The 55,088-nt window shown below is 68.9% G+C and carries 50 protein-coding genes and 1 tRNA gene; 17 read left to right on the top strand and 34 right to left on the bottom strand.

What is annotated here, in order from left to right; translation table 11 throughout:
- Nucleotides 1-278 precede the first annotated feature (278 nt).
- The 5 genes from DK459_RS09360 to DK459_RS09340 form a co-directional block, all read right to left on the bottom strand.
- Entirely contained in the window at nt 279-1,271 is a 993-nt protein-coding gene (locus DK459_RS09360; protein WP_024067543.1) for a tripartite tricarboxylate transporter substrate binding protein, read from the bottom strand.
- Nucleotides 1,272-1,308: 37 nt separating this feature from the next.
- The gene (locus DK459_RS09355; RefSeq protein ID WP_006386758.1) at nt 1,309-2,013 is read right to left on the bottom strand and encodes a 3-oxoacid CoA-transferase subunit B; all 705 of its coding nucleotides are present in this window, start codon (nt 2,011-2,013) and stop codon (nt 1,309-1,311) included.
- A gap of 1 nt (nt 2,014) precedes the next feature.
- Nucleotides 2,015-2,680, bottom strand: a complete 666-nt coding sequence (locus DK459_RS09350) for a 3-oxoacid CoA-transferase subunit A (protein WP_110134654.1) — start codon at nt 2,678-2,680, stop codon at nt 2,015-2,017.
- Nucleotides 2,681-3,649: a tripartite tricarboxylate transporter substrate binding protein gene (locus DK459_RS09345; protein WP_049053900.1), complete on the bottom strand. Its 969-nt coding sequence runs from the start codon at nt 3,647-3,649 to the stop codon at nt 2,681-2,683.
- Nucleotides 3,650-3,782: 133 nt separating this feature from the next.
- The gene (locus tag DK459_RS09340) at nt 3,783-4,664 is read right to left on the bottom strand and encodes a LysR substrate-binding domain-containing protein (RefSeq protein WP_024067539.1); all 882 of its coding nucleotides are present in this window, start codon (nt 4,662-4,664) and stop codon (nt 3,783-3,785) included.
- A 123-nt stretch (nt 4,665-4,787) separates the two neighbouring features.
- Between DK459_RS09340 and DK459_RS09335 the strand changes: the two genes are divergently transcribed.
- On the top strand, nt 4,788-5,549 hold the full coding sequence (locus DK459_RS09335) for an aspartate/glutamate racemase family protein (RefSeq protein ID WP_006392519.1): 762 nt from the start codon (nt 4,788-4,790) through the stop codon (nt 5,547-5,549).
- 3 nt (nt 5,550-5,552) lie between these two features.
- Here DK459_RS09335 and DK459_RS09330 read toward each other — a convergent pair whose 3' ends face one another.
- The 11 genes from DK459_RS09330 to DK459_RS09280 all read right to left on the bottom strand — a co-directional run bounded on the left by DK459_RS09330 (nt 5,553) and on the right by DK459_RS09280 (nt 17,123).
- Nucleotides 5,553-6,152, bottom strand: coding sequence for an ANTAR domain-containing response regulator (locus DK459_RS09330; protein ID WP_080564252.1), 600 nt, complete (start codon nt 6,150-6,152; stop codon nt 5,553-5,555).
- A gap of 29 nt (nt 6,153-6,181) precedes the next feature.
- Nucleotides 6,182-7,336, bottom strand: a complete 1,155-nt coding sequence (locus DK459_RS09325) for a transporter substrate-binding domain-containing protein (protein WP_006386752.1) — start codon at nt 7,334-7,336, stop codon at nt 6,182-6,184.
- Between the two features lie 91 nt (nt 7,337-7,427).
- Nucleotides 7,428-9,164, bottom strand: coding sequence for a nitric oxide reductase activation protein NorD (locus DK459_RS09320; protein WP_233256786.1), 1,737 nt, complete (start codon nt 9,162-9,164; stop codon nt 7,428-7,430).
- Between the two features lie 2 nt (nt 9,165-9,166).
- Nucleotides 9,167-9,973 carry a CbbQ/NirQ/NorQ/GpvN family protein gene (locus DK459_RS09315; RefSeq protein ID WP_006386750.1) on the bottom strand — a complete coding sequence of 269 codons (807 nt, stop codon included), beginning with the start codon at nt 9,971-9,973 and terminating at the stop codon, nt 9,167-9,169.
- A 61-nt stretch (nt 9,974-10,034) separates the two neighbouring features.
- Nucleotides 10,035-11,072 carry an aliphatic amidase gene (locus DK459_RS09310; protein ID WP_024067534.1) on the bottom strand — a complete coding sequence of 346 codons (1,038 nt, stop codon included), beginning with the start codon at nt 11,070-11,072 and terminating at the stop codon, nt 10,035-10,037.
- 25 nt (nt 11,073-11,097) lie between these two features.
- Complete coding sequence (gene urtE / locus DK459_RS09305) at nt 11,098-11,787, bottom strand: urea ABC transporter ATP-binding subunit UrtE (RefSeq protein ID WP_024067533.1); 690 nt, start codon at nt 11,785-11,787, stop codon at nt 11,098-11,100.
- Between the two features lie 13 nt (nt 11,788-11,800).
- On the bottom strand, nt 11,801-12,562 hold the full coding sequence (gene urtD, locus DK459_RS09300; protein WP_370445594.1) for an urea ABC transporter ATP-binding protein UrtD: 762 nt from the start codon (nt 12,560-12,562) through the stop codon (nt 11,801-11,803).
- Nucleotides 12,563-12,594: 32 nt separating this feature from the next.
- Nucleotides 12,595-13,647 (bottom strand): urea ABC transporter permease subunit UrtC, encoded by a 1,053-nt coding sequence (gene urtC / locus DK459_RS09295; RefSeq protein ID WP_110134652.1) that lies wholly within the window; start codon nt 13,645-13,647, stop codon nt 12,595-12,597.
- 4 nt (nt 13,648-13,651) lie between these two features.
- Complete coding sequence (gene urtB, locus DK459_RS09290) at nt 13,652-14,554, bottom strand: urea ABC transporter permease subunit UrtB (RefSeq protein WP_006386745.1); 903 nt, start codon at nt 14,552-14,554, stop codon at nt 13,652-13,654.
- 63 nt (nt 14,555-14,617) lie between these two features.
- On the bottom strand, nt 14,618-15,814 hold the full coding sequence (urtA, locus tag DK459_RS09285; RefSeq protein WP_049051505.1) for an urea ABC transporter substrate-binding protein: 1,197 nt from the start codon (nt 15,812-15,814) through the stop codon (nt 14,618-14,620).
- A 382-nt stretch (nt 15,815-16,196) separates the two neighbouring features.
- A complete protein-coding gene (locus DK459_RS09280; RefSeq protein ID WP_006386743.1) occupies nt 16,197-17,123 on the bottom strand; it encodes a LysR family transcriptional regulator in 927 nt (308 codons plus the stop codon).
- Between the two features lie 153 nt (nt 17,124-17,276).
- On the opposite strand from DK459_RS09280, the gene pcaD reads away from it, so the two are divergent.
- Nucleotides 17,277-18,077 carry a 3-oxoadipate enol-lactonase gene (pcaD, locus tag DK459_RS09275; protein WP_110134651.1) on the top strand — a complete coding sequence of 267 codons (801 nt, stop codon included), beginning with the start codon at nt 17,277-17,279 and terminating at the stop codon, nt 18,075-18,077.
- A gap of 78 nt (nt 18,078-18,155) precedes the next feature.
- On the opposite strand, the gene DK459_RS09270 is transcribed toward pcaD, so the two are convergent.
- The gene (locus DK459_RS09270; RefSeq protein WP_006386741.1) at nt 18,156-19,058 is read right to left on the bottom strand and encodes an NAD(P)/FAD-dependent oxidoreductase; all 903 of its coding nucleotides are present in this window, start codon (nt 19,056-19,058) and stop codon (nt 18,156-18,158) included.
- Between the two features lie 122 nt (nt 19,059-19,180).
- Here DK459_RS09270 and folB point away from each other — a divergent pair, with 122 nt between their 5' ends.
- Both folB and ttcA read left to right on the top strand, forming a co-directional pair.
- Nucleotides 19,181-19,540 (top strand): dihydroneopterin aldolase, encoded by a 360-nt coding sequence (gene folB / locus DK459_RS09265; protein ID WP_006386740.1) that lies wholly within the window; start codon nt 19,181-19,183, stop codon nt 19,538-19,540.
- Between the two features lie 2 nt (nt 19,541-19,542).
- Nucleotides 19,543-20,559 (top strand): tRNA 2-thiocytidine(32) synthetase TtcA, encoded by a 1,017-nt coding sequence (ttcA, locus tag DK459_RS09260; RefSeq protein ID WP_233256785.1) that lies wholly within the window; start codon nt 19,543-19,545, stop codon nt 20,557-20,559.
- 183 nt (nt 20,560-20,742) lie between these two features.
- Here the strand turns inward: ttcA and DK459_RS09255 are convergent, their stop codons facing one another.
- The 5 genes from DK459_RS09255 to apaG all read right to left on the bottom strand — a co-directional run bounded on the left by DK459_RS09255 (nt 20,743) and on the right by apaG (nt 25,618).
- Nucleotides 20,743-21,699 carry a D-2-hydroxyacid dehydrogenase family protein gene (locus tag DK459_RS09255; RefSeq protein ID WP_054439383.1) on the bottom strand — a complete coding sequence of 319 codons (957 nt, stop codon included), beginning with the start codon at nt 21,697-21,699 and terminating at the stop codon, nt 20,743-20,745.
- A gap of 63 nt (nt 21,700-21,762) precedes the next feature.
- Nucleotides 21,763-22,527, bottom strand: a complete 765-nt coding sequence (locus DK459_RS09250) for a DsbC family protein (protein WP_370445593.1) — start codon at nt 22,525-22,527, stop codon at nt 21,763-21,765.
- 207 nt (nt 22,528-22,734) lie between these two features.
- On the bottom strand, nt 22,735-23,904 hold the full coding sequence (locus DK459_RS09245; RefSeq protein ID WP_006386736.1) for a UbiH/UbiF family hydroxylase: 1,170 nt from the start codon (nt 23,902-23,904) through the stop codon (nt 22,735-22,737).
- Complete coding sequence (locus tag DK459_RS09240; RefSeq protein ID WP_020925472.1) at nt 23,901-25,202, bottom strand: murein transglycosylase A; 1,302 nt, start codon at nt 25,200-25,202, stop codon at nt 23,901-23,903. The genes DK459_RS09245 and DK459_RS09240 overlap by 4 nt, the downstream gene beginning before the upstream one ends.
- Before the next feature lie 41 nt (nt 25,203-25,243).
- Nucleotides 25,244-25,618 carry a Co2+/Mg2+ efflux protein ApaG gene (gene apaG, locus DK459_RS09235; RefSeq protein WP_006386734.1) on the bottom strand — a complete coding sequence of 125 codons (375 nt, stop codon included), beginning with the start codon at nt 25,616-25,618 and terminating at the stop codon, nt 25,244-25,246.
- A gap of 45 nt (nt 25,619-25,663) precedes the next feature.
- Here apaG and rpe point away from each other — a divergent pair, with 45 nt between their 5' ends.
- The 6 genes from rpe (at nt 25,664) to trpC (ending at nt 31,353) form a co-directional block, all read left to right on the top strand.
- Nucleotides 25,664-26,383 carry a ribulose-phosphate 3-epimerase gene (rpe, locus tag DK459_RS09230; protein WP_006386733.1) on the top strand — a complete coding sequence of 240 codons (720 nt, stop codon included), beginning with the start codon at nt 25,664-25,666 and terminating at the stop codon, nt 26,381-26,383.
- Nucleotides 26,384-26,394: 11 nt separating this feature from the next.
- Entirely contained in the window at nt 26,395-27,102 is a 708-nt protein-coding gene (locus tag DK459_RS09225) for a phosphoglycolate phosphatase (RefSeq protein WP_026385137.1), read from the top strand.
- A gap of 275 nt (nt 27,103-27,377) precedes the next feature.
- A complete protein-coding gene (gene trpE, locus DK459_RS09220) occupies nt 27,378-28,898 on the top strand; it encodes an anthranilate synthase component I (protein WP_024067527.1) in 1,521 nt (506 codons plus the stop codon).
- A gap of 59 nt (nt 28,899-28,957) precedes the next feature.
- Nucleotides 28,958-29,524 (top strand): aminodeoxychorismate/anthranilate synthase component II, encoded by a 567-nt coding sequence (locus DK459_RS09215; protein WP_006392505.1) that lies wholly within the window; start codon nt 28,958-28,960, stop codon nt 29,522-29,524.
- A gap of 12 nt (nt 29,525-29,536) precedes the next feature.
- Nucleotides 29,537-30,568, top strand: coding sequence for an anthranilate phosphoribosyltransferase (gene trpD, locus DK459_RS09210; protein WP_006386729.1), 1,032 nt, complete (start codon nt 29,537-29,539; stop codon nt 30,566-30,568).
- Complete coding sequence (gene trpC / locus DK459_RS09205) at nt 30,565-31,353, top strand: indole-3-glycerol phosphate synthase TrpC (RefSeq protein WP_020925475.1); 789 nt, start codon at nt 30,565-30,567, stop codon at nt 31,351-31,353. Before trpD ends, trpC begins: the two co-directional genes overlap by 4 nt.
- Nucleotides 31,354-31,375: 22 nt before the next feature.
- On the opposite strand, the gene DK459_RS09200 is transcribed toward trpC, so the two are convergent.
- Nucleotides 31,376-33,268, bottom strand: a complete 1,893-nt coding sequence (locus DK459_RS09200) for a sigma-54-dependent Fis family transcriptional regulator (RefSeq protein ID WP_054448594.1) — start codon at nt 33,266-33,268, stop codon at nt 31,376-31,378.
- A 228-nt stretch (nt 33,269-33,496) separates the two neighbouring features.
- Here DK459_RS09200 and adh point away from each other — a divergent pair, with 228 nt between their 5' ends.
- A complete protein-coding gene (adh, locus tag DK459_RS09195) occupies nt 33,497-35,026 on the top strand; it encodes an aldehyde dehydrogenase (protein WP_006384406.1) in 1,530 nt (509 codons plus the stop codon).
- 89 nt (nt 35,027-35,115) lie between these two features.
- Nucleotides 35,116-35,493: a DUF779 domain-containing protein gene (locus tag DK459_RS09190; RefSeq protein ID WP_024067524.1), complete on the top strand. Its 378-nt coding sequence runs from the start codon at nt 35,116-35,118 to the stop codon at nt 35,491-35,493.
- Nucleotides 35,494-35,776: 283 nt separating this feature from the next.
- Here DK459_RS09190 and DK459_RS09185 read toward each other — a convergent pair whose 3' ends face one another.
- Nucleotides 35,777-36,421 (bottom strand): 2-hydroxychromene-2-carboxylate isomerase, encoded by a 645-nt coding sequence (locus DK459_RS09185; RefSeq protein WP_006384404.1) that lies wholly within the window; start codon nt 36,419-36,421, stop codon nt 35,777-35,779.
- Nucleotides 36,418-36,657, bottom strand: a complete 240-nt coding sequence (locus DK459_RS09180) for a DUF2917 domain-containing protein (protein WP_080564186.1) — start codon at nt 36,655-36,657, stop codon at nt 36,418-36,420. The genes DK459_RS09185 and DK459_RS09180 overlap by 4 nt, the downstream gene beginning before the upstream one ends.
- A gap of 172 nt (nt 36,658-36,829) precedes the next feature.
- On the opposite strand from DK459_RS09180, the gene DK459_RS09175 reads away from it, so the two are divergent.
- Complete coding sequence (locus tag DK459_RS09175; RefSeq protein ID WP_047993076.1) at nt 36,830-37,750, top strand: LysR substrate-binding domain-containing protein; 921 nt, start codon at nt 36,830-36,832, stop codon at nt 37,748-37,750.
- Between the two features lie 243 nt (nt 37,751-37,993).
- On the top strand, nt 37,994-40,066 hold the full coding sequence (locus DK459_RS09170; RefSeq protein WP_223203276.1) for an LTA synthase family protein: 2,073 nt from the start codon (nt 37,994-37,996) through the stop codon (nt 40,064-40,066).
- A 39-nt stretch (nt 40,067-40,105) separates the two neighbouring features.
- Here DK459_RS09170 and selD read toward each other — a convergent pair whose 3' ends face one another.
- Nucleotides 40,106-41,167 carry a selenide, water dikinase SelD gene (gene selD, locus DK459_RS09165; RefSeq protein ID WP_070542642.1) on the bottom strand — a complete coding sequence of 354 codons (1,062 nt, stop codon included), beginning with the start codon at nt 41,165-41,167 and terminating at the stop codon, nt 40,106-40,108.
- 142 nt (nt 41,168-41,309) lie between these two features.
- Between selD and DK459_RS09160 the strand changes: the two genes are divergently transcribed.
- Nucleotides 41,310-42,413, top strand: a complete 1,104-nt coding sequence (locus tag DK459_RS09160; protein ID WP_054499514.1) for a transglutaminase-like domain-containing protein — start codon at nt 41,310-41,312, stop codon at nt 42,411-42,413.
- Nucleotides 42,414-42,427: 14 nt separating this feature from the next.
- Entirely contained in the window at nt 42,428-42,970 is a 543-nt protein-coding gene (locus DK459_RS09155; protein WP_006384397.1) for a TlpA disulfide reductase family protein, read from the top strand.
- Between the two features lie 17 nt (nt 42,971-42,987).
- Here DK459_RS09155 and DK459_RS09150 read toward each other — a convergent pair whose 3' ends face one another.
- From DK459_RS09150 to fdnG, 8 genes are all read right to left on the bottom strand, one after another.
- The gene (locus tag DK459_RS09150; protein WP_024067519.1) at nt 42,988-44,022 is read right to left on the bottom strand and encodes a glycosyltransferase; all 1,035 of its coding nucleotides are present in this window, start codon (nt 44,020-44,022) and stop codon (nt 42,988-42,990) included.
- 191 nt (nt 44,023-44,213) lie between these two features.
- A tRNA-Sec gene (locus DK459_RS09145) sits at nt 44,214-44,309 on the bottom strand.
- Nucleotides 44,310-44,335: 26 nt separating this feature from the next.
- The gene (selB, locus tag DK459_RS09140; protein WP_024067518.1) at nt 44,336-46,273 is read right to left on the bottom strand and encodes a selenocysteine-specific translation elongation factor; all 1,938 of its coding nucleotides are present in this window, start codon (nt 46,271-46,273) and stop codon (nt 44,336-44,338) included.
- Nucleotides 46,270-47,703 carry an L-seryl-tRNA(Sec) selenium transferase gene (gene selA, locus DK459_RS09135; RefSeq protein ID WP_024067517.1) on the bottom strand — a complete coding sequence of 478 codons (1,434 nt, stop codon included), beginning with the start codon at nt 47,701-47,703 and terminating at the stop codon, nt 46,270-46,272. The genes selB and selA overlap by 4 nt, the downstream gene beginning before the upstream one ends.
- Before the next feature lie 2 nt (nt 47,704-47,705).
- The gene (fdhE, locus tag DK459_RS09130) at nt 47,706-48,641 is read right to left on the bottom strand and encodes a formate dehydrogenase accessory protein FdhE (RefSeq protein WP_035182973.1); all 936 of its coding nucleotides are present in this window, start codon (nt 48,639-48,641) and stop codon (nt 47,706-47,708) included.
- Between the two features lie 126 nt (nt 48,642-48,767).
- Complete coding sequence (locus tag DK459_RS09125; protein WP_006387324.1) at nt 48,768-49,415, bottom strand: formate dehydrogenase subunit gamma; 648 nt, start codon at nt 49,413-49,415, stop codon at nt 48,768-48,770.
- Nucleotides 49,408-50,307, bottom strand: a complete 900-nt coding sequence (gene fdxH / locus DK459_RS09120; protein ID WP_006387323.1) for a formate dehydrogenase subunit beta — start codon at nt 50,305-50,307, stop codon at nt 49,408-49,410. Before fdxH ends, DK459_RS09125 begins: the two co-directional genes overlap by 8 nt.
- Nucleotides 50,308-50,317: 10 nt before the next feature.
- Entirely contained in the window at nt 50,318-53,386 is a 3,069-nt protein-coding gene (gene fdnG, locus DK459_RS09115; RefSeq protein WP_146221885.1) for a formate dehydrogenase-N subunit alpha, read from the bottom strand.
- Between the two features lie 271 nt (nt 53,387-53,657).
- On the opposite strand from fdnG, the gene DK459_RS09105 reads away from it, so the two are divergent.
- On the top strand, nt 53,658-55,088 hold a 1,431-nt coding region (locus DK459_RS09105; protein WP_110134678.1), incomplete at its 3' end, for a DUF1254 domain-containing protein.

The following is a 55,088-nucleotide window of genomic DNA, read 5'->3' as shown; positions in this document are numbered from 1 at the left end:
CTTAACGGCCGTTGCTGGGGCGGGCTTTTTGCTTGGCGTTTTTGCCGTCTAGGTGTGGGGTGGGAGGGTCTTGCGGGGCCCGCCGCAAGCGGCCGCGCGGGCGGCCTTTTGCGGCTTACGCGGTGTCTTGCGTCGCGATGAGGGCGCTGTCGCGTATGCGAGGATTTGCGTCTTGCGCGAGCGTTTTCTCGGGTATGCGGGTCTTGAGGGGGCTGTCTCGCTTGAACCTACAGTGACTTTTCCGGTTGCACACGGTGGGCGCGAAGCGCCCTGCCGGGTCAGTTCAACTTCGCGCCGGAGACTTCGACGGCTTGTTTCCAGGTGTCGAGTTCCTTGTTGATGTGGTCGACGAAGGCGGCGGGAGTGGAGCCTACGGTTTCGTAGCCGTAGCTGTTCAGCTGGGCCTTCAGGTCGGGGGTGTTGATGGCGGCGGCGATGGCGCTGCTGAGGGTGTCGAGGATGGCGGGTGGCGTGTTGGCGGGGGCCAGGATGCCGTACCAGCCGTTGATGACGAAGCCGGGGACGGCTTCGGCGACGGTGGGGACGTTGGGCAGCAAGGGGGAGCGGTGTTCGCCGGTGACGGCCAGGGCCTTGAGCTTGCCGGACTGCACTTGGGGGAGCGAGGTGGAGATGCTGTCGAACATCAGCGAGACCTCGCCGCCCAGCAACGCGACGACAGCAGGGCCGCTGCCTTTGTAGGGAACGTGCAGCATGTCGGCGCCGGTGCGGTGCTTGAAGATCTCGGCGGCCAGGTGGCTGGTATTGCCGTTGCCGGCGGAGGCGAAGCTGAGCTTGCCGGGGTGCTGCCTAGCGTAGGCGATGAGTTCGGGGATGTTGTTCGCCGGCGTGGACAGCGGCGCCGAGACCAGCATGGGCAGGGTCGCGACCAGCGAGACCGGGGCGAAGTCGCGCCGGGTGTCGTAGGGCAGCGAGGGATAGAGGCTGGGGTTGATGGTGTGGGCGGCCAGGACCATCAGCAGGGTGTAGCCGTCGGGCCTGGCGCGGGCCAACTGGGCCGAGGCGATGGCGCCGCCGGCGCCCGGCTTGTACTCCAGCACCACGGGCTGGTTCCACTTCTTTTGCAAGGCCGCGCCCAGCGGGCGGGCCAGCATGTCGGCGCTGCCGCCGGGCGGGTACGGGATCAGCAGCGTAATCGGCTTGTCGGGATAGGCGCCGGCGGGTGCCGCCGCCGCGGGCTGTGCGCGGACGGTGGTCGCCGCGGCAAACAACAGGCTGGCGGTTGCCAGGACGGCTAGGACGGGACGGTGCATGGCGGACTCCGGGATGGCTCGGACAGGGCGGGTTGCCTCAGCCCCTGACGTAGCGCGGCGCGCCGGCGGCATCGAGCGCGATGACCGATGGCGTGTCGGTAAACCGCAGGGGCGCTTCGGTGGCGGCCTGCAGCGCCTCGGCGCTGACGCCTTGCAGCATGGCGTGCACGCGCAGGCCCGCGGACGTGACGTCGATCACGGCCAGGTCGGTGTAGATGCGCGTGACCACGCCGGCGCCGGTAAGCGGGTAGCGGCATTGGCGCAGGATCTTGGGCGCGCCGTCGCGGCCGCGGTGTTCCATCATGGCCAGCACCTGGCGCGCGCCGACGGCCAGGTCCATGGCGCCGCCCACGGCGGGGATGGCGTCGGCGGCATCGGTCTTCCAGTTGGCCAGGTCGCCGCGTTCCGACACCTGGAAGGCGCCGAGCACGGCGTAGTCCAGGTGGCCGCCGCGCATCATGGCGAACGACACGGTGTGTTCGGTGATGGAGGCGCCGGGCAGCAGCGTGATGGGCTGGCGGCTGGCGTTGATGAGGTCCGGATCGACGGCGTCGCCGGCCGCGGCGGGCCCCATGCCGGTGATGCCGTTCTCGCTGTGCAAGAGGATGTCCTTGTCGGGCGGCAGGTAGTCGCCGACCAGGGTCGGCATGCCGATGCCGAGGTTGACCACCGAGCCATCCGGGATGTCGCCGGCCAGCAATTGCGCGACCTGCTGGCGGGTCATGGGCGTGATCGTCGGCATTTCAGGTCTCCACCCGCACCACGGTTTTCACGAACAGGCCGGGCGTCATGATGTGCTCGGGCGCGAAGGCGCCCAGCGGCACGACCTCGTCGACCTGGGCGATGGCGTGGCCGGCGGCCATGCACATCACGGGGTTGAAATTGCGCGCGGCGTGGCGGTACATCAGGTTGCCCCAGCGGTCGCCCTGGTGCGCGCGGATCAGCGCGTAGTCGCCGCGCAGCGGCTGTTCCAGCACGTAGCCGACGCCGTCGATCACCTCCTGGCGGCGTCCTTGCGCCAGCTCGGTGCCGTAGCCGGTGGGCGTGTAGAACGGCCCCAGGCCCGCGCCGGCCGCGCGCAGGCGTTCGGCCAGCGTGCCTTGCGGCACGCATTCCAGTTCCACTTCGCCGGCGCGGAAGGCGCGGGCGAAGGCCTCGGAATTGGGCGGGCGCGGATGCGAGCAGATGATCTTGCGCACCTGGCGGCGATCGAGCAGCGCGGCGATGCCGCGGTCAAAGGTGCCGGCGTTGTTGGCAATGATGGTCAGGTCGCGCCGGCCCAGTTCCGCCAGGCAGTGCAGCAGCTCGTATGGCACGCCGGCTTCGCCGAAGCCGCCCACCAGCACGCTGGCGCCATCGGGAATGACGGCCACGGCGTCCATCATGCAGGCCTGAATCTTGTCGATCACTTATTGCTCCTGGACGATGCCGGCGGCGTCCACGATCCGCTTCCAGCGGACGCGTTCCTGGTCGATGAAGGCGGCGAACTCGGCCGGCGTGTCGCCGCCGGCCTGCCCGCCCATGGCGCGAAAACGCTCGGCGACGTCGGGGCTGCGCACCACGTCGCGGGTGGCGGCATAAAGCGCGTCGATGACGGCGGCGGGCGTGCCGGCCGGCGCCACCAGGCCGAACCAGGCGGTGACCACCATGTCGGGCACGCCAGCTTCGGCCATGGTGGGCACGTCGGGCAATTCCGCCAGGCGCCGGTCGCTGGTGACGGCCAATGCGCGCAGCTTGCCCGACTGGATGTAGGGCATGGAGCTGGGCAGGTTGTCGATCATGAAAGTGAACTGCTGCCCAAGCAGCGCGGCCACCGCGGGGCCCGCGCCCTTGTAGGGCACGTGAGTGCCGCCGATGCCGGCGCGCTGCTTGAACAGTTCCGCCGACAGGTGCGGCGACTGGCCGCTGCCCGAGCTGCCGAACGACACCTGGCCCGGATCCTTCTTCGCCAGCGCCAGCAGGTCGGCCACGCTGCGCGCGGGCGAGGCCTCGTTGACCACCAGCACGTTGGGCACGGAAATCACCCGCGTCACCGGCGCGAAGTCGGCCGGCTTGTAGGGCAAGGTCTTGTAGAGCGCGTAGTTGATGGCATTGGGACCGATATTGCCCATCAGCAGCGTGTAGCCGTCGGGCCTGGCGCGCGCCAGGGTCTGCGCGCCGATGATGCCGGCGGCGCCGGCGCGGTTCTCGACGATGACCTGCTGGCCCAGCTTCGCGGCCAGCTTGTCGGCGATCAGGCGCGCCGCGATGTCGGTGGTGCCGCCGGGCGACGCCGGCACGATGAGGGTGAGAGGCCGTTCGGGCCACGCCGCCACGGCGGGCCCCGCCATGGCGAACAACAGCGCGCCGGCGGCCAGCCAGCGTTGCGGGTGCGGCATGCTTGTCTCCCTGCGAGATCCTGGTGCGGATCGTCTTGTGCGAAAGAGTGTGGCCGCGACGCCGCGAAATGCCTATTCCGGAATCTGGAGGAGCGGCTTCGCCTGCGCAAAAGAGCGCGCCGCGCTCGCCATGTCAGCGGGCCGCCATCTGCGCCGCCGTGCGCAGGAACGCCCGCAGCGCGCGGTTGCCGTCGTCGCGCCGCGTGACCGCGTAGACCGTGCCGCTGCCCACCGCGGCCGGCAGCGCGCACACCGCGATGCGCGCGCCGAAGTGACCGCAGGTCGACTGCGGCACCAGCGCCACGCCCAGCCCTGCCGCCACCAGCGCCAGTTGCGCCGGCACTTCGGCCACGCGCTGCGCCACCGACTGCGCCAGGCCGGCGCGGGCGCAGGTGTCGGCCAGCTCGCGGGCGAACGCCGAGGTGTCCGTGCGCAGCATCACGAATGCGTCGCGCGCCAGGTCGGCCAGGGCCAGGCGCTTGCGCCCCGCCAGGCGATGGCCGGCGGGCAGCGCCGCCACCACCGGATCGGACCACAGCGCCAACGATTGCAGTTCGTCATCGTCGACCGCGGTGCGCGAGATGCTGACGTCGATGCGGTGGCCGCGCAGCGCCTCCAGCTGCGCCGCCGGGTTCATCTCGTTGAGCAGCACCGAGACCTGTGGATGGCTGGCAGCATGGCGCGCGATCAGCGCCGGCACCGGCCCCATGAAATGCGAACCGGACAGGCCGATCTCGACCCGCCCCGCCCTGCCCTGGTCCACCGCGCGCACCCGCACCGTGGCGTCCTTCAGGCCCGCGAGCGTGGCGCGCACGTCATTCAGGAACGCCGCGCCGGCCTCGGTCAAGGCCACCCGGCGGTTGGTGCGGTCGAACAGCTTGACCTCCAGCTCGCGCTCGAGCTGGGCGATCTGCAGGCTCAGCGGCGGCTGCGAGATATGCAGCCGGGCGGCAGCGCGGGTGAAGTTGAGTTCTTCGGCCAGCACGGCGAAATAACGGAGTTGGCGGATTTCCATGGCGGCCAATGATTTGCAAAAGATATGAAACCAGACAAAAACTATATTGGAAACTATCGTTCGCGGCGAGCAGAATTGTTTGCGCGCCAATCGGGCGCAGACAACGCCTACCGGAGACCCGCCATGACCCAGTCGCCCCGCGTCCTGCGCATCGGCCAGATCGTTCCCAGTTCCAACACCACCATGGAAACGGAGATCCCCGCCATGCTGCGCCGGCGCGAGACCATCGCGCCCGAACGCTTCACCTTCCACTCCAGCCGCATGCGCATGAAGCAGGTGACGGCGGCCGAGCTGGCCTCGATGGACCGCGAATCCGACCGCTGCGCGCAGGAACTGTCGGACGCCCGCGTCGACGTGCTGGGCTATGCCTGCCTGGTGGCCATCATGGCGCAGGGCCTGGGCTACCACCGCGCCTCGCAGGAACGGCTGCATCAGGCCACCGTGGACAACGGCGCGCCCGCGCCCATCGTTTCCAGCGCCGGCGCGCTGGTCGAAGGCCTGCATGCCATCGGCGCGCGCAAGGTCGCCATCCTGACCCCCTACATGAAGCCGCTGACCAAGCTGGTGGTGGACTACATCGAGCACGAAGGCATCGAAGTGCACGACAGCCTGTCGCTGGAGATCGCCGACAACCTGAAGGTGGGCGCGCAGGATCCGATGGCGCCCGCCAGCCATGTCGAGCGCCTGGATACGCGCGGCGTCGACGCCGTGGTGCTGTCGGCCTGCGTGCAGATGCCGTCGCTGGCGTCGATCCAGCCGGTGCAGGACCGCCTGGGCCTGCCGGTGGTGACGGCTGCCGCGGCCACGGTCTACCGCATGCTCAAGGTGCTGGACCTGGAGACGCGCGTGCCCGACGCCGGCGAACTGCTGACCGGCAAGTACTGAACGCTATTTCCCGAGCGAGAGGATCTCGTTGGCGTTGACGATGGCGCCGGCGATTTCCTCGGTGGTGACGCGTTTGTTCATGGCCTGTTCGCGGATCAGGTCGTAGGCCTGGCCCTCGGTCACGTTGCGCGTGCGCATCAGGATGCCCTTGGCTTCGGCGATGCGGCGCGCGCCCAGCAGCTTGCCTTCGAGCTTGCGCAGGCGGCGCGCGTGCGACTTGATATCGTCGTAGACCTGCCGCGCCACCACCAGCGTCGACAACAGGCCGAACGATCGCACCGGCGACGGCAGCACCGCCTTGGCGCCGATGCGCAACACCGCTTCGACGATGGTCGGGTTCTCGTAGGTGACGATGGCGATGACCATCGGCGCCTCGTCGCTCTTGGCCCATTCGAAACCCAGGTCGATGACGTCCGGCCGCACCGCCAGGAACACCACGTCCAGCCCTTCGGGCAGCGTCGGCGCCGGCGGCCAGAAGGTCTGCACCTGGCAACCGATGCGTTGCAGTTGCTGCGTCAGCTGCCTGCCATCGGCGTCGTCCGGATGGTAGACGGCGATGCGCAGGGTGCGCAGGTCCTTCAGCAACGAGGGCGTCGCGCGCATCACGCGCAGGCGGCTTGCCGGCTCCACCGTCAGATCTCCAGCGAGCTCAGGGTCGCCGTCCAGTCGCCCAGCGAATGGGTGACCAGGTACGGATCGGGGTGCACCGGCCGCGTGGCTTCGCGCACGATGGTGAACTGCCCCTTGCCGTTGACCCGCCCCACCCGCGGATAAAGGCAGGTGTGGTGGTTGGTGGGATCGATGCGCACGCGGCCCTGCGGCGCCTGGAATTCGCTTTGCAGCACGCGCGGCAGGATCTGCGCGATTTCGTCGGTGCCGGTGTCGCGGTAGGCGTTGGCGAAGATGTGCATCTGGAAGTAGGCGGCTTCCCAGCACAGGTTGGGCACGCAGCCCTGGCCGAAACGCCGCCGCAGCCGTTCCAGGCAGCGGTGGTTGACCTCGGAATCGATCGATTGGAAATACGGCGCCGACGTGAAATGCCCCGCCGCCACCTCGGGCTCCATCTGCGAAATCTCGGCCTCGGAGGTGGTCAGGCTGGCGATCGGCATGGTCTTGGGATCGAAGCCGGCGTCGGCGTAGGCGCGGTACAGGCAGGCGGTGGAATTGCCCACCACGGTGGAAAAAATGAAGTCCGGCCGCTTGTTGCGGATGTCGTCGAGGATTTCGCGGTAGTCGCGCTCGGTCGCGTTCAGCGGCACGTAGCGCTCGCCCAGCTTGGCGCTGTCCTGGCGTTGCAGCACCAGCTCGCGCATGATGCGGTTGGATTCGTAGGGATAGATGTAGTCCGAGCCGATCAGGTAGACGCGGGCGCCGAAGTTGGCGGTCATGAATTCCGCCAGCTGCACGCTGTTCTGGTTGGGCGCGGCGCCGGTATAGATGATGTTGTTGGAGAACTCGAAGCCTTCGTACAGCGTCGGGTAGAACAGCAGCCGGTTCCATTTCTCGACCACCGGCAGCACCGCCTTGCGGCTGCTGGACATGTAGCAGCCGAAGATGACGTTGACGCGGTCCTGGGTGATCAGCCGTTCGGCCAGCACGCTGTAGGTGGCCGGGTCGGAGCGCGGGTCGTAGCGCACCGGCACGATCTCGCGCCCGTCGACGCCGCCGGCCTCGTTGATCTCGTCGATCGCCAGGAGCGTGCCTTGCAACTGGGAACGGCCTATGGTCGATGTGGCCCCCGTTTCAGAGAACAACACGCCCACGCGGATAGGATCTTTGTTTGCCATGATCGGAGGAACCGCCGCACAGAGGTCAATCGGTCGAGGTGATCAGTTTCAGCATAGGCGCGCGCGGCGTCAACACGTGGATTCCTGGGGGTCAGCCGAGCGTGGCGCGGCCGTAGCCATGGGCCAGCGCCGCTGGCAACGCGGCCGCGTTCAGCACGATGCGGTAGCCACGGAATCCGAACATCGCCCGCAGCTGGGGTTCGGCTTTCGCGTCCAGCGCCACGCACTGCACCCGCAGGCCGCGGCGGCGCAGCGCCAGCACCGCTTCGCGGGCGTCTTCCACCAGATAGCGCGGATCGTGCACGTCGATATCCGACGGCACGCCGTCGGTGACGACGATCAGGGCGCGGCGTTCGCCGGGCGCGCGCAGCGCCAGCTCGCCCGCATGGCGCAGCGCCGCGCCCAGGCGCGTGGAATAGCGGGCCCGGACCGCCGCGATGCGGCCCAGCGCCGCTGCGGTCGGCGCGACGCCGGCGTCCAGCAGGCGGTAGTAGTGCACCGCCGCCCGCGTGTCGGAGCAGAAGCCGTGCACCGCGATGCGGTCGCCGTTTCCGGCCACCGCGCCCACCAGCAGCGCGGCGGCGCGTTTTTCCAGGTCGAGCACGGTGGCGCCGTCCCGCGGCGCGGGGTCGTTGGCCGAGGCTGACAGGTCCAGCAGCACCAGCGTGCTACAGACGCCGGGCTGGCTGCCCGGCCGCTGAAAAAAGCGCGCATCCGGCGCCAGGTCGAGGCGGCGGTCGATCATGACTTCGATGGCCGCGTTCAGGTCGATGTCATCGCCTTCCCATTGGCGCCGCAGGCGCCGCGCGCGGTCAAGGCGCCGCGAACGCGGCAGCACCAGCCGCGGCTGGCGCAACCCCGCCAGCAACGGCGCGTCGGCGCGCCAGCCGGGCAGGCGTTCGATCACGGTGCACCAGTCCGGTCGGCTGCGCGTCAGCCGGTAGTCCCATTCGGGATAGTAGTAGCGGCCCAGTTCGGCGTCCTCGTCCGACGCCGCCTGGGCATCGTCGGGCGCCGCCTCGCGCGATTGTGGCGCCGCGCCCTGGCTGCCCAGGGCCAGCTCGGGCGGCGGCTCGACCGCCTCGCCGTAGTCCCACAGGTAGCTGTTGTCGTCGCGGTAGGCCACCGGCACCACGTACTGCAGCGGATTGAAGCGCACCCGCATCTGCCCCAGGTCGTTGGCCAGCAGCGAGGCCAACCGGCGGAACGCGGCGACATCCGCCAGGTCGGCGGCGGCCTGCGCCTCGAACAGGTCGCGCGCCTTGTTGACCCAATGGTTGTCATCGCGCAGCGCGGGGTCCATCAGCAGGCGGCACATGCGCCGCGCCAGCGCGGTGAAGCCCAGGTCGGTCGGATCGGGCGGCGGCGGGATGAACGGGCGGAACCAGCGCCGCACGCCGGGATACAGCGCCGCCAGCACGCGTTCAACGCGGGTGTCCTCGATGGCGGACACCACCGCCAGGCCCATCGGCTTGAGACTGGCGACCGGCTGGGAGGCGGGCGAATACAGCAGGTGCGCGGCCGCGTGCGCCACGGCGGCGCGGCGCAGCGTGCCCGCGGCATCGGCGTTCGCCCTGGCGGCGGCGGATGCCGCGCCGTCCGCCTTCTGCCCGGCGCGCGCCGCCGGCAGCAATAGATGCGTGGCCGTCAGCACGGGCCGCGGCGGCGTGCCGGCGGCCTCCGGGTCCATCAGCTCGACCGTCATGGCATGACCGGCCAGGCTGCTGAGCAGCCACGACAATGCGGGTTGGGCGGGATCCGGCGCCGCCGAACGCACGCGGGCGACCGCCGCGCCCTCTCCTTCCCCCGGCGAATACAGGCCGCGCATCGTCATTCCAGGTTGGCGTCGATCAGCGCCCGCAACGCCGCCGCCATGTCGGGATCATCGGTCAGGGCGCGCGTCATGGTCATGTCGCAGCTCTCGGCAGGACTGACGCCATCGCGGATCAGCACGCCGGCATAAATCAGCATGCGGGTCGACACGCCTTCGTCCAGGCCATGGTGCTTGAGTTCACGCGAGCCGTGGGCGATGCGCACCAGCTGGCGCGCCAGGCCGGCGTCGATGCCGGCCTCGTGCGCCACGATGGCGGTTTCGTGCTCGGCATCGGGATAGTCGAAGTCCAGCGCGACGAAGCGCTGGCGCGTGGACGGCTTGAGGTCCTTGGCGCTGCTCTGGTAGCCGGGGTTGTACGACACCACCAGCTGGAAATCGGGATGCGCGTGGACCACCTCGCCCTTCTTGTCCAGCGGCAGGATGCGGCGCGCGTCGGTCAGCGGGTGGATCACCACCGTGGTGTCCTGGCGCGCCTCGACCACTTCATCCAGGTAGCAGATGCCGCCGTGGCGCACCGCCAGCGTCAGCGGGCCGTCGTGCCAGGCGGTGCCGTCGGCGTCCAGCAGGTAGCGGCCGACCAGGTCGGAGGCGGTCATGTCCTCATTGCAGGCCAGCGTCACCAGCGGCCGGCCGAGCTTCCAGGCCATGTATTCCACGAAGCGCGTCTTGCCGCAGCCGGTGGGGCCTTTCAGGATCAGCGGCAGCCGGTGCGCATAGGCATGCGCGTACAGCTCGGCCTCGCGGCCGCTGGGGCGGTAGTACGGTTCTTGCGCAATCCGGTAGGAGTCGAGCGGAGCGGCCACGGTGCGGATCCTGTGCAGCGGTCCGGCCGGCGCGCGGCCGGACCTGGAGAACGAAAGGGAACTAGCGGTGCTGCGGCGCCTCGTTGGGAATGCCGTCCATCGGGCATTCCGGCGTGCCCACGGTCGAGCGCGTGAACGACTCGACCTGCTTGCGCGTGCCCTCCGGGTCGTTGATCCAGTTGGCGTAGAAGTTGTAGGGGCAGGCGGCGACGCCGGTGGCTTCCTCGCCGGAGTTGATCTTGCCGGTGTAGCCGCGGTGCACCAGCTTGAACAGGTGGTTCTGCGACTGCATGTTCTTGCGCGCGTCGCGGATCAGGCTGGTCGACAGCTCGGCGTACTGGATGCCCATTTCCTCTTCGCCGCATTCGCCCAGCGTGCGGCCGTCGAAGCCGATGATGGCGGAGTGGCCGAAATAGGAATAGACGCCGTCGAACCCCGCCGCGTTGGCCACCGCCACGTAGACGTTGTTCATCCACGCCATGGCCTTGGACACCATCACCTGCTGGTCCTTGGCCGGATACATGTAGCCCTGGCAGCGCACGATCAGTTCGGCCCCGCGCATGGCGCAGTCGCGCCAGATCTCCGGATAGTTGCCGTCGTCGCAGATGATGAGGCTGATCTTCAGGCCCTTGGGGCCTTCTGACACGTAGGTGCAATCGCCCGGATACCAGCCCTCGATCGGCACCCACGGCATGATCTTGCGGTACTTCTGCACGATCTCGCCCTGGTTGTTCATCAGGATCAGCGTGTTGTAGGGCGCCTTGTTGGGATGTTCCTCGTGGCGCTCGCCGGTCAGCGAGAACACGCCCCAGACGTTGGCGCGGCGGCAGGCCTCGGCGAACACCGCGGTCTCTTCGCCCGGAATGGCCGCGGCGGTGTCGTACATCTCCTTGGCGTCGTACATGATGCCGTGGGTCGAGTACTCGGGGAAGATGACCAGGTCCATGCCGGGCAGGCCGCGCTTCATGCCCACCACCATGTCGGCGATCTTGCGGGCGTTGTCCATCACCTCGGCCTTGGTATGCAGGCGCGGCATCTTGTAGTTCACGACGGCCACGCCCACGCAATCGTTGCTGCTGGAGATATCTCCGTGTCTCATGACAATGCTCCTCGTTGGTTGACGGTCATACCGTCAGGAAAGACCTGATCTTGTCCTGGTCCACGCCGGCCCGGCCGGCCTCGTGCACGATGCGGCCCCGGTCGATCACCAGGAAGCGATCGGCCAGGTCCAGCGCGAAACCCAGCATCTGTTCGGAGACGACGATGGCGAAGCCGCGCTCCTCGCGCAGCGCGTTCAGCGCCCGCGCGATGTCCTTGATGATGGAAGGCTGGATGCCCTCGGTGGGCTCGTCCAGGATCAGCACGCGCGGGTTGGAGATCAGCGCGCGGGCGATCGCCAGCTGCTGCTGTTGCCCGCCCGACAGGTTGCCGCCCTTGCGCCGGCGCATCTCCTGCAGCACCGGGAAGAAGCGGTACAGGTAGTCCGGCACCGCCTTCAGCCCGCTGCGTTCGGCGCCGGCCATGATGTTCTGTTCGACGGTCAGGAACGGGAAGATCATGCGCCCCTGCGGCACGAAGGCCAGGCCGTTGCGCACCCGCTGGTAGCTCTCCATCCCCGCCAACTCGGCGTCGTCGAGCCGGATGCTGCCCGAACCGGAGCGCAGCATGCCGATCAGCGCCTTGAGCAAGGTGGTCTTGCCCATGCCGTTGCGGCCCATGATGGCCACCGATTCGCCCGGCGCCACCTCGAAGCTCACGTCATGGATGACGTGCGACTCGCCATAGCTCACATTCAGTTTGTCGATGCGGAACACGGAGTTCTCCCTGTCAATGGCCGAGGTACACGTCGAGCACGCGCGGATCGGCCTGCACCTCGGCCACGCTGCCCTCGCTCAGCAGGCGGCCCTGGTGCAGCACGGTGACCTTGTGGGCGATGCGCTTGACGAAATCCATGTCGTGCTCGATCACCACCACCGACTTGCCGCGCGCGATGCGCGCCAGCAGCTCGGCGGTCTGTTCGCGCTCGCGCAGGCTCATGCCGGCCACCGGTTCGTCCAGCAGCAGCAGGCGCGGCGCCTGCATCAGCAGCATGCCGATCTCCAGCCACTGCTTCTGGCCGTGGCTCAGGCGACCGGCCTTTTCCAACAGCCGGTCGGCCAGGAACACCTGTGCCGCCATCGCCTCGATGCGGGCGCGCACCTCGCCGCTGCGCCGAAAGCGCAGCGAGCGGATAACGCCATGCGCGTTCGGCAGCGAAATCTCGAAGTTCTCCAGCACCGTCAGGTCCTCGTACACCGACGGCGTCTGGAACTTGCGGCCAACGCCGGCGCGCACGATGTCGAACTCGGCCATGCGCACCAGGTCGCGGCCTTCGAACATGACGCGGCCGGCGGACGGCCGCGTCTTGCCGCAGATGATGTCCAGCAGGGTGGTCTTGCCCGCGCCATTGGGGCCGATGATGACGCGCAGCTCGTCCTGCGCCACGCTCAGGCTCAGGCCGTCGACGGCGCGAAAGCCGTCGAATGACACGGTCAGGTCCTCGACGCTCAGGATGGCGCCGGCGCTGGGGCGGTCGATGCGCATGTCCATGGCGGGCGACTCCGTCATATCCAGGGCGGTGCTCATCGCGCACCTCCGGCGGTGCGGCGCGCCTGCAACTGGCTGACCACCCCGGCCAGGCCGTTGGGCATCGCCACCACCACCACGATGAAGATGGCGCCCAGGAAGTACAGCCAGATCTCGGGAAAGGTCTCGGACAGATAGGATTTGAGAAAGCCGATCAGCAGCGCGCCGACCACCGCGCCCGGGATCGACAGCCGGCCGCCGACCGCGGCATAGATCACCATCTCGATCGACGCCACCACGCCGATGGCCCCCGGCGAGATCAGCCCCACCTGTAAGGTGAAAAACGCGCCGCCGATGGACGACAGCACCGCCGCCACGCAGAACACGCAGGCTTTCACGTGCGCCGTGTCGTAGCCCGAGAAGCGCACGCGGTCCTCGCGGTCGCGGATGGCGATGAGAATCTTGCCGAGCCGGCTGCGCACGATCGCCAGCGCCGCCAGCATGGCCAGCGTCAGCGCGGCCGCCTCGATCAGGTACAGCGCCAGCTTGCCGTCGTCGCCGACGATGTCCCAGCCCAGCAGCGTGCGGAAATCGGTGATGCCGTTGGCCCCGCCCGTGTCGCCCTGCTGGCCGATGATCAGCACCGTCAGCGTCATCGCCAGCGCCAGGGTCACGATTGCGAAGTACACGCCGCTGACCCGCTTGCGGAAGATCGCCAGCGAGAACAGGTAGGCGGCAAGGCCCGGCAAGGCCACGATCAGCAGCAGCGTCCAGCCCAGCGAATGGAACGGCAGCCACCAGACCGGCAGGCTGTCGACGCTGCTCCACACCATGAAATCGGGCAGGTCGGGCGCGGACGCCTCCAGCTTCAGGAACATGGCCATCATGTAGCCGCCCAGGCCGAAGAAGATGCCCTGCCCCAGGCTCAGCACCCCGCTGTAGCCCCAGGTCAGCACGATGCCGATGCCGATGGCGACGAAGGCGAACGCCATGTATTTGCCGACCAGGTTGAGCCGGAACGGGTCCAGCGCCAGCGGCAACACGGCCAGGATCAATAGCGCCACCAGCGCCAGCGCGATCTCTTCGGTCCTGCGGTGCAATGCCTTCATCGCGTCATCCTCGCGTCTTGGTGGCGAACAGCCCGTTGGGGCGGAAATACAGCACCGCGATCACCAGCACCAGGATGGTGACCTTGGCCATCGAGCCGCTCATCAGGTATTCCAGCGTGGTCTGCGACTGCGCGATCGCCAGGCCGGAGAACGCCGTGCCCAGCAGGCTCTGCACGCCGCCGAACACCACCACGATGAACGAGTCGACGATGTACAGCTGGCCGGTGCCGGGATTGGTCGAGCCGATCATGGTGAAGACGCAGCCGGCGATGCCCGCCAGGCCCGAGCCCAACGCGAACGTCAGCGCGTCGACCCGCCGCGTGTTGATGCCGACGGCCCCCGCCATGGCGCGGTTCTGCGTCACCGCGCGTACCCGCAGCCCCCAGGCGCTGCGGTACAGCAGCAGATAGACCCCCAGCGCCACCAGCAGCGTCAGTCCCAGGATGAAGATGCGGTTCAGCGGGAACTGCAGGTCGGGCGTCGGCTCCCAGGCGCCGCTCAGCCACGACGCCAGCGGCACGCTGACCTCCTGCGCGCCGAAGATCGAGCGGTAGGCCTGCTGCAGGATCAGGCTCAGGCCCCAGGTCGCCAGCAACGTATCCAGCGGCCGGTTGTAGAACCAGCGGATGAAGCCGCGTTCCAGCAGGTAGCCGAACGCCGAGGTCACCAGGAACGCCAACGGAATCGCCACGAACAGGTACACGTCCATCCACCCCGGCGCCCAGTGCTGGAACGCCACCGACACCAGGTAGGTGGTGTAGGCGCCCATGGCCATCAGCTCGCCGTGCGCCATGTTGATGACGCCCATCAGGCCGAACACCACGGCCAGGCCTATGGCCATCAGCAGGAGGATGCTGAACAGGCTGATGCCGTTGAATAGCTGCATTGCGGCGATGTCGATGTTCATGATCGCGTTCCATGTCGCATGGCAAGCCCCGGCGACGACGCCGCCAGGGCCGGGCGGGTCCGTTTACAGCTTGGGAAAGGGATTGGGTTCGATCAGGTCGGCCGATTCCCACACCACGTCGAACTGGCCGTCGGGCCGGGCGCGGCCGACCCGCACCTTCTTCCACACGTGGTGGTTCTTCTCGTGCACCCGCACCGTGCCCTCGGGCGCCTCCAGCGTCAGGCCGGCCGAGGCCGCGATGACCTTGTCGGGATCGAACGAGCCGGCCTTCTCCACGCCCAGCTTCCACAGGTAGACGCTGTTGTAGGCCACCTCCATCGGATCGCCGATGACGCGGTCCTGCCCGTACCTGGCCTTGAAGGCCTTGACGAATTTCTCGTTGGCCGGATTTTTCAGGCTCTGGAAATAGCCCATGCAGGCGTAGTAGCCGGCGGCGTTGTCCTTGCCGATGCCCTCGATCTCGTTCTCGGACACCACGGTGGACAGCAGCACCACCCGCGTGCCGTCCAGCCCGGCCGCGCGCAACTGCTTGTAGAAGGCCACGTTGGAGCCACCCACCACCGTGCTGTAGATGCATTCCGGCTTGGCGGCCTTGATCTTGTTGATGATGGACGAGAACTCGGTGTGGCCGAGCGGCGCGTATTCCTCGCCCACCACCTTGGCGCCCATGTGCGCGATGGCCGGCTTGGCGATCTTGTTGCAGGTGCGCGGATAGATGTAGTCCGAGCCCACCAGGAAGAAGGTCTTGCCCTTCTCGCGCGCCATCCACTCGACCGCCGCGATCACCGACTGCGTGGCTTCCTGCGACGGATAGAACACGCGCGCGTCCTGCTCCTGCCCTTCGTAGTAGGTCGGGTAGTAAAGCAGGCCCTTGCTGCGCGCCAGCACCGGCAGCAGCGCCTTGCGCGAGGCCGAGGTGTAGCAGCCGACGATGGCCGCGACCTTGTCGCGGTCCAGCAGCTTACGGGCCTTCTCGGCGAACACGGCGTTCTCGCTGGCGCCGTCCTCGACCACCGGCTCGATCTTGCGGCCCATCACGCCGCCCGCGGCGTTGATCTCCTCGATGGCCAGTTTCTCGGCGTCCACCAGCGACGCCTCGGCGATGGCGATGGTGCCGGACAGGGAATGCAGCAGGCCGAGTTTCACGGTGGCGTCCTGCGCGAACGCGGCGCGGGGCAATGCGGCCATCCCCGACGTGGCGCCCAGCAGGACCATGGAACCACTGTGCTGCAAAAAGCGGCGGCGGTTGTATGCGCTCATCGATACGCTCCTGTGCGTTTGCGAAGGCAAGCCTGCGGCCTGGCCGCCCGGGATTGGGCGGTCACCAGAGGCAGCCACATCACGACGACAACCGTCCGACCGTCATGCACGTTTCTCCGGGCAAGGCTCCGCCCACGACGCGTCATTGCGCCATTCGAAAGAAGACGATGTGCAAACGGAAAACGAAAAGGCCCGAGCCGGAAATTCCGGCTCGGGCCCTTTTGCCCTACGCCTGACTGGCAACACTGGCAGTCGGCGAAAATTGGAAGACGATCTTGCGTCTGGAAGGCATTCTGAAGAAGCGCACGGCCTCGTGCCATGCGTATTTTCCCTTAGCGGGCGCGGCTTTGCGGCCGCGGATGGCGCGCGCTGGCAAGCGACCTCACTGATTGCGCTTGCGCGCGGATGAGACCGTTTGACGTATCACCGGCGCATGCCGACGCAACGCCTGCCATAAGCCCGTCATGACCGGCCCCTGCGGCCGGTCGGCACGCCGACCGGCCGCCAGCGCCTCGACGCTGCCGGGCAGATGGCGATTGGCCAGAGACAGCAGGCGGCCGTCTCTCAATTCGTCTTCCACCAGGAAGCGCGGCATGTGCCCCCATGCCAGTCCTTGCAGAATGATTTCTTTCTTCATCACCTGGTCCGCGACCGTGCACTGGCGCGCCCCCTCGATCATGAAGAAGTCGCGCGCCGGCGCATGGCGGGCGGTGTCGCGCATCACGCACTGGGTGTAGTCGCGCAGGTCCTCGGGCCGCAGGGCGCGCCTGGCCGGCGCCAGGTAGCCGGGCGCGGCAACGGGCACGAACGGCACCCTGCCCAGGTCGAGCCATTCGACGCGCGCGTCTCCCGCTTCCATACGATGCAGAATCAGGTCGGCATCGCCTTCCAGCAATCGTTCCCAAGGCCCGGTCACGGCTTCGAAATGCAGGTTCAGTCGCGTGGCCGGCCACTGCGCAAAGAACTTTCCCAACAGGCCCAGCAGCAGCGGGCGCGGGCAGAAGTCGCCGATCACCACGTTCAGTTCGCTTTCCTGGCCCATGGACAACTGCTCGGCATGCGCGCGCAGGCCGGCCAGTTCGCGCAGCAAGGCCTGGGCGCGCCGATGAAACGATTGGCCCGCCGGGGTCGCCTTCACCCTGTAGCCGCCCCGGTCGAGCAGTTGCAGGTCGAGCTGGCGCTCCAGCTTGGCGACAGCCGCGAAGACCGCGGGATGCGAGCGATGCAGTGTTTCCGCCGCCGCCTGGAAGCCGCCCTCGCGCACCACCGCGTCAAAGCACTGCAGGTCGTGCAAGGTAAATTCGCTCATGTCGGAAATTCCTACAATGTCTGTGCGAACTTTGTAATTTCTTTGGCGCCTGGCCGCAACTACGATCCCGTTCACGTTGTTCCAACGTAGCCGGCCCGGCAGATGAGCGCGACATCCGCCCCGAGGCCCTCTCCCTCACACAGGACGCTCATCATGCAAGACGACATTCCCTTCATCACCACGGGCGACGGCGCCCGCATCGCCTACCGCTGGGACGGCGACGCCGGTCTGCCGGTGCTGGCCTTGTCCAATTCCATCGGCACCACGCTGCACATGTGGGACGACCTGGCGCCGGCGCTCGCGCGCCACTTCCGTGTACTGCGCTTCGACACCCGCGGCCACGGCGCTTCCAGCGTGCCGGCAGGCCCCTACTCGCTGGACCGACTCGGCCGCGACGTGCTCGAACTGTTCGACGCGCTGGGCGTGGCGCGGGCCCACTTCCTCGGCCTGTCGCTGGGCGGCATCATGGGCCAATGGCTGGGCGTGCATGCGCCAGAACGCATCGACCGCCTGATCCTGGCCAACACGTCGCCCTATCTCGGCCCCGCGCCGCAATGGGACGAGCGTATCGCCACCACGCTGCGGGCGCCGGACATGAAGGACACCGCCGAGACGTTTCTGGCGAACTGGTTCCCGGCCGAGATGCTGCGCGCCGGCGGGCCGGTGATCGACACCTTCCGCGACATGCTGCTCAATACCGACCGGCAGGGCCTGGCGGGCGCGTTCGCGGCCGTGCGCGACACCGACCTGCGCCGCACCATTGCGCTGATCCCGCGACCGACGCTGGTGATCGCGGGCCGCGACGACACCGTCACCGCCGCCAGCCATGGCGAGCAGATCGCCGCGGCCGTGCCGGGCGCGCAATGGCTGCTGCTGGACGCCGTGCACCTGTCCAACATCGAGCGGCCCGATGAATTCCGCGAGGCGGTGCTGGGCTTCCTCCTGTCGCGCTGAAGAAAAGACAGGTCGGTGCCGGGGACGAAACGCGCCGGGGACCGAGGGCTGGCCTGCAAGGGCCGGGGGAACGCGAAGCTACTCCCCTGCCCGTTCCCAGCGCCGCTGGATCGCCTTGGCCGCCACCACGCCGTCCGCCATCGACGTGACCACGCAGGGATGCATGCGATGGGCCACCTCGCCGATGGCGTAGATGTCCGGCACGCTGGTCTCGGCGGTGGCGAAATCGGTGCGGATGTAGCCGCGCTCGTCGCGCGCCAGTTGCAGGCTGTCGGCGAACGCGGCCTGCGGCTCCCAGCCGTAGAACACCAGGATCAGGTCGTAGCGCTGGCCGTCCACGCTGCGGGTGGCCGGATCCACCTGGTACGGGCCGATGCGCACGCCTTCCTTGCCGGCGCGCAGCACCCATTGCTGCTGCGCCCGCACGCTGCGGGCGTACAGGTGCACGGCGCGGGCGCCGCGGTTGCGCACGTAGACGTAGTTTTCGAAGGCGTTGTCGCCCCCGCCCAGCACCGCCACCGACAGGCCGGAGTAATCCTGCGCCACGATGGGCGAACCCGGCCCGATCAACACGCCGGGCCAGCTGGCGCCCGGCGGATGTTCCGGAAAGCCCTTGGCGCGCACGCCCGAGGCGATCACCAGGGTGCGGCCGCGCGTCTGCGATACGTCCCCATTGGCGTCGACCAGGGTCGCCTCGATGCCGCCCTTGCAGGGCCGCACCGCCGTCACGCGGGTGTCCAGGCGCAGCGGCACGCCGGCGGCGCGCACGCTGGTATCGATATTGGCGGCCACCTGCTGGCCGGTCATGCCGGGCAACACCGCGATCCAGTCGTCGGCGAAGGGGTTGTCCACGCTCAGGCCGCCCAGGCGGCCGCTGGCCTCGACCAGCAGCGGCGCCAGGCCCAGCCGGGCCAGCCAGAGGGCGCAGGAGGCGCCGGCCGGGCCGCCCCCTACAATGACCGCATCGTGCATCTGTTGCATTTCATCCCTTGTTTGCCGTCGCCGCCCCCGCGCGGGCGCCCGGCCATGGCCGGATTGTAGCCAGCGCGCCGGCCCGGTCCGCCGCCGCCTTACAATTCCGGGATTCCACCCAGGTTTTCATCATGCCCACACGCCGCATCATCCTTTCCGGGCTCGCGCTCGACGCCCGCATCGGCATCCTCGAACACGAACGCCGCGCCACCCAACCGCTGCACGTCGACGCCGAGTTCGACGTCGACATCCAGCGCGCGGTCGACGACCACGATATCCACAGCGTGCTGGACTATCGCCGCCTGCGCGAGGCCATCGTCGAGGAATGCACCCAGGCGCACGTGAACCTGATCGAAACCCTGGTGGAACAAGTCGCCGCGCGCCTGTTGGCCGACTTCCATGAAATCCGCTCGCTGCGCCTGCGCATCAGCAAGCCCATGGCCTTCTCCGACTGTGCGGCGGTGGGCGTGGAAATCCAGATCTCGCGTTGACCATGAACGATATCGCCTCCCCCGACATCCGCGCCGTGGCGGACTCCACTGATGCGGTGGCGCCGACCGGCGCCGTCTCCGTGACCCGGCCCGACGACAAGAAGGCCCGCCACGAAGGCAACAAGCTCACCAAGCGCCTGGCGCGCGAGACCACCCGCGCCATTTCCGACTACAACATGATCGAGTCGGGCGACCGCGTCATGGTGTGCCTGTCGGGCGGCAAGGACTCGTACGCCATGCTGGACATTCTGCTCCAGCTGCAAAAGCGCGCGCCGTTCCCGTTCGAGCTGGTCGCGGTCAACCTCGACCAGAAGCAGCCCGGCTTTCCGGCCGACATCCTGCCGCGCTACCTGACCGAACTGGGCGTGCCGTTCCACATCGAGACGCAGGATACCTATTCGATCGTCACCCGCGTGCTCGAAGAGGGCAAGACGATGTGCTCGCTCTGTTCGCGCCTGCGCCGCGGCATCCTGTACCGCGTGGCCTCGGAGCTGGGCGCCACCAAGATCGCGCTCGGCCACCACCGCGACGACATCCTGGGCACCTTCTTCCTGAACCTGTTCTACGGCGGCAAGGCCAAGGGCATGCCGCCCAAGCTGGTGTCCGACGACGGCCGCCACACGGTCATCCGCCCGCTCGCCTACGTGCCGGAAACCGACCTGATCGCCTACGCCGAACTCAAGCAGTTCCCGATCATTCCCTGCAACCTGTGCGGCTCCCAGGAAAACCTGAAGCGCAAGGAAGTCGGCCGCATGATCAAGGAATGGGACAGGCAGCACCCGGGCCGCTCGTGGAACGTCTTCAACGCCCTGTCGCGCGTGGTGCCGTCGCACCTGATGGACCGCGACCTGTTCGACTTCGTCGGCCTCAAGCCGACCGGCGTGCCGGACGCCAACGGCGACACCGCCTTTGACGCGGTCGATCCGTCGGATGACGCGGACGAGGCCTGTGGCGACACGCCCGCCACGCCCGACGCGGCCGGCATCGTCGAAAAGAAAGTGACCTTCACGCGCGGCTGAGCGCGGCGTGGGGGCCCTTTTCATCGCCGAGCCGCCTCAAGATGAAAACGCCCCCTTGGGGGGCAGCAAGCCGAAGGCGCCGCGTGGGGGCCCTTTTTCATCGCCGAGCCGCCTCAAGATGAAAACGCCCCCTTGGGGGGCAGCAAGCCGAAGGCGCGGCGTGGGGGCCTCCCCCCCTGGCGCTCAGCCGTTCAGCACCCGCACCGGCTGGCCATCGCGCCAGGCCTTCACGGCCTCCAGCGCGTTGCGGTAGAAGGCCTCGAAGTTCTCGCGGCTGACGTAGCCCAGGTGCGGCGTCAGGATGACGTTGTCCAGGTCGCGCACGCTGTCGGTGGGCGACAGCGGCTCGTCGGGAAACACGTCCAGCCCGGCGCCGGCGATGCGGAACTTCACCAGCGCGTCCATCAGCGCCGCCTGGTCCACCAGGCCGGCGCGCGACGTGTTCACCAGGTAGGCCGTCGGCTTCATCGCGGCCAGCGCGGCGGCGTCGACGATGTGGCGGCTGCGATCGGACAGGATCAGGTGCAGGCTGACGACGTCGGACGTCGCGAACAACTCGTGCTTGTCGACCCGCGTGATGCCCGCCTCGGCGGCGCGCTCGTCGGTCAGGTTGGGGCTCCAGGCCACCACGTCCATGCCGAACGCCAGGCCCACCTTGGCCACCGCCGCGCCCAGCTTGCCCAGTCCCAGCACGCCCAGCCGCTTGCCGGCCAGGGGCTCGGGCATGCCGGTCTGCCACATGCCCCGACGCATGGCGGCGTCTTCGGCGGGCAGGTGCTTGAACAGCCCCAGGATGTGGGCCCAGGCCAGTTCGGCGGTGGCGGTGTTGGCGTCGGCGCTGCCGGGCGCGCCGCTGACCACGATGCCCTGCGCGGCGCAGGCCTGCATGTCGATGGCGTTGTTGCGCATGCCGGTGGTGACCAGCAGGCGCAGGTTCGGCAGCGCGCGGATGCGGCCGGCGGGGAACGGCGTGCGTTCGCGCATGGCCACGATCACCTCGAAGGGTGCGAGCGTGGCCTCGACCTGCTCGTCGGGAATGAAGTTGTTGAAGATCCGCACTTCGGCGTCGCCGCCGAGGGATCCCCAGTCCGCGTAGCGCTTGGCGACGTCGTGGTAATCGTCGAGTATTGCGATTTTCAAGTTAGTCTCCGGGTGGCGTGGCGCTCGCTGCGCCAGCCGCCCGGCCGGCGCGACCCGCGCCGGTCAGTTCAGTCGTGCCTTGAGTTGGTCCAGCGGCAACGCGCCGCTGGTGCGCGAGCCGTCGGCGAAGAACATCGTGGGCGTGCCGCGCACCATCAGTTGCTTGCCCAGCGCCAGCAACTTGTCCTCGGGCACGCTGCAATTGGCGGTGGCCGGCTTCTGGCCGCGCAGCATCCAGTCGTCCCACGCCTTGCCCGGGTCCGCCGAGCACCAGACGTCACGCACCTTGACGTTGGAGTCGGGCGACAGGATCGGGTACAGGAAGGTGTAGACGGTGATGTTGTCGACGTCTTCGAGCGTCTTGCGCAACTGCTTGCAGTAACCGCAGTTGGGGTCCTCGAAGATCGCGACCTTGCGCGAGCCGTCGCCCTTGACCTGCTTGATGGCCAGGTCCAGCGGCAACTGGTCGAACGGGATGGAACCGAGCTTTTCCTGCGCCTCGCGGGTGACGTCGCGGCGCGTCATGGCGTCGATCAGCGGACCTTCCATCACCCAGGTCACTTTTTCATCGGTGTAGATCAGGTCCATGCCCAATTGCACCTCGAACAGCCCGTAGGGCGTGCGGCGCACGGCGGTCACGTCCATGCCGGTGAAGCGCTGCCTGAAACGTTCCTTGACCGCATCCGCCACGGGATCGGCGGGCGCCACCTGGGTGGTGGAATAGCTCTTGCTGCCCTTGCCCGCCTGGCCGACCGTGCTGGTGGAAACGGCCTTGTCGCCCGTTGCCTGCGCTTGAGCGCTGGCGGACAGGCCCAGGCCCGCGGCCATGAAGCAGGCGGCCAGCGTGGCGGAAAAACGGAAATTCATGGGGACTCCTGTATTTAGCGTGACGTATCGCCCTCGTTGGCCGAAAGCGTAACCGATCCGACGAAAGGGGCTGGCCGGGGGCTTGCCGGAATCAGACCCCCCGGCGCCCTGCGGGTTCCGTGCCGGGCCGGCGGCGTCAGTGCATCGACCGGCGCGGGCCGATGCGATTCAGTTCGTCGAGGCCCCGGCGATCAGGCGCCGCTTGACCAGCGGGACCCGCTCGACCCAATGCATGCCGGCATTGCGCAACCACACCAGCGGCGTGGCATGCGAACCGAACAGCTTGTGCAGCCCGTCGGTGGCCAGCCGCAAGGCCAGCACCGGCTCGGCGCGGGCGCGCTGGTAGCGATGCAGCACCCGCAAGTCGCCCGCCTGGCGGTAGGGTTCGCGTCCGGCCACGGTGCGGGCCAGCGCCTCGACGTCGCCCAGCCCCAGGTTCAGGCCCTGCCCGGCCAGCGGGTGCAGGCGGTGGGCGGCGTCGCCGGCCAGCGCGATGCCGGGCGCCACCATCTGGGCACGCTCCAGCGTCAGCGGAAAGCCATGCAGCTTGCTGCGCACCTTCAGGCGTCCCAGGCGGCCCTGGGCCGCATGTTCCAACAGCGATTCCAGGCGGGCCGCCTGCGCATCCGCGGGCAAGGCCAGCAATTCCCGCGCCTGCGCGTCGCGCATCGACCAGACCATCGATACCTGCGGGCCGTCGGCCGTGTCCGGCAGCGGCAGCAGCGCCAGCACGCCGTCGTCGCGGAACCACTGGAAGGCGGTGCCCTGGTGGGCGCGCTCGGCGTCCAGGTTCACCACCAGCCCGGTGTCGTTGTAGGAAACGGCGTCATGCTTGAGGCCGGCGGCGGTGCGCAGCGGCGACGCGGCGCCGTCGGCGCCGACGAACAGCTCGGCCTGGATGCGGGCGCCGCTCTCGGTTTCGATGGCGCCGGCCTGGTAGCCGGTGCAGCGGTCTTCCAACCAGGGGATGCCGAACATGCGCACCGCCTGGATCAGCACCCGCTCGATCTCGCCGGACTCGACGATCCAGGCCAGTTGCGGCAGGGCCGCCTGCCAGGCGTTCAGGTGCACCAGGCCGTCGGCGTCGCCATGGATCTCCATGGCCTGCACCGGCGTCAGCCGCGCGGACGGCATCGCGTCCCACACGCCCAGTTCGGCCAGGAAACGCTGGCTGGCGGGCGAGATGGCGTAGACGCGCGCGTGGTAATGGTTGGGATCGGCCGGTGGCACGGTCGTGCGCGGCGCCAGCAGGGCCACGCGCTGGCCGCGGCGGGCCAGCGCTAGGGCCGAGGACAGGCCGACGATGCCGGCCCCGCAAACCACGATCTGGTGTGTCATCTTGCGCTCGGCTCCCCGGCCTGCTTCGGCCACAGCAGCCACATCTGGCCGCGTTGCTTCATGCGCCCGGCCTGCTGGCCGGCCTCGTCGCCGTAGCCCCAGTAGAAGTCTGCGCGCGCCGCGCCGCGGATGGCGGTGCCGGTGTCCTGGGCGAACACCAGGCGTTGCAACGGCCGGTCGGAGGCCGGGAAGGTGGTGGCCAGGAACACCGGCGTGCCCAGCGGCACGAAACCGGCATCTACCGCGATCGCCCGCCGCGGGGCCAGGTTGACGCCATAGGCGCCCTTGGGGCCGAGCTCGGGATCGATCACCGGCTCTTCGCGGAAGAACACCACGGCCGGGTTGGCGTTGAGCATCTCGGGCACGCGCTTGGGATTGCGCTGCGCCCACGCGCGGATGTTCTGCATCGAGGCCTGGTCGGCAGACAGCTCGCCGCGGTCCGCCAGCCAGCGGCCGATGGACACGTAGGGCTGGCCGTTGTGGTCGGCGTAGGCCACGCGGATGGTCTTGCCGCTGTCGGGGCCGTCGGTCAGCAGCACGCGGCCCGAGCCTTGCACCTGCAGGAAGAAGTTGTCGACCGGGTCGTCGACCCACACCACCACCGGCGGGCGGCGGCCGGTCGACTCGATGGCCGCGCGGGTGTCGTAGGGCACCACGCGCTTGCCGTCGAGCTTGCCGCGCACGCGCTTGCCGGCCAGTTCCGGATAGACCGAGCCCAGGTCGATCGTCAACAGGTCGGCCGGCACCGCGTACAGCGGCCATTGGTAGTTGCCGCCCTGGCGGCGCGAGCCGCGCACCAGCGGCTCGTAATAGCCGGTGACGGTATTGGCTGCCGGCTTGCCGTCGGCCGCGTTCAGGCGCCAGGGTTGCAGGTAGGTCTGCAGGAAGCGGCGCACGCCCTCGGGATCGTTGGCGGCGGGCGCCCGGGCCGGATCGGCCGCGGCGGCACAGACGGGCTGCCAGGCGCGCGGGGTGGCGCGGGCGGGCGCGGCCAGGTTGCCGCTGGTCGGGCGCATCAGCCCCTTGCAGTTGCGCAGGAACAGGGGCCAGAACTGGGCCAGGTCGTCGCTGCTCCAGCCCGGCATCTCGGCCCAGGTGCCGGCTTTGTATTTGCCGGCCAGGGCGCGCGGCGGCGTATCGGGCAGGGCCGACAGCGCCGGCACCACCAGCGGACCGTCGACGGCCGCGGGGCGGGCGCCGGAAACGCCGGATTCACCGGATTCGGGCGGGATCTCTGAGGTGGTGGTACATGCCGCCAGCAGGGCCGACAGCACGGACAGGCTAAGAATGCGCTTCATGAGCAGATGGAAAACCGTACAACGTATGGCCGCGCCCCGCGTCAGTGCAGAGTGCGCGGCATGGCCAGGACGAATTCGGAAATCGGCACTTCGAACGGAATGCCGTTCTCGCCGACGCAATGATAGGTGCCGCGCATCGTGCCGACCGGCGTGGGCAGGGGGCAGCCGCTGGTGTATTCGAAGGTCTCGCCGGGCGCCAGCAGGGGCTGCTGGCCCACGACGCCCAGCCCGCGCACTTCCTGCACGCGCTGGTTGCCATCGGTGATAATCCAGTGGCGGCTGATCACCTGGGCCGGATGCTCCCCGGTATTGGTGATGCGCACGGTATAGGCGAACACGTATTGCTGTTCGCCGGGATCGGACTGTTCAGGCACGAAGCGCGGAGTGACAGAGACGCTCAGGTCGTAGGGTTTCACAGTCCTTTCCTGTGTGGCACGAGCAAGCTGCAATAATGGCACATTATGCCTTCACCCACCCCGAACGCCATGTCTACCACCACCCGCATCACCCCCAGCATCCTGTCCGCCGACTTCGCCCGCCTGGGCGAGGAAGTGCGTGACGTCGTCGCCGCCGGCGCCGACTGGATCCATTTCGATGTGATGGACAACCACTACGTGCCCAACCTGACCATCGGCCCGATGGTCTGCGCGGCGATCCGTCCCCATGTTTCCGTGCCGATCGACGTGCACCTGATGGTGGAGCCGGTGGACGCCCTGGTGCCGATGTTCGCCAAGGCCGGCGCCAACTACATCAGCTTCCACCCGGAAGCCAGCCGCCACGTCGACCGCACCCTGTCGCTGATCCGCGAGAACGGCTGTAAGGCCGGCCTGGTGTTCAACCCCGCCACGCCCCTGTCGTACCTGGACCACGTCATGGACAAGGTCGACCTGGTGCTGATCATGTCGGTCAACCCCGGCTTCGGCGGCCAGAGCTTCATCCCCGGCGCGCTGGCCAAGCTGCGCGAGGCCCGCGCCCGCATCGACGCCTGGACCCAGGCCGGCGGCCACGAAATCGTGCTGCAGGTGGACGGCGGCGTGAAGATCGACAACATCGCCGAAATCCGCCGCGCCGGCGCCGACACCTTCGTGGCCGGCTCGGCCATCTTCGGCAAGCCCGACTACCCCGGCATCATCAAGTCCATGCGCGAGCAGATCGCCATCGGCGAAACCACCGCCGTCTGAGGAACCCCGCCATGACTCCCTTTCGCGCCGCGCTGCTGGATCTGGACGGCACCCTGCTCGACTCCATCCCCGACCTGGCCTTCGCGGCCAACGCCATGCGCGTGGAACTCGGCATGATCGCGCTGCGCGAGGATGTCGTGGCCACCTTCGTCGGCAAGGGGGTGGACAACCTGGTGCGCCGCAGCCTGGCCGGCAGCTTGGACGCCGCCGACCCCTCGCCCGAGGACTTCGCCCGGGCGCGCGAGGCCTTCTACCGCCACTATCACCTGGTCAACGGCGAACGCGCCCAGGTTTACCCGGGCGTCATGGAAGGCCTCAAGCACATGCGCGATCAGGGCCTGAAACTGGCCGTGGTCACCAACAAGCCCACCGAATTCACCCTGCCGCTGCTGCAACGCACGGGGCTGGCCGGGTTTTTCGACGCGGTGGTGTGCGGCGACACCTGCGCCCGCCGCAAACCCGACCCCGACCAGGTGCTGCACGCCTGCGAACTGCTGGGCGTGACGGTGGCCGAGGCCGTCACCATCGGCGATTCCATCAACGACGCCCAGGCCGGCCGCAGCGCCGGCACCCAGGTGCTGGTGGTGCCGTATGGTTACAACGAAGGCCGTGACGTGCGCGAGCTCGATGTCGATGGTATAGTGGACACGCTCGTCAACGCCGCCCAGTGGGTGGAGCTCTGGAATCAAAACCAGAACGCCGCGAAAGCCCAGGCCTGAAGCCGGGGTCCGCGCCCTTGACGGCACACTTGAACATCGAACCGCTATCACCTGATGAACGTTTCCATCCAGAACCAAATGCTCGGCGCCTCGTGGCGCTGGTGGCGTTTGTCTTCCGGGTGGCGATGATTCCCTTCCCGGCCCTGGACGCGTCCCCGCCTCCCAGCGCCGATACTGTGTAGAACACAGAGCCAAGCCCGGAACCAGTAACCTGGACCGGGCTTTTTGTTGTGTGCCTGGTCCCAAGCAGATACCCATCGCCCACGAGACCCGCCATGACCGAAATCGAATTCAAAGCCCTCGCCGCCCAAGGCTACAACCGCATCCCGCTGGTGGCCGAGACCTACGCCGACCTGGACACCCCGCTGGGCATCTACCTGAAGCTGGCCCATGCCGGCCCGCAGGCCGGCCGCATGACCTGCCTGATGGAATCGGTGGTGGGCGGCGAGCGCTTCGGCCGCTATTCCTTCATCGGCCTGCCGGCCCGTACCGTGATCCGCGCCAGCGGCACCCGCACCGAGGTGCTGCACGACGGCAAGGTGGTGGAAACCCACGACGGCGACCCGCTGGCCTTCATCGAGCAGTACCAGGCCCGTTTCAAGGTGGCCCTGCGCCCCGGCATGCCGCGCTTCTGCGGCGGCCTGGCCGGCTACTTCGGCTACGACACCGTGCGCCACATCGAACCGTGCCTGGGCCCCGCCGTCAAGCCGTTCCCCGCCGGCATGGAAGGCGGCACGCCCGACCTGATGCTGATGCACGTGGACGAACTGGTCATCGTCGACAACCTGGCAGGCCGCATCTACCTGATGGTCTACGCCGATCCGGGCCAGCCCGAAAGCTACAGCCGCGCCCAGCAGCGCCTGCACGACCTGCGCGCGCGCCTGCGACGCCCGGTGGAAATCCCCTACAGCCACGCCAGCATGCAGACCGAAGAGCGGCGTGACTTCAAGAAGGAAGACTACCTGGCGGCCGTGCACCGCGCCAAGGAACACATCGCCGCCGGCGACCTGATGCAGGTGCAGATCGGCCAGGTCATCGCCAAGCCCTTCCGCGACTCCCCCCTCTCGCTGTACCGCGCCCTGCGGTCGCTCAATCCCTCCCCCTACATGTACTTCTGGAACTTCGGTGACTTCCAGGTGGTGGGCGCCTCGCCCGAGATCCTGGTGCGCCAGGAGCGCGTGGTGGTGGACGGCGCGCCCAAGTCGCAGGTCACCATCCGCCCGCTGGCCGGCACCCGCAAGCGCGGCGCCACGCCCGAGGAGGACGCCGCCCTGGCCGCCGAGCTCAAGGCCGACCCCAAGGAAGTGGCCGAGCACGTGATGCTGATCGACCTGGCCCGCAACGACGTCGGCCGCGTCGCCGAGGTGGGGTCGGTCAAGGTCAGCGACACCATGGTGATCGAGCGCTATTCGCACGTGATGCACCTTGTGTCCAACGTCACCGGCAACCTCAACCCGGGCATGAGCAGCATGGACGTGCTGCGCGCCTCGTTCCCGGCCGGCACACTGACCGGCGCGCCCAAGGTCGAGGCCATGAAGATCATCGACGAGCTCGAGCCCGTGCGCCGCGGCATCTACGGCGGCGCGGCCGGCTACCTCAGCTACGGCGGCGAAATGGACGTGGCCATCGCCATCCGCACCGGCGTCATCAAGGACGGCACGCTGTACGTGCAGGCCGCCGCCGGCATCGTCGCCGATTCCAACCCCGAAGCCGAATGGGCCGAGACCGAGGCCAAGGCCCGCGCCGTGCTGCGCGCCGCCGAGCAGGTCCAGCACGGCCTGGACGAGCCCATCTGAGACGTCCGCCGCCCCCCATGACCGCCCCGGGCCGCGAATCGGCCCGCCTGGAGAAAAAAATGCTGTTGATGATCGACAACTACGACTCGTTTACCTACAACCTGGTCCAGTACTTCGGTGAACTGGGCGAGGATGTGCGCGTGGCGCGCAACGACCAGATCACCCTGGAAGAGATCGCCGCGCTCAACCCCGACCGCATCTGCGTGTCGCCCGGCCCGTGCTCGCCGGCCGAGGCCGGCATCTCGGTGCCCGTCATCCAGGCCTTCGCCGGCAAGAAGCCGATCCTGGGCGTGTGCCTGGGCCACCAGGCCATCGGCGCCGCCTATGGCGGCAACATCGTCCGCGCCCAGCAGATCATGCACGGCAAGACCGTGCGCATCTCGCATACCGGGACGGACATCTTCACCGGCCTGCCGACGCCGTACACTGTCATCCGCTACAACTCGCTGACCATCGACCCGGCGACGCTGCCCGAGTGCCTGGCCGTGACCGCCACGGCGCCGGACGGCGACATCATGGGCGTGCGCCACAAGACGCTGCCCCTGTACGGAGTACAGTTCCACCCCGAATCCGTGCTCAGCGAACACGGCCACGCCCTGCTGCGCAATTTCCTGAACCTCGCCTAAGAAGGACGCACCGTGACGATCTCCCCCTCCGAAGCGCTGACGCGCTGTATCGAACACCGCGAAATTTTCCACGACGAAATGCTGCACCTGATGCGCATGCTGATGCGCGGCGAAATGTCGCCGCAGATCGCAAGCGCCCTGCTGATGGGCCTGCGCGTGAAAAAGGAAACGGTCGGCGAAATCACCGCGGCCGCGCAGGTCATGCGCGAATTCGCCACGCCGGTGGTCACCCCCAACCCCGAAGACCTGCTGGACATGTGCGGCACCGGCGGCGACGGCAGCCACACCTTCAACATCTCCACCACCGCCATGTTCGTGGCGGCGGCGGCCGGCGTGCCGATCGCCAAGCACGGCAACCGCAGCGCGTCCTCGTCGAGCGGCAGCGCCGACGTGCTGGAAGCGCTGGGCGCCAACCTGGTGCTGACCCCCGAACAGGTGGCGGAATGCATCCAGGCCACCGGCATCGGCTTCATGTTCGCGCCGGCGCACCACGGCGCCATGAAGAACGTGGCCGCGGTGCGCAAGGAACTGGCCGTGCGCACCATCTTCAACATCCTCGGCCCGCTGACCAACCCGGCCGGCGCCGCCAACCAGCTGATGGGCGTGTTCCACCCCGACCTGGTCGGCATCCAGGTGCGCGTGCTGGAACGCCTGGGCTCGCGCCACGTGCTGGTGGTGCATGGCAAGGACGGCATGGACGAAGCCTCGCTGGGCGGCGCCACCATGGTGGGCGAGCTCAAGGACGGCAAGGTCAGCGAATACGAAATCCACCCCGAGGACTACGGGCTATCCATGATGTCCAACCGCGGCATCAAGGTGTCCAATCGCGAACAGTCGCGCGAGCTTGTCATAGAGGCGCTGGACAATGTCGAGGGCACCGCCCGCGATATCGTCGCGCTCAATGCGGGCCTCGCCATCTACGCCGGCAATAAAGCCGATTCCATTCCCGCAGCGTTAGCGCTAGCATTTGAACTGATTTCCACCGGCGCGGCGCGAGCCAAGCTGGAAGATTTCTGCGCATATACCCGGAAATTCCAGAAATGAACGACATTCTTGCGAAAATCCTCGCCGTCAAGGTCGAGGAAGTCGCCGCCGCGCGCCAGATGCGCAGCGAAGCCGAAGTCCTGCGCGAGGCGCAGGCGCGCCAGGACGTGCGCGGCTTCGCCCAGGCCATCGAAGACAAGATCTCGCAGGGCAAGGCCGGCGTGATCGCCGAGATCAAGAAAGCCTCGCCGTCCAAGGGCGTGTTGCGCGAGACCTTTCAGCCCGCTGAAATCGCCTCCACGTATGCCGTGCATGGCGCGGCCTGCCTGTCGGTGCTGACCGACGTGCAGTTCTTCCAGGGCTCGCACGACCACCTGCGCCAGGCGCGCGCCGCGTGCTCGCTGCCGGTGCTGCGCAAGGACTTCGTGATCGACCCCTACCAGATCATCGCCGCCCGCGCGATGGGCGCCGACTGCGTGCTGCTGATCGTGGCCGCGTTGACGCCCACGCAATTGCGCGAGATGGAAACCCTGGCGATGGAACTCGGCATGGACGTGCTGGTGGAAGTGCATGACGCCCAGGAACTGGACGTGGCGCTGACGCTCAAGACGCCGCTGCTGGGCATCAACAACCGCAACCTGCGCACCTTCGAGACCAGCCTGCAGAACACGCTGGACCTGCTGCCGCGCATCCCGGCCGGCAAGCGCGTCGTCACCGAAAGCGGCATCCTCACGCCGCAGGACGTGCGGCGCATGCGCGAACACAAGGTCGATGCCTTCCTGGTGGGCGAGGCCTTCATGCGCGCCCCGGACCCGGGCGCCGAACTGGCGCGCCTGGTCGGCTGAGCCGCACCGCGGCGCGGCGTGTTCAGCGTGGACGCGCCAGCCCCAGCGCCGCCGCGCGCCGGTACAAGGTGCTGCGATGCACGCCGAGCGCGCGCGCCGCGGCGCTGACATTGCCCCCGTGCGCGGCCAGCGCCGCGCGGATCGCGTCGTCGGCCATCGCCTGCAGGCTGGCCGCCGGCGGCGCGGGCGGCTGTGCGGGTGCGCCACGGATGTCCGCCGGCAGCATGTCGTGTTCGACCACGCCTGACGCGCCCGCCAGCACATGCAAGGTGCGCAGCACCGCCGCCAGCTGCCGATAGTTGCCCGGCCAGGCATAGCGCACCAGCGTTTCCTCGATCCCGGCCGGCAACACCGGTCCCGCGCCCTGCGCGGCCCATTGCGCGCGCAGCAACTCGCGCAGGTCGGCGCGTTGGCGCAGCGGCGCCAGGGTCACGGTGTATTCGGCAATGCGGAAATACAGGTCGGCGCGTACCGGGGCATCCGCGCCTTCATGCGCCAGCGGCCGATGGGTGGCGCACACCAAGGTGAAATCCACCGGCACCGGCCGGGCCGCGCCCAGCGGCGACACCTCGCGCGATTGCAGCACGCGCAGCAGGCGCGACTGCAGCGCCAGCGGCATGTCGCCGATCTCATCCAGGAACAACACGCCGCCGTGCGCCTGCCGCAGCAGACCCTTGCTGCCCTGGCGGCGCGCGCCGGTGAAGGCGCCGTCCTCGTAGCCGAACAATTCCGATTCGATCAGGCTTTCGGGCAGCGCCGCGCAATTGACCGCCACGAACGGGCCGGCGGCGCGGCGGCTGCGCGCATGCAGCTGGCGCGCGAAGACCTCCTTGCCGGCGCCGGTCTCGCCCTGCAACAGGATCGACACGCCCGCATCCGACAGGTGCACCGCCCGCGCCAGCGCGCCCAAGGTGGCGGCGTCGAAGCTGGCGGTATCACCGCGCGCGATCGGCGTCGGTAACGCCGACGGGGCCGGCGGGGCCGGCAGGCGCAGCGACGGCGGCGGCGCGACCGGCGCGCGAGAACGGGGCAGGCGCAGCCGCGCGTGGTAGGCAGCGCCGCCACGGGCATGCACGCGCCCCGCCGCGTCGGGCGCATGTTCCAGGTCGCCGTCGAACAGGTCGGCGTAGCGGTAGACGCCCAGCGCCGTGGCCGCCAGGCCCAGCGCCTGCATGGCGCGACGGTTGGCGCCCACCAGCAGGTCGCCATGAAAGGCCAGCAGGGCTTCGGCCGGCGTGCCCAGCCCGGACCGGTCGGCGTGCAGGCGCAGCACGGCGCAGGGTTCATGGGCGGCATCGAACAGCTGGTGTTCGATCAGGTCGACCGCCGCGCGCACCAGCGCCAGCACGTCCGGCCGCACTTCGCGCGCGGGGCTGGACAGGTCCAGCACGCCCAGCATGCGGCCTTCGCTGTCGGTGATGGGCACCGCGGCGCAGGTCAGGATGCGGTTCGGCTCGAAGTAATGTTCGGCGCCGTCGACGATGATGGGCCGGCCTTCCACCAGCGCGGTGCCGATGGCGTTGGTGCCGGCGGCCGCCTCGTCCCACGGCGCGCCGGGCATCAGGGCGACCCGCGAGGCGCGCTGCGCGAAATCGATGTCGCCGTCGCTGTCCAGCACCAGGCCTTGCGCATCCGACAGGATCACCAGCCCGTCGCTGCCGCCTTCGCGGCGCAGCAAGGACATGGCCGGCTCGGACATCCGCCGCAAGGCTTCATTGCGCTGGCGCGCCTCGCGCAATTCGGCGGCGGTCATGGGTTCCGCGCGGCGCGCGCCGCGCATGTCGATACCCAGGTCGGCGCAGCGGCGCCAGGAGCGCAGGATGGGCTCGGCGACCAGCCCGCCAGGCACGACGCCTTGCTGGTTGAACAGCTGGCGCGCGTGCGTCAGCGACTGCCAACGGGATTGAGTGGCCATGCGTGTCTCCTTGGACGGTGTTCTGCGACACCTGTTCCGCGACAGTGTCGCGAAACGCGACACCCGGTGGCGGCGAACCGCCGCCCACGCCCCTTGCCGGCGCGTGGAAAGGTACTTTCGCACGCGGCAAGCGCGCTTGTCCAGCCGCGTCCCCACACATGGCACGCGGTTTGCTTGATGTGGAACAGGCACCCGACTGCCGTTACACCGACCTATACGGAGACAAGCATGGACATCGCGACCCGCGTCACCCCCGAATCCTATGGCACGCGCCTGGACCTCAGGACGCAGTACGACAACTTCATCGACGGCAAATGGCAGGCGCCCGCCGACGGCGAATACTTCGACAACGTCACGCCGGTCACCGGCCAGGTGCTGACCCGCAACGCCCGCTCGAAAGAGCGCGACATCGAGCTGGCGCTGGACGCCGCGCACCGCGCCGCGCCCAAATGGGGAGCGACCCCCGCCGCCGAACGCGCGCAGATCCTGATGCGCATCGCCGACGTGATGGAAGCCAATCTCGAACGCCTGGCCACCGCGGAAACCTGGGACAACGGCAAACCGATCCGCGAGGCCCGCGCCGCCGACATCCCGCTGGCGATCGACCACTTCCGCTACTTCGCCTCGTGCATCCGCAGCCAGGAAGGCGGGCTGTCGGAGATCGACCACGACACCGTGGCGTATCACTTCAATGAACCGCTGGGCGTGGTCGGCCAGATCATCCCGTGGAACTTCCCCATCCTAATGGCGGCATGGAAACTGGCGCCGGCGCTGGCCGCGGGCAACTGCGTGGTGCTCAAGCCGGCCGAGCAGACGCCGCTGGGCATCCTGCTGCTGATGGAACTGATCGGCGACCTGCTGCCGCCGGGCGTGGTCAACGTGGTCACCGGCTTCGGCCTGGAAGCGGGCAAGCCGCTGGCCTCCAGCAAGCGCATCGCCAAGATCGCCTTCACCGGCGAGACCACCACCGGCCGCCTGATCATGCAGTACGCCTCGCAGAACATCATCCCGGTGACGCTGGAACTGGGCGGCAAGTCGCCCAACATCTTCTTTGCCGACGTGGCGGCGCAGGACGACGACTTCCTCGACAAGGCCATCGAGGGCTTCGTCATGTTCGCGCTGAACCAGGGCGAGGTCTGCACCTGCCCCAGCCGCGCGCTGATCCAGGAATCGCTCTACGACAGGTTCATGGAACGCGCGCTCAAGCGCGTGGCCGAGATCAAGCAGGGCAACCCGCTGGACGGCGACACCATGCTGGGCGCGCAGGCGTCCACCGAGCAGTTGGAAAAGATCCTGTCGTACCTGGACATCGGCAAGCAGGAGGGCGCGGCGGTGCTGGCCGGCGGCGCGCGCGCGCAGTTGCCGGGCGCGCTCGAAGGCGGCTATTACGTGCAGCCCACCGTCTTCAAGGGCCACAACAAGATGCGCGTGTTCCAGGAAGAGATCTTCGGCCCGGTGGTGGCGGTGACCACGTTCAAGGACGCCGACGACGCGCTGGCGCTGGCCAACGACACGCTCTATGGCCTGGGCGCGGGCGTCTGGTCGCGCGACGCCAACACCTGCTATCGCATGGGCCGCGCCATCAAGGCCGGCCGGGTCTGGACCAACTGCTACCACGCCTATCCCGCGCATGCGGCGTTCGGCGGCTACAAGCAGTCGGGCATCGGCCGCGAGAACCACAAGATGATGCTCAACCACTACCAGCAGACCAAGAACCTGCTGGTGAGCTACTCGCCCAAGAAACTGGGTTTCTTCTGACCCACGGGCGGCGCCCGCCGGTCCGTGCCGCGCCGGCCCATACCGGGCCGGCCCGTCGCGGGCCAGGGTGGCGTCGCGGGAGCTGCATCATGCCAGGACCCACCCCGCGCGTGGTCGCCACCGACGCGGCGCGCGCGCTGATCGACACCCTGCGCGCCAAGCATGGCCCGCTGATGTTCCACCAGTCGGGCGGCTGCTGCGACGGCAGTTCCCCCATGTGCTACGCGCAGGGCGAGTTCATGGTCGGCGGCTCGGACGTGCTGCTGGGCGAACTGGAGGGCTGCCCGTTCTACATGGGCGAAGACCAGTTCGCGTATTGGGAGCACACCCAGCTCATCATCGACGCCGTGCCCGGACGCGGCGGCGCGTTCTCGCTCGACAGCGCCGAGGGCAAGCGCTTCCTGCTGCGCTCGCGGCTGTATTCGGACGAGGAATGGGCCGCCGTGGCGCCGGTCACGCGCGGTTGAGACCGGCGCTTCGCGCGGCCTGCCGCGGGCGGGGCGTCAGGAACGCCGCGGCCCGCCGCCCTTGGCGGCCGGCTCGGCGCCAGCGGTCTCCTGTTGTCGCCACTGGAACGACACGCGGCGGATGCGCGCGGCGCGGAATTGCGTGAACGAACGGCCACCCGGCATGGGTGCGCCGCGTAGCGGACTGCTGCTGTTTTTCATTGCGGGAAAAGCGTTGGCGGAAAAAACTCTGCGGTGCCGGCGCGCGGCGCCGGCAACCATGATCGAAAGGTGGGCGCCGGGTTCAGCCGGCCGCGGCGGCCCAGGCGCCGACAGGGGCGCGGCGGGTCCAGTCCAGGGCGTCCTCGAGGCGGTCGTTGCCCCAGAACATCTCGCCGTCCACCAGGAAGGTCGGGGCGCCAAACAGTCCCAGGTGGCGGGCCTCGTCGACCCGGCGCCGCAGCGCCTCCTTGGCGGCCTCGGACTTGCCGCGCGCGATCAGCGCGTCGGCGTCGAGCGACAGGTCGGTCAGCAGCGTGTGCACCACGTCCTCGGCCTGGATGTCCTGGTCGTGCTGGAAATTGGCGCGGAACACCGACAGGCAGAAATCACGGCCCCAGGGCTCGTCCTGCCCCAGCAGCGCGATCCGGGCGGGCAGCACGCTCATGCGCGGAAACAGGCGCGGCCGGTTGTAGGGCACGCCGTACTTTTCGGCCAGGCGGGCGATGTCGCGCATCATGTAGGCGCCCTTGCCGGGGAACAGGCGGAATGGCGTGTCGTTCCAGCCCTGGGCCTGGAAGATGGGGCCGAGCAGGAATGGCCGCAGGTCGACCCGCACGTCCGCCTGCGCCGCCAGGGCGCCGATGCGCTCGATCGCCAGGTAGCTGTAGGGGCTGGCGAAATCGAACCACATCTCGAGGCGGGGCGTGGCGGGCAGGGACGCATTCATGACAAAAGCTCCAACGGCTGGGGAACCTGGGAAACCAGGGCGACCTGCGCATCCGGCAGGCCGCTGAGGACGACATCGCGATCGCTGCCCACGATGATGGACTGGCCGGCTTGCAATACGCTGTCGTCCGGACGGCGGTACTCGGATAGCCAGAGCGCGCCGGCGTGGCACTCGATGCGCAGGCCCGAGGCCCGTCTGAGCAGCATAGTCGAACCCCGGGCCAGGCGAAATGACATTCCCGCAGTGCAACATAACCGGATCATGGCGCATCCCCCCGCCGCAACGGCGGCCATCGTGGCGGGCGTGGGCGGCTGGCCACCGCATCACCCGTCGCCTGAGTCATATTGGACGCCGCAGGCGTTATATTGCACAAGCGACATTTCCGCCGCATACGCATGAGTTTTACGAATGTCATACCCGCTGGCCAAACTTCCCCCGCTTGATCTGGTCCGAGGCTTCGTCGCCGTGGGCCGCCGCATGAGCATCACGCTGGCGGCGCAGGACCTGCACGTGACGCAGTCGGCGGTCAGCCGCCAGATCCGGGCGCTGGAGGCCCACCTGGGGGTGCCGCTGCTGGTGCGCGGTTTTCGCAGCGTGTCGTTCACGTCGGAAGGCGCGCAGCTGTTCCGCATGGCCGACACCTGGCTGAGCCAGTTGGGCGACCTGACCGAGCAATTGCGCGCCCCGGAACGCCGCACGCCAGTCACCGTCACCACCACCATCGGCGTGGCCTCGCTGTGGCTGCTGCCGCGCCTGGGCGACTTCCAGGCCGCCCATCCGCACATCGACGTGCGGGTGGCGGCCGACAACCGGGTCATCGACATCGACCGCGAAAGCGTCGACATCGCCATCCGCTACAGCCTGCGCGACACCGTGCCGGACGGAGCCGTCTGGCTGTTCGGCGAGTCGGTGGTGCCAGTGGCCCATCCCTCCCTGCAGGCGCGCGCCCTGGATGCGCGCGAACTGCAGCGCCATGTGCTGCTGGAGTTCGACGACCCCACCCGGCCCTGGCTGCAATGGTCGGAGTGGCTCAACGCGCGCGGCCTGGGGCGAGTGCGGCCCAAGGGCATGCTGCGCTTCAACCAGTACGACCAGATCGTGCACGCGGCGCTGGCTGGCCATGGCATCGCACTGGGGAGGCTGGCGCTGATCGCGCCCATGCTGGCGGACAAGCGCCTGGCGACGGTCGGCGGCCAGCCGGCGGACGCCACCGAGCACGCCTACTGGCTGGTGCGCAACGCGCGCCGCAGCACCCCCGACGCCGAGATCGTGACGCGCTGGCTGGTGCAGCAGGCCGCCACCACGGCGCGCCTGCTGGCTCCGGAATAAGGTCTGCAAATGCCGCACACCGGCGAGCCTGGCGGCATTTTCAGACCAAAGCCCTGGCCGATGGGCTGGGCGGCACGCTACAAGTTCTATACAAACCTTCATAGATTCGCGCTTGCCTTCCTGTAGATTGCGGCCTGCATCCCCGCACGGCTCCGAGCTCCCCTGCGAATGAACCCCATGCCCGCCGTCTCGACGGCGAGCACGGCCCGTTGCCGCCATTTTTCCGGCACCCGCACTCCTTTCATGACGCAGATGAAGCGCTTCCGTTCCGCGGACGCCTGGCAAGCCTGGTTCCTCAACTTCCAGCGTTCCTTCCTGATCCTGCTGGCGCCCTGGCTGGTGTCGGTGCTGGCGCAAGGCGCCGGACGCGCCTACCTGCTGGCGACGTATGCGCCGCCGGGGACCTATGCGGCGCTACCGCAGGACATCACCCGCACCTTGACGATCGGCATGTTGTTCGACATGAAGGTTGCTGCCATCGCGTTTTCGGCGCCGCTGCTGGCCGCCTTGCTGCTGGCCGCGCGGCCGGCGGCGCAGGCGCTGTGGCTGCGGTGCCTGCCCTACCTGGGCGCCGTGCTGGCGACACTGTTCGCCGCCAGCACTGTGGTGAGCGTGTGCTACTTCGCCACTTTCTCGCGTTCGATCGACATCTTCGTGTTCGGCCTGATGGACGACGACACCCGCGCCATCCTGGCAACGCTGTGGCACGGCTATCCGGTGTTGCGCGCGCTGACGCTGCTGGCCGCGGTGCTGGGCGCCACCAGCTGGCTGGCGTGCCGCTGGCGCGCCCGGGTGCTGCGCGCGCGGCTGGCGCGGCGGCCGCTGGCGCCCAGCACATTGCGGATGGCGCTGATCCTGAGCGTGACCGTGCTGGCCTGCCGCGGTTCGCTGGGCACCTTCCCCTTGAACAAGGACGACACCGGCATTTCTTCGCTGCGATTGCTCAACGACATTGCGCCCAACGGCATTTCGGCGTTCTTCTGGGCATTGTCCGAGCGTGACAACGACAAGCGCTTCGCGGCCGTCACCGACGACGAGGGCGCCCGGCTTTACCAGCGATTCCTGGGACACCCCGGGCATGGCTTGCGGCCCTTCATGGCCAGCACGGGCGCCAATCCGCAGGCCGACGCGCGGCCGCCGCACGTAGTGCTGCAGGTGATGGAGAGCATGGGGCATCACATGAATACGTTCGACCGGTCCGGCCGCGACCTGCTGGGCGCGCTGCGTCCGCACTGGCGCGAGGACTGGCGCTTCGATCGCTTCCTGTCCGAAGGCAACGGCACCATCGATTCGCTCAGCCGCCTGCTGGTGCGCAGCCCGGTGCTGGCCACCAGCCAGTCTTCGGCGGCCACTGCCACGTTCGCCAGCAACGCCTTCGCACCCTTCCTCGCCCGTGGCTATCGGGTGGTGTTCGTCACCTCGGGCACTGCCACCTGGCGTAACCTGGGCCGTTTCGCCAGCCACCTGGGCGCGCACGAATTCATCGACCAGCTGGGACTACGGCAGCACTACCCCGAGGCGCAGCCGGGCGTCTGGGGCGTGCCGGACGAATACATGTTCCGCTACATCGGCGAACGGCTGGCGCAGGCCGACCGCGCCGGCGAGCGCCTGTTCATCATGGCCCTGTCCACCACCCACCATCCGCCATTCCTGGTGCCCGAGGGCGGTCAGCGCGGCGGCCTCGATCTGCGCGACATCGAGCGCCTGCCTTACTACGCCAGCTGGACCGGCCTGGAGGACGCCTTCGACACGCTGCGCTACGCCAACGACCAGCTGGGCCGCTTCCTGACCCGCCTGAAAGCCTCGCCCAACGGCACCAACACCATCGTCGCCGTCACCGGCGACCACAATATCCTGGGCGTCGACTACGCGCTCGACAGCGATGCCGTGCTGGCGCGCGCCGTGCCGTTCTACCTGTACGTGCCGCGCGATTACCGCGGGCAGTCGGCCTACGACTCCATGCGCCCCGGCAGCCACAAGGATATCCTGCCGACGCTGTATCACCTGAGCCTGGCGGATACGCCCTATTTTCGCAGCGGCTGCGATCTGCTGGCCGCGCGACCCGATCCGCAATGGTGCTTCGGCTTCAACAATCCGCGCCTGCTGATCACGCGTGACGGCGCCTACCGGCGCGACCGTCCGGGCCGCATCCAGCCATGGGCCGGCGACGCCGGCCTGGCGCTGGCGGCCGAACGCGAAGCCACGCCGGCCGAGGCGGCCGAGCAGGCCCGGCTCGACGCCTATGCCCCGCTGCTGCAATGGCAGATCAATTACCAGGTGCAGCACCAGTTGCCACCGCGCCCGGAGCGGCCCTGAGCCGCGCCGCCGGACCTGGCCGCAACACCGCGCTGCGCGCTAGTCGACGCGCACCAGCGCGTCGCCCGCGACCATGTCGCCGACCACCGCGGCGTCCGCGAAGCCCTGCTCGCGGAACAGCTCCAGCACCGCCTGGGCCGCCTGGGGATCGCAGGCGACCAACAGGCCGCCAGCGGTCTGCGGGTCGGTCAGCAACGCCCGTTCGACATCGGACACGTCCCCGCCCAGCCGCACCGATTCGCCATACGACGCCCAGTTGCGGCCCGACGCGCCGGTGACCACGCCGTCGGCGGCGAAGGCCTGCACGCCTGGCAGCCAGGGCAAGGCCTCGCGCCGCAGCCTGGCGGTCAGCCCCGCGCCGCGAGCCATCTCCAGCGTATGTCCCAGCAGGCCGAAACCGGTGACGTCGGTGATCGCATGGACCCCGTCCATCGCGGCCAGCGCCGCGCCGGGGCGGTTCAGGCGGGTGGTGGTGTCGATCATCACCCGATACCCGTCGGCGTCCAGCCGGTTCTTCTTCAGCGCCGCCGACAGGATGCCCACGCCCAGCCCCTTGCCCAGCACCAGCACGTCGCCGGCACGCGCATCGGCGTTGCGCTTGATGCGGTCCGGATGCACCAGCCCCATGGCCGCCAGGCCGTAGATCGGTTCGACCGAGTCGATGCTGTGGCCGCCCGCCACCGGAATGCCGGCCTCCTTGCAGACCGACTCGCCGCCGCGCAGGATGTCGGCGATGACGCCGTGCGGCAGCACGTTGATCGGCATGCCGACGATGGCCAGCGCCATGATCGGCGTGCCGCCCATGGCGTACACGTCCGACAGCGCATTGGTGGCCGCGATGCGGCCGAAGTCGTAGGGATCGTCGACGATCGGCATGAAGAAGTCGGTGGTCGCGATCAGCGCCTGCTCGTCGTTGAGCCGGTAGACGGCGGCATCGTCGGCCGTCTCGGTGCCCACCAGCAGGTTGGGGTAGCTGGCGGCCGGCCCGAAGCGCGCCAGCAGCTGCGACAGCACACCGGGCGCGATCTTGCAGCCACAGCCGCCGCCGTGCGACAGCGAGGTCAAGCGCGGCACCGCCGCGGACGCTGCATCCTGGGTCATGTGAATCTCTCCGTAGGTGATGGGGAAAAGGATAGCATCGCGGCCCCGAATGGCCCTATGATGATCCGGCAGCAGGCAGCAACGGACGGCCGCCCGCCATCGGGCGCACCGACAGCCAAACTTCACCGTGCGTGAGGGCTATATGGATCGCCGACACTTCCTCCGTTTCTCGAGCGCCCTGTGCGCCACCCAGGCCGCGGCCCTGCCCCTGGCCGCGCGCGCCGGCCAGGCGCCCGTCAGCGCCGACTGGCGCAGCTTCGAACTGACCACCCACATCCAGGTCCGCGACCCCGGCGCCCATGCGCGCCTCTGGATCCCCCTGCCCTACGCCACCGACACCGGGTACCAGCGCGGCGCGCAGAGCGCCTGGCTGGTCAGCGGCGGCGGCAGCGCGCGGCTGGCGCAGGCGCCCGGCTACGACGTGCGCATGCTGGCGGTGCAATGGCCCGACGCCCAGGCGCCGCGCGAAGTCACCGTGACCAGCCGCTTCCAGACCCGCAACCGCCGCGTCGACCTGACCCAGCCGCCGCCACCCGGCGCCTCGCGCGAAAGCGCCGCCACCCTGCGCGAATACCTCCAGCCCACCGAGCTTTTGCCCACCGACGGCATCGTCAAGACCACCGCGGACCGCATCACCCGCGGCCACCAGGGCACGCTGGCGCGGGCCCGGGCCCTCTACGACTGGGTGGTCGACAACACCTGCCGCACCGCCTCGACCCGCGGCTGCGGCACCGGCGACGTGCGCTACATGCTTGCCGCCAACGACCTGAACGGCAAATGCGCCGACATCAACGCGCTGTTCGTCGCCCTGGCGCGCGCCGCCGGCATTCCCGCCCGCGACGCCTACGGGCTGCGTGTGGCCGATTCGCAGCTCGGCTTCAAGAGCCTGGGCAAGGCCGGCGACGTCACCCGCGCGCAACATTGCCGCGCCGAGTTCTACGCCGACGGCTACGGCTGGGTCCCGGTCGACCCCGCCGACGTGCGCAAGGTCATGCTGGAAGAGCCGCCCGGCGACCTGCCCGCCGCCGACGCCCGCGTGCGCAGCGCCCGTGTCATGCTGTTCGGCGCGTGGGAAATGAACTGGGTTGCCTACAACCATGGCCACGACGTCGTCCTGCCCGGCTCCGCCCACGGCGCCGTGCCGTTCCTGATGTACCCCAACGGCGAAACCGCCGACGGCCGCCTGGACAGCCTCGACCCCGACAGTTTCCGCTACACCCTGACCGCCCGTTCGCTGTCCACCTGAACCGGCGCGCGTCCATGGTCAGCCGCCGCCACCTGCTGCAATCCGCCCTGTCGCTGGCGGCGCTGCCCGGCTGGGCCCGCGCCGCCGCCAGTGACAGCGCCCTCAAGGCCGCCACGGGTCCCGACTGGGCCGCCTGGACCGCCGCGACGCCGCCGCTGGTCCTGCCCGACCTTGCGGGCCGCGAGCAGAAACTTGCCGCCTGGCGCGGCAGCGTGGTCATTGTCAGCTTCTGGGCCACCTGGTGCGACCCCTGCCGCGACGAAATCCCGCTGATGTCCGCCATGGCCAGGCGCCACCGCGAAGAAGGCCTGCGCCTGGTCGCCGTGAACGTCGGCGAAGCGCTGGGCAAGATCACCACCTTCCTGGCCAAGTGGCCGGTCGCCGGCACCGTCCTGCACGATCGCAACAGCAGCGCGGCCAGGCAATGGGATGCCGTCGGCCTGCCCGCCAACTACCTCGTCGACCGCGGCGGCCGCATCCGCCACTGGCACCTGGGCGCGCTGGACTGGCAGGCCGCGAACGTCAACGGCGTCGTCACCAGGATGCTGCGCGCGTGATTGTGCTTGCGGGGCTGCTACCGCGTGACGGCCATGTCCGGCGTGAAAGCGCCCTTGCCTCGCGCCATTCGTCTCAGGCGCCGGTATGCCTTGAACACCCGCCGCAGGTCGGTGACGCCGCGCGCATGGCGGACCAGCCCCGGCCAGGCGCGCAGGTCGAGCATCGACCGCGCCAGCTGGGCGCGCGCTTGCGGGTTTTCGACGTCCTTGCGAAGCAGGTCGACAAAGCACAGGAGTTCATGCAGGACGTGGCGCACGATCGAGACGCGGGTTCTCTGGCCGAGGTCCTGCCGCCTGGACAGCGCCAGCAGCGTCTCGATGATGTGAACGTAGCTGACGCCGCGCCACTGGCGTATCCGGGCTGACGGCGAAAGGGTTATCGAGTCGGGGTTGCGGCGATAGCCGTACACCGGCTCGGACGCGAAGCCCATGCGCCTGGCGACCAGCGCAAGTTGGGTGGTCCACAGAATGTCCTCGTGAAATATCGAGGGATCGAACGCCAGGCCGTGTCGGGTGATGAGTTCGCGCTTGACCAATTGCAGGCAAACATAGTGCGGCCATTCGCCGATGGCGACGCAGTGCGCGATCCAATCCTCGCCCGTCATGGCGCCGGCGGTCGGTTGTCGGGTGAGGACGGGGGGCCGGGGCAGGGGCGCAGGCGCGTGCGTGAACCGGTACGCGTTTCCGACCAGCACCTCCAGCCCCTGCGAAACGGCCTGTTCGTGCCACCGGACGAGTCCGGCCGAGGGCAGGAGATCGTCGGCGTCGGCGAAGGCGACCCAGGCGCCACGCGCGGCCCGCAGGCCCGCATTGCGCGCGGCGCCGAGTCCCTGATGGGGTTGCCTGAGGATGCGAAGGCGCGCGTCCGTGGCGCCGCGCGCCTGCAGGATCGCCACGCTGCCATCGGTGGAACCGTCGTCGACCGCGATCACTTCCAGGCTCAAGGCGGCGTCGGCCAATAGCGCGTCCAGTTGGTCGGACAGATACCGTTCGCAGTTATATACCGGCACGATCAGGCTGACCTGCGGCGCAGTGGGTTCGACGTGGCTCATGTTCTGTTCAGGCGTGGGCTTACGGGAGCGCCGCGCCTTGAACCCCATGCGGTGGCATGGGTTTACGAGCAGGGATGTCTTGTCCGATGGGCGCGGGCGGATCGGTAAGCTACGCCGGATTCAGCGGGCCGGGGAACAAGACGGACAAATGCAGGACCGATCCGGATACTTGCGATCCGGCAGCCACGAATTGGCGGAAGGCAGCAGGAGTCGAACCTACCTGGGAACGTCTGACGTCCCCAACCGGGTTTGAAGCCCGGCCGTGCCACCGGGCACGGATGCCTTCCAGAGAAAACCGCCGATGAAAGACCGCCTATGATACCGCCTGGCCCGCCCCGAGATACGCGCTGTCGTTGCGCAGCACGTGGGTATCGCGCAGCCGCCGCGTCAAGCCGGTCCGATCGAAGAACTCCAGGATCTGGATCGCGCGCTTGCGGCCCAGCCCCGTCGCATCCCTGAAGGCCGCCGCGTTCAATCCTTCGGGCCTTGCCGCGAGATCGATCGCCAGCGCCACCAGCTCGGCCACCCGCTCGCGATGGTAGAACAGATCCTTCACCACCTGCGCCACCTCGCCGCGCCGCAGCAGCTTGCGCAGCACCTGCCGCACCCGCTCTTCCGGCTCGCCCTGCGCGCGCGCCAGGTCGCGCACCCAGGGGGGATCGTAGGCCCCGGCGGCCAGCAGCGGCAGCAGGCGCAGCGCGAGTTCCGCCTCGGCCTCGGCCAGCGCCGCGGTGTGGCCCGGCAGATGCAGCCAGGGTCCGTTGCGCAGCACCCGGCCCTGCTGCCGCAGGTCTTCCAGCAACCCCTGCCACAACGCCTCGGAGGCGGCCGGCAAGGCCATGCGGCGCAGGCGGGAGCCGTCGGGGCCCGGTTCGTCCGGCGCGCCCTGGTGGAAGGTCGCCAGCGCCTGCTCCACCCGTGTCCGCAGCGCTTCCCAGTGCGTGGCCAGGATCAGCGTGCGCGCGCCCTGCGGCGTGCGCGGCTCGATCCAGATCGCCCCCTCGGGCGCCGCCAGGTCGCGCACCGGCCAGCCTGCCAGGCGTTGCAGCGTCGTTTCGTCCAGGCCCAGCGCGGCCTGCGCCAGCAGCGGTCGCAGCCCGCCGCCGTCCAGCATGTCCGCCACGCCTTGCAGCCACTGCATCCGCGCCGGCGCGCGGCGCTTGCGGTCCGGCGCGTTCGGATCGAGCACCCGGCCGCCGCCCACGGTGCGCGTGGCCTGGGCGTTGCGCACGATGTAGCGGTCGCCCGGCATCGCGCACACCGGCTCATCGAACACCAGCTGCACCCAGCCCGACTGGCCCGGGGCCAGCGCGTCGGCCGACAGCGGCACCACGTGCGCCACCTGCCGCGCCGCGCCGATGTGCACGTGCAGCGGCGTCCAGGCCCGCAGCGGCGCATCGGCCGAAGGCAGCAGCGTCAAGGCCACATCGACGTGGCGCGACGGGAGGAAGCAGCGCGCATCGGCGATCCAGTCGCCGCGCGTGATCGCGCTCTTGTCGATCCCCGCCAGGTTCAGGGCGCAGCGCTGGCCGGCCGCGCCGGTCTCGCTGGGCTGGTTCTGCGCGTGGATGCCGCGCACCCGCACCCGCGTGCCCGCCGGCATCAGGCGCAGGTCGGCATCGTCGTCGCCGGCGCGCGCGCGGCCGCCATGCGCGGTGCCGGTCACCACGGTGCCGTGGCCGGCCAGCGTGAAGACGCGGTCCACCGCCAGCCGGAACAGGCCGGCGCCATCGCGCGCGCCCAGCGCCTGCGCGGCCTCGTCCAGATGCTGCTTGAGCCGCGCCACGCCTGCGTCGCCGGCGCGCGCCGCGCATACCTCGAACAGGGGCGCGTCCTGCAGGAACGTATCCGCCGCCAGTGCCGCGATCTCGCCGCGCACCGCCGCCAGCCGGGCGGCGTCGGCGCGATCGGCCTTGGTCAATGCCACCGCCCCGCGCGCCACGCCCAGCAGCGCCAGGATCGCCAGGTGTTCGCGGGTCTGTGGCATGACGCCGTCATCGGCCGCCACCACCAGCAGGCCGAAGTCGATGCCGCTGGCGCCGGCAGCCATGGTGTGCACCAGCTTTTCGTGGCCCGGCACGTCGATGAAGCCCAGCACGTCGCCGTTGGGCAGGGGCGTGTAGGCGTAGCCCAGCTCGATCGAGATGCCGCGCGCCTTTTCTTCCTTGAGGCGGTCGGTATCGACGCCCGTCAGTGCCCGCACCAGCGTGGTCTTGCCATGGTCGATATGGCCGGCGGTGCCGACGATCATGCCCGCGGCTCCGTGGATTGCGCCGCGAGTCCGGCGAGCTGCTCGGTGAAGGCGGCCTCGTCGCGCGCCTCCAGGCAGCGCAGGTCGAGCCACAGCGCGTCATCGGCGATGCGGCCGATCACCGGCACCGGCAGGTGGCGCAAGCGGGTTTCCAGCCGGTCCAGATGGCGCCCGGGACGGCCCTTGCCACGGTAGCGCACCGCCAGCCCGTGGCTGGGCAACTGATCCACCGGCAACGCGCCGCTGCCGATCTGGCTGTACATCGGCACCGCCTCGACCTCGTAGTCGGCGCCCGCCGCGTGCGCCAGCACGCCGCGCAGGCGCTCGGCCATGGGCTGGATCTCGCGCTGCGGCCGGGTCAGCAGGCGCAGCGTGGTCAGGCGCTGCGCCAGGAATTCCGGCGCGCGGTACAGCTGCAATACCGGTTCCAGGGCCGCCAGCGTCAGCTTGCCCACGCGCAGGGCGCGCTTGAGCGGGTTCTTCTTGATCTTGCGGATCAGGTCGGCGCGCCCCACCAGCAGGCCGGCCTGGGGACCGCCCAACAGCTTGTCGCCGCTGAAGGTGACCAGATCGGCGCCGGCGGCGATGGTCTCGCGCACCGTGTCCTCGCGCGGCAGGCCGAACTGGGTCAGGTCCACCAGCGTGCCGCTGCCCAGGTCCACCGTGGCCGGTAGGCCGCGCGCATGCGCCAGCGCCGCCACCTCGGCCACGCCGACGCTCTTGGTGAAGCCGGTGACGGCGTAGTTGCTGCAATGGACCTTCATCAGCATCGCGGTGCGCGGGCCGATGGCGTTCTCGTAGTCGGCGGCATGGGTGCGGTTGGTGGTGCCCACCTCGACCAGCCTGGCGCCGGCGCGCTTCATGATGTCGGGAATGCGGAAGGCGCCGCCGATCTCGACCAGTTCGCCACGCGACACCACCACCTCGCGGCGATCGGCCAGCGCGTTCAGCATCAGCAGCACGGCGGCGGCGTTGTTGTTGACCACGGTGGCGGCCTCGGCCCCGGTCAGTTCGCACAGCAGGTCGTCGATCAGGTCGTCGCGGTCGCCGCGGCCGCCGCTGTCCAGGTCGAACTCCAAATTGGCCGGCGTGGTCAATGCGCGCAGCACCGAGGCCACCGCCTCGTCGGGCAGCAGCGCGCGGCCCAGGTTGGTGTGCAGCACGGTGCCGGTCAGGTTGTAGACGGCGCGCAGGCGCGGCGCGGCGGCGCGCGCCAGGGCGCCGTCGACGGCGGCGGCCACGGCGGCTTGCGCCAGTTCCGCGCGCGGCAGTTCACCCGCCAGGGCGCGCTGGCGCAGGGCATCCAGGTGCCGGCGCAGCGCCGCCACCACCTGCGTGCGGCCATGCGTGTCCAGCGCCGCGGCCAGCGCCGGCGCGTTCAGCAGCCGGTCGAGCGCGGGGATGTCGGCGGCGGCGGCAAGCCCGGTCATGGCTATTCCTCCTCGGCGCCGTGCCACAGCAGCGGGTTGCCGCTGGCGCGCGAATAGCCGGCCTCGCCCACCAGCACGTCCAGCATCAGGCTGGCGAGGTCGTCGGCCACCGGCTCCACGTGCAGGTCCTTGTCCTGATAGAAGATCTTGCGGTAGGTGTGGCAGCGGTCGCAGGTCTCGGCCTTGATGGCGGGCGCGCGGCCCTCGATGGCCTGGTAGGCCACGGACTCGACGTCCTCGCAGTGCGAACACTTGACCCGCACCATGTGCCACTGGGTCGCGCACAGGCTGCAACACAGGTAGCGGTAGCCTTCGAACTGCCCCCCCACCCGCACCACGCTGGCCACCGGCAGGCTGGCGCAGACGGGGCAGACGCCGAAGGGCGAGGCCACCGGCAGCTGCTTTTCGTCGAAGCGGCTGGCCAGGTCGGTCCAATACACCTGCAAGGCGGCCATGACGAACGGCGCGGCGGCGCCGTCGACGCCGCGATGCTGCTCCGACAGCACCGCCTCGGCCAGGTCTTCGAGCGATTCGGTGTCTTCATCGAGCGCTCGGCGCAGCGCCGAGCAGACTTCCAGCGCCTCGGCCGGCACGTCCTGGCCGCCCGCGACCTCGTCGACCAGCTGGCGCAGGATATCCCGCCACAGCGGGTCGCGCGGCCATCCCACCGCCTGCAGCGGCGGCATGCCATGGGCCTGCGCCAGGGCGATGCGGTCTTCCGAGGCCGGCGGCGCGTTGCAGCCGCGCAGGGCGTTCTGCTGGGCGTCGACCAGCCGCGCCATCAGCAGCAGGTAGTCGGCCACCGGGCTATCCACGGCCAGTTGCCGCAGCCGCGCCGCGCGCGTCGCGAAAACCGAATCGCGCGCCGGCAGCTGGATGCGGGGGATGGTGTTGTGGTCTAGCGCTTCGATCTCGCCGCGCGGAAGAATTCGCTGCAATTGCGTCTCCAGATAAACAAACACGGCTGCCGCCCCGACAGGGGGAGGCAGCCGTGCGGTGGGATCGGGCGGGATCCACCCGGCGGCGCCGCCACCGCCAGGTGGCGCCCGCCGCGCGGGGCCCGCTTACTTCGTCGTGGACTGCTTGCCGATTTGTTCCCGGAACCAGGCGCGGTGGTGCTTCCATGCCCAGCCCGCGGTCACGTAGCCACGCAGCATCGCCGTGAGCGAGCCCTTGACCCAGATCGCCGCATAAATATGCACAATGATCGCGCAAATCAGCACCAATGCACAAACGGCATGCAGCACAGAGGCGGCGCGCACCACCCAGATCGGGAAATAGAAGGCGAAGAACTCGCGCCAGATCACGATGCCGCTGGCGAACAGCCCCAGCATGCACAGGATCAGCACGTAGAACAGCAGCTTCTGGCCGGCGTTGTACTTGCCGACCTCGGGCAGCTTGTCCTCGCGGTTCTCGACCACGTCGTTGAGCTGGCTCAGCCACTGGCGGTCGGCCTTGGTCATCAGGTTGTGGCGCCACATGTGGCCGGCGAACACCACGAAGCAGAAGAACATCACCAGTCCGATGAACGGATGCAGGATGCGGGTCCAGGGACCGCCGCCGAACAGGTTGGTGAGCCAGAACATCGACGGGTGGAACAGCGCCAGCCCGGACAGCGCCAGCAGGATGAAGGTGAAGGCGATGATCCAGTGGTTGGTGCGCTCGCCGGGCGAATAGCGCTTGATCCGGCGGTGATGGCGGTCGTCACTCATGGCGGATCTCCTGTTCGGCACGGCGTTCGTCTTCCTCGTCGACCTCGTTGCGGCCGACGCGGGCGTAGTGGAAGAAGCCGGCCAGCGCCGTCAGCGCCATGGCGGCCACCCCCAGCGGCTTGGCGATGCCCTTCCACAGCGAGACCATCGGGCTGATCTGCGGCTCCTTGGGCAGCCCGTGGTACAGCCCGGGCTGGTCGGCGTGATGCAGCACGTACATCACATGGGTGCCGCCCACGCCTTGCGGATCGTACAGGCCGGCCTGCTCGAAGCCGCGCGACTTCAGGTCCTCGATGCGCTCGGCGGCGTGCTGCTTCATGTCGTCCTTGGTGCCGAACACGATGGCGCCGGTGGGGCAGGCCTTGACGCAGGCCGGCTCCTGGCCGACGGCCACGCGATCGGAACACAGGGTGCACTTGTACGCCTTGTGGTCCTTCTTGCTGATGCGCGGCACGTTGAACGGGCAGCCGGTGATGCAGTAGCCGCAACCGATGCAGTTCTCTTCGTGGAAATCGACGATGCCGTTGTTGTACTGGATGATGGCGCCCGGCGAGGGACAGGCCTTCAGGCAGCCCGGATCCTCGCAGTGCATACAGCCGTCCTTGCGGATCAGCCACTCCAGGTCGCCTTGCGGGTTCTCGTACTCCGAGAAGCGCATGACGGTCCAGGAATGCTCGGTCAGGTCGGCCGGGTTGTCGTAGACGCCGACATTGGTGCCGATCTCGTCGCGCAGATCGTTCCACTCCATGCACGCGCTCTGGCAGGCCTTGCAGCCAATGCACTTGGAGACGTCGATCAGCTTGGCCACGGACCCGGTGACGGGCTCGCGGATGCCGGGCGGCGGCGTGGTGGTGGCCGAGCGCCGTTTGATGTCGAGGGATTGCATAGACATGAGCGCTCTCCTAGATCTTCTCGACCTGCACCAGGAACGACTTGAATTCCGGTGTCTGCGAATTGCCGTCGCCCACGAACGGGGTCAGGGTGTTGGTCAGGAAGCCCGGTTTGGCAATGCCGACGAAGCCCCAGTGGATCGGGATGCCGACGTGGTAGACGGTCTTGCCCTCGATGGTCAGCGGCCGCAGGCGCTTGGTGACCAGCGCCACCGCCTTGATGTAGCCGCGGTTGGACGACACCTTCACGCGCGAACCGTTGGCGATGCCCAGTTCCTTGGCCATGACTTCACTGATCTCGACGAACTGCTCGGGTTGCAGGATCGCGTTGATGCGAACGTTCTTGGTCCAGTAGTGGAAGTGCTCGGTGAGGCGGTAGGTGGTGGCCACGTAGGGGAACTTGTCCACCGTGCCCATCGCCGCCAGGTCGTCCTTGAACACGCGCGCCGCCGGATTGCTGGTGACGCCCTTGGCCTTCGGATACAGCGGGTTGTAGCCCAGCGGCGTCTCGAACGGCTCGTAGTGTTCCGGGAACGGCCCTTCGGCCATGCCGGCGCGCGCGAAGAAGCGCGCCACGCCCTCGGGGTTCATGATGAACGGGCCCATGCCGCCGTCGGGGTTTTCATCGCCCTTGAAGTCGGGGATGTCGGCGCCGACCCAGGCCTTGCCGTTCCACGAGATCAGGCTGCGGCGCGGATTGAACGGCTTGCCCGCGACGTCACAGGAGGCGCGGTTGTACAGGATGCGGCGGTTGGCCGGCCACGCCCAGGCCCAGTTCAGGGTCTGGCCGATGCCGGTCGGGTCGCTGTTGTCGCGGCGCGCCATCAGGTTGCCGCCGGGCCCCCAGGCGCCGGCGAAGATCCAGCAGCCACTGGCGGTGGAACCGTCGTCGCGCAGTTCGGCAAAGCCGGCCAACTGCTCGCCGCCCTTGCGCGTGACCTTGGTCGGGTCCTTGGGGTCGACCAGGTCCACCAGCGCCTTGCCCGAGTATTCCTTGGCCAGTTCTTCCGCGGTCGGACTCTGCGGGTTGGAATACGGCCAGGACAGGTTGACGATGGGGTCGGGGTACTTGCCGCCCTCTTCCTGGTACATCTTGCGCAGGCGCGTGAAGATCAGCGACATGATCTCGATGTCGCTCTTGGCCTCGCCCGGAGGCTCGGCGCCCTTCCAGTGCCATTGCAGCCAGCGCCCGGAGTTCACCAGCGCGCCGTCTTCCTCGGCAAAGCAGGTGGTAGGCAGGCGGAACACCTCGGTCTGGATCTGCTTGGGATCGACGTCGTTGGCCTCGCCGGCATTGCGCCAGAATTCCGAGGTCTCGGTGACCAGCGGGTCCATGATGACCAGGAACTTGAGCTTGGCGAAGCCCGCGTTCAGCTTGGCCTTGTTGGGCGCGGCCGCCAGCGGGTTGAAGCCCTGCGCCAGGTAGCCGTTCATCTTGCCCTGGTTCATCAGCTCGTAGACCTGCAGCATGTCGTAGAGCTTGTCGAGCTTGGGCAGGTAGTCGAACGCCCAGTTGTTCTCGGCGGTCGCGGCCTTGCCCCACCAGGCCTTCATCAGGCTCACATGGAACTTGCCGTAGTTCTGCCAGTAGCTGAGCTGGTTCGGCCGCAGCGGCTTGAGCGCGCGCGTGGCGATGTACTTGCCGTAGTCCTGCTCGGGCTCGTTGGGCAGCGTCATGTAGCCGGGCAGCAGGTTCGACATCAGGCCCAGGTCGGTCAGGCCCTGGATGTTCGAGTGCCCGCGCAGCGCGTTCATGCCGCCGCCGGCGATGCCGATATTGCCCAGCAGCAACTGCACCATGGCGCCGGTGCGGATGATCTGCGAACCGATCGAGTGCTGCGTCCAGCCCAGCGCGTACAGGATGGTCGCGGCCCGGTCGGTGGTGGCGGTGGACGCCAGCATCTCGCAGACCTTCAGGAACTTGTCGCGCGGCGTGCCGCAGACGCGTTCGACCATCTCTTCGGTATAGCGCGAGTAGTGCTTCTTGAGCAGCTGGTAGACCGAACGCGGATGCTCCAGCGTCGGGTCGGTCTTGACGTAGCCGTCATCGCCGCGCTCGTAGTCCCAACTGGCCTTGTCGTAGGTCCGCTTGTCGGCGTTGTAGCCGGAGTACAGGCCCGCGTCGAACGCGAAGTCCTCGCGCACGATGTAGGAAAAGTCGGTGTAGTTGCGCACGTACTCGTGCTGGATCTTGTCGTGATCCAACAGGTACTTGATGACGCCACCCAGGAAGATGATGTCGGTGCCGGTGCGTATGGGCGCGTAGAAGTCCGCCACGGATGCCGAGCGCGTGAAGCGCGGATCCACGACGATCAGCTTCGCCTTGTTATGGGCTTTCGCTTCCGTGACCCATTTGAACCCGCACGGGTGGGCCTCGGCGGCATTGCCGCCCATGATCAGTACTACGTCCGCGTTCTTGATGTCGACCCAATGGTTCGTCATCGCTCCACGGCCAAACGTCGGGGCAAGACCTGCCACCGTCGGGCCATGTCAGACACGGGCTTGGTTGTCGAACGCCAGCATCCCCATGCTACGCACGGTCTTGTGCGTGATGTAGCCCACCTCGTTGCTGCTTGCCGAGGCGGCCAGCATGCCGGTGGTCAGCCACCGGTTGACCGTCTTGCCGTCTTCGGTCTTTTCGACGAAGTTGGCGTCACGGTCGGCCTTCATGAGCTTGGTGATGCGCGTGAGCGCGTCGTCCCAGGAAATACGTTCCCACTTGTCCGAACCGGGCGCCCGGTATTCCGGGTACTTCAGGCGGTTGGGACTGTGGATGAAGTCGATCAGGGCCGCGCCCTTGGGACAGAGCGTGCCGCGGTTGACCGGGTGGTCGGGGTCGCCCTCGATGTGCATGATGCTGGCGCGGGCATTCTTGGCGCCATCGCCCAGGCCATACATCAGCAGACCACAGGCGACCGAACAGTAGGGACAGGTGTTGCGCGTTTCCGTCATGCGCGCAAGCTTGTACTGGCGCACTTCGGCCATGGCCGTGCCGGGGGCTGCCCCCAGCAATGCCAGGCTCGAGCCAGCCAGCGTGGTACCGGTCACCTTGAAGAACTGGCGGCGGTTCATGTTGACCATGAAGCACTCCTCTCCGGGTGAATAAGGGGAAAGCGCGGGCCGGTCCGGGGAAAAGCCCTACGAATTCCAAGGATTTGCAAGCAAGTATAGGCGCAGCGCGGGCGAGTTGCCATGCCTTGCGTCCCCCGAACGCGAAACCCGGCAATGAGAACGATTTACGGCCAGGATCGGGCTTTTTCGTGGATTTTGGATCATCGCGAGGCTGCTACCATTGCCGGCGGCGGGTTCCGACCCGTTTTTCCGCCCGTCCCGCATGCCTGTTGGAGCGCCGATGCGCCGTTTTGCCCCCCTGGCCCTGTCCCTGTCGCTGGCCGCGCCCGGCCTGGCGCCGGCGCCGGCCATCGCCGCGCCGGCGCTGACCCCGGCGGCGGCGGCCACCGAGTCCGCCCGCGAAGCGGCAATGGAAGGCTACCTGTACTTCTACCCGCTGCTCACGCTGGACCTGACCCGGCGCCAGTTCACGCATCCGTCGCAAAGCGAGCAGGGCGCGCCCGCCAATGCCTTCCTGCACACCCGCACCCTGCCCAGCCCCGGGTCGGCCACGCCCTGGGCCAATCCCGACATGCTGCGCAGCAGCGCCTGGCTCGACCTGAGCGCCGGCCCGGTGGTGCTGTCGGTGCCGGACAGCCAGGGACGCCTGTACACGCTGACCCTGCTGGACCTGTGGAACGAGGCCTTCGCCACGATCGGCACGCGCAGCACCGGCACCGCCCGCGGCAATACCGCGATCGTGCCGCCGGGCTGGACCGGCACCCTGCCCTCGGGCATGCCGCGCATCGACGCCCCCACGGCGTACGTCTGGGCCCGCTCCCTGATCCAGGGCGACGGTCCGGCCGACTATCCGGCGGTGCACGCCTTGCAGGACGGCTTCACCCTGACGCCGCTGGCCCAGTGGAACCTGCCGGCGCAGTCGCAACGGGTCAAGGCCGACCCCTCGCTGGACCTGAAGACGCCGGTGCGCGAACAGGTCGAGTCGATGCCGACGGACGCCTTCTTCACCTACGCCGCCGAGCTGCTGCGCCGCAACCCACCTCACGCCACCGACCAACCGGTGCTGGCCAAGCTGCGCCGGGTCGGGCTGATCCCCGGCCGCCCGTTCGACTTCGACAAGCTCGACCATCCGGTCAAGCAGGGCCTGCGGCGCGGCCTGCGCGAAGCGCGCGAACGCATGCAGGCCGCCGCCGGCGTCAGCCTGAGCAGCGTCAATGGCTGGCAGCGGGAGACGGCCAGCGTCGGCGTCTACGGCAACGCCTACCTGAGGCGCGCGCTGTCGGCCCAGGCCCAGCCGGGCGCGGGACTGCCCGAGGACCTGTCGGCGCTGCTGCTGGCCGCCGACAGCCAGGGCCGGCCGCTGGACGGCGCCCACCGCTATACGCTGCATTTCGACGGCGGCCAGTTGCCGCCGGCCGGCGCGCTGTGGTCGCTGGCCGCCTACGACGCGCAGGGCCTGCCAGTGGCCAACCCGATCGAGCGCTACACGCTGGGCGAGCGCGATCCGCTGCAATACAACGCCGACGGCTCGCTCGACCTGCTGATCAGCCACACCGCCCCCGAGCCCGGCGCCCAGGCCAACTGGCTGCCGGTGGCGGCCGGCGGGCCTGTGTACGTGCTGCTGCGCGTCTACGCCCCGGGCCCGGCCTTGCTGGACGGGCTGTGGACGCCGCCGCCCGCGGTGCGCGACGACCCGCAGCCCGAGCCGGAA

It is taken from the genome of Achromobacter sp. RW408, assembly GCF_003184165.1.
Classification (GTDB): domain Bacteria; phylum Pseudomonadota; class Gammaproteobacteria; order Burkholderiales; family Burkholderiaceae_B; genus Achromobacter; species Achromobacter xylosoxidans.
Note: the sequence above shows the minus strand (reverse complement) of the source record. Positions and strands in the feature narration are given on the sequence as shown.

Coding starts and splice junctions, on each gene's coding strand:
- DK459_RS09360 (WP_024067543.1), bottom strand. CDS start 1,271: ATGCACCGTCCCGTCCTAGCCGTCCTGGCAACCGCCAGCCTGTTGTTT.
- DK459_RS09355 (WP_006386758.1), bottom strand. CDS start 2,013: ATGCCGACGATCACGCCCATGACCCGCCAGCAGGTCGCGCAATTGCTG.
- DK459_RS09345 (WP_049053900.1), bottom strand. CDS start 3,649: ATGCCGCACCCGCAACGCTGGCTGGCCGCCGGCGCGCTGTTGTTCGCC.
- DK459_RS09340 (WP_024067539.1), bottom strand. CDS start 4,664: ATGGAAATCCGCCAACTCCGTTATTTCGCCGTGCTGGCCGAAGAACTC.
- DK459_RS09335 (WP_006392519.1), top strand. CDS start 4,788: ATGACCCAGTCGCCCCGCGTCCTGCGCATCGGCCAGATCGTTCCCAGT.
- DK459_RS09330 (WP_080564252.1), bottom strand. CDS start 6,152: ATGCGCGCGACGCCCTCGTTGCTGAAGGACCTGCGCACCCTGCGCATC.
- DK459_RS09325 (WP_006386752.1), bottom strand. CDS start 7,336: ATGGCAAACAAAGATCCTATCCGCGTGGGCGTGTTGTTCTCTGAAACG.
- DK459_RS09320 (WP_233256786.1), bottom strand. CDS start 9,164: ATGCGCGGCCTGTATTCGCCGGGGGAAGGAGAGGGCGCGGCGGTCGCC.
- DK459_RS09310 (WP_024067534.1), bottom strand. CDS start 11,072: ATGAGACACGGAGATATCTCCAGCAGCAACGATTGCGTGGGCGTGGCC.
- urtD (WP_370445594.1), bottom strand. CDS start 12,562: ATGGACATGCGCATCGACCGCCCCAGCGCCGGCGCCATCCTGAGCGTC.
- urtC (WP_110134652.1), bottom strand. CDS start 13,647: ATGAAGGCATTGCACCGCAGGACCGAAGAGATCGCGCTGGCGCTGGTG.
- urtB (WP_006386745.1), bottom strand. CDS start 14,554: ATGAACATCGACATCGCCGCAATGCAGCTATTCAACGGCATCAGCCTG.
- urtA (WP_049051505.1), bottom strand. CDS start 15,814: ATGAGCGCATACAACCGCCGCCGCTTTTTGCAGCACAGTGGTTCCATG.
- DK459_RS09280 (WP_006386743.1), bottom strand. CDS start 17,123: ATGAGCGAATTTACCTTGCACGACCTGCAGTGCTTTGACGCGGTGGTG.
- pcaD (WP_110134651.1), top strand. CDS start 17,277: ATGCAAGACGACATTCCCTTCATCACCACGGGCGACGGCGCCCGCATC.
- DK459_RS09270 (WP_006386741.1), bottom strand. CDS start 19,058: ATGCAACAGATGCACGATGCGGTCATTGTAGGGGGCGGCCCGGCCGGC.
- folB (WP_006386740.1), top strand. CDS start 19,181: ATGCCCACACGCCGCATCATCCTTTCCGGGCTCGCGCTCGACGCCCGC.
- ttcA (WP_233256785.1), top strand. CDS start 19,543: ATGAACGATATCGCCTCCCCCGACATCCGCGCCGTGGCGGACTCCACT.
- DK459_RS09250 (WP_370445593.1), bottom strand. CDS start 22,527: ATGGCCGCGGGCCTGGGCCTGTCCGCCAGCGCTCAAGCGCAGGCAACG.
- DK459_RS09245 (WP_006386736.1), bottom strand. CDS start 23,904: ATGACACACCAGATCGTGGTTTGCGGGGCCGGCATCGTCGGCCTGTCC.
- DK459_RS09240 (WP_020925472.1), bottom strand. CDS start 25,202: ATGAAGCGCATTCTTAGCCTGTCCGTGCTGTCGGCCCTGCTGGCGGCA.
- rpe (WP_006386733.1), top strand. CDS start 25,664: ATGCCTTCACCCACCCCGAACGCCATGTCTACCACCACCCGCATCACC.
- DK459_RS09225 (WP_026385137.1), top strand. CDS start 26,395: ATGACTCCCTTTCGCGCCGCGCTGCTGGATCTGGACGGCACCCTGCTC.
- trpE (WP_024067527.1), top strand. CDS start 27,378: ATGACCGAAATCGAATTCAAAGCCCTCGCCGCCCAAGGCTACAACCGC.
- DK459_RS09215 (WP_006392505.1), top strand. CDS start 28,958: ATGCTGTTGATGATCGACAACTACGACTCGTTTACCTACAACCTGGTC.
- trpC (WP_020925475.1), top strand. CDS start 30,565: ATGAACGACATTCTTGCGAAAATCCTCGCCGTCAAGGTCGAGGAAGTC.
- DK459_RS09200 (WP_054448594.1), bottom strand. CDS start 33,268: ATGGCCACTCAATCCCGTTGGCAGTCGCTGACGCACGCGCGCCAGCTG.
- adh (WP_006384406.1), top strand. CDS start 33,497: ATGGACATCGCGACCCGCGTCACCCCCGAATCCTATGGCACGCGCCTG.
- DK459_RS09190 (WP_024067524.1), top strand. CDS start 35,116: ATGCCAGGACCCACCCCGCGCGTGGTCGCCACCGACGCGGCGCGCGCG.
- DK459_RS09185 (WP_006384404.1), bottom strand. CDS start 36,421: ATGAATGCGTCCCTGCCCGCCACGCCCCGCCTCGAGATGTGGTTCGAT.
- DK459_RS09180 (WP_080564186.1), bottom strand. CDS start 36,657: ATGTCATTTCGCCTGGCCCGGGGTTCGACTATGCTGCTCAGACGGGCC.
- DK459_RS09175 (WP_047993076.1), top strand. CDS start 36,830: ATGTCATACCCGCTGGCCAAACTTCCCCCGCTTGATCTGGTCCGAGGC.
- DK459_RS09170 (WP_223203276.1), top strand. CDS start 37,994: ATGACGCAGATGAAGCGCTTCCGTTCCGCGGACGCCTGGCAAGCCTGG.
- selD (WP_070542642.1), bottom strand. CDS start 41,167: ATGACCCAGGATGCAGCGTCCGCGGCGGTGCCGCGCTTGACCTCGCTG.
- DK459_RS09160 (WP_054499514.1), top strand. CDS start 41,310: ATGGATCGCCGACACTTCCTCCGTTTCTCGAGCGCCCTGTGCGCCACC.
- DK459_RS09155 (WP_006384397.1), top strand. CDS start 42,428: ATGGTCAGCCGCCGCCACCTGCTGCAATCCGCCCTGTCGCTGGCGGCG.
- DK459_RS09150 (WP_024067519.1), bottom strand. CDS start 44,022: ATGAGCCACGTCGAACCCACTGCGCCGCAGGTCAGCCTGATCGTGCCG.
- selB (WP_024067518.1), bottom strand. CDS start 46,273: ATGATCGTCGGCACCGCCGGCCATATCGACCATGGCAAGACCACGCTG.
- selA (WP_024067517.1), bottom strand. CDS start 47,703: ATGACCGGGCTTGCCGCCGCCGCCGACATCCCCGCGCTCGACCGGCTG.
- DK459_RS09125 (WP_006387324.1), bottom strand. CDS start 49,415: ATGAGTGACGACCGCCATCACCGCCGGATCAAGCGCTATTCGCCCGGC.
- fdxH (WP_006387323.1), bottom strand. CDS start 50,307: ATGTCTATGCAATCCCTCGACATCAAACGGCGCTCGGCCACCACCACG.